37 protein-coding genes and 8 pseudogenes (1 of these 45 running past the window's edge) are annotated in these 57,671 nt (G+C 58.0%); 21 read left to right on the top strand and 24 right to left on the bottom strand.

Annotated features, from left to right (window positions below; all coding sequences use genetic code 11):
- On the bottom strand, positions 1 to 510 hold the 5' portion of the coding sequence (locus tag AC58NV_RS21370) for a LysR family transcriptional regulator (RefSeq protein ID WP_497228943.1). The gene continues 363 nt to the left of window position 1, outside the view; only the first 510 of its 873 coding nucleotides appear in the window; it begins with the start codon at positions 508 to 510; its stop codon lies off the left edge, out of view.
- Positions 511 to 716: 206 nt separating this feature from the next.
- On the opposite strand from AC58NV_RS21370, the gene bla reads away from it, so the two are divergent.
- From bla to AC58NV_RS21335, 7 genes and pseudogenes are all read left to right on the top strand, one after another.
- Complete coding sequence (gene bla, locus AC58NV_RS21365; RefSeq protein WP_497228942.1) at positions 717 to 1,595, top strand: class A beta-lactamase; 879 nt, start codon at positions 717 to 719, stop codon at positions 1,593 to 1,595.
- Positions 1,596 to 1,867: 272 nt separating this feature from the next.
- Positions 1,868 to 2,803 (top strand): LysR substrate-binding domain-containing protein, encoded by a 936-nt coding sequence (locus AC58NV_RS21360; protein WP_497228941.1) that lies wholly within the window; start codon positions 1,868 to 1,870, stop codon positions 2,801 to 2,803.
- A 265-nt stretch (positions 2,804 to 3,068) separates the two neighbouring features.
- Positions 3,069 to 3,305 (top strand): hypothetical protein, encoded by a 237-nt coding sequence (locus tag AC58NV_RS21355; protein ID WP_497228940.1) that lies wholly within the window; start codon positions 3,069 to 3,071, stop codon positions 3,303 to 3,305.
- Complete coding sequence (locus tag AC58NV_RS21350) at positions 3,306 to 3,821, top strand: 3-methyl-2-oxobutanoate hydroxymethyltransferase (RefSeq protein WP_497228939.1); 516 nt, start codon at positions 3,306 to 3,308, stop codon at positions 3,819 to 3,821.
- A 5-nt stretch (positions 3,822 to 3,826) separates the two neighbouring features.
- Positions 3,827 to 4,846: a sterol desaturase family protein gene (locus AC58NV_RS21345; protein ID WP_497228938.1), complete on the top strand. Its 1,020-nt coding sequence runs from the start codon at positions 3,827 to 3,829 to the stop codon at positions 4,844 to 4,846.
- A gap of 140 nt (positions 4,847 to 4,986) precedes the next feature.
- Positions 4,987 to 5,092, top strand: a pseudogene (locus AC58NV_RS21340) (2Fe-2S ferredoxin); the annotation flags it as partial.
- 524 nt (positions 5,093 to 5,616) lie between these two features.
- Positions 5,617 to 6,691: pseudogene (locus tag AC58NV_RS21335) on the top strand (IS110 family RNA-guided transposase).
- Positions 6,692 to 7,114: 423 nt separating this feature from the next.
- Here AC58NV_RS21335 and AC58NV_RS21330 read toward each other — a convergent pair.
- Both AC58NV_RS21330 and AC58NV_RS21325 read right to left on the bottom strand, forming a co-directional pair.
- Complete coding sequence (locus AC58NV_RS21330; RefSeq protein ID WP_497228937.1) at positions 7,115 to 8,401, bottom strand: pilus assembly protein TadG-related protein; 1,287 nt, start codon at positions 8,399 to 8,401, stop codon at positions 7,115 to 7,117.
- Positions 8,402 to 8,405: 4 nt separating this feature from the next.
- The gene (locus AC58NV_RS21325; RefSeq protein ID WP_497228936.1) at positions 8,406 to 8,774 is read right to left on the bottom strand and encodes a TadE/TadG family type IV pilus assembly protein; all 369 of its coding nucleotides are present in this window, start codon (positions 8,772 to 8,774) and stop codon (positions 8,406 to 8,408) included.
- A 350-nt stretch (positions 8,775 to 9,124) separates the two neighbouring features.
- Between AC58NV_RS21325 and AC58NV_RS21320 the strand changes: the two genes are divergently transcribed.
- Positions 9,125 to 9,604, top strand: a complete 480-nt coding sequence (locus AC58NV_RS21320) for a cytochrome b (protein WP_497228935.1) — start codon at positions 9,125 to 9,127, stop codon at positions 9,602 to 9,604.
- Positions 9,605 to 10,234: 630 nt separating this feature from the next.
- On the opposite strand, the gene AC58NV_RS21315 is transcribed toward AC58NV_RS21320, so the two are convergent.
- Positions 10,235 to 13,027 (bottom strand): bifunctional aconitate hydratase 2/2-methylisocitrate dehydratase, encoded by a 2,793-nt coding sequence (locus tag AC58NV_RS21315; RefSeq protein ID WP_497228934.1) that lies wholly within the window; start codon positions 13,025 to 13,027, stop codon positions 10,235 to 10,237.
- Between the two features lie 335 nt (positions 13,028 to 13,362).
- Between AC58NV_RS21315 and AC58NV_RS21310 the strand changes: the two genes are divergently transcribed.
- Positions 13,363 to 14,052: a GntR family transcriptional regulator gene (locus tag AC58NV_RS21310; protein WP_497228933.1), complete on the top strand. Its 690-nt coding sequence runs from the start codon at positions 13,363 to 13,365 to the stop codon at positions 14,050 to 14,052.
- Between the two features lie 45 nt (positions 14,053 to 14,097).
- Here the strand turns inward: AC58NV_RS21310 and AC58NV_RS21305 are convergent, their stop codons facing one another.
- Positions 14,098 to 14,703, bottom strand: a complete 606-nt coding sequence (locus AC58NV_RS21305) for an IS3 family transposase (RefSeq protein ID WP_497228932.1) — start codon at positions 14,701 to 14,703, stop codon at positions 14,098 to 14,100.
- Between the two features lie 242 nt (positions 14,704 to 14,945).
- Complete coding sequence (locus AC58NV_RS21300; RefSeq protein WP_497228931.1) at positions 14,946 to 15,443, bottom strand: hypothetical protein; 498 nt, start codon at positions 15,441 to 15,443, stop codon at positions 14,946 to 14,948.
- A gap of 99 nt (positions 15,444 to 15,542) precedes the next feature.
- Here AC58NV_RS21300 and AC58NV_RS21295 point away from each other — a divergent pair, with 99 nt between their 5' ends.
- Positions 15,543 to 16,163: a TetR/AcrR family transcriptional regulator gene (locus AC58NV_RS21295; protein WP_497228930.1), complete on the top strand. Its 621-nt coding sequence runs from the start codon at positions 15,543 to 15,545 to the stop codon at positions 16,161 to 16,163.
- Positions 16,164 to 16,459: 296 nt separating this feature from the next.
- Here AC58NV_RS21295 and AC58NV_RS21290 read toward each other — a convergent pair.
- Positions 16,460 to 16,666: pseudogene (locus tag AC58NV_RS21290) on the bottom strand (transposase); the annotation flags it as partial.
- A gap of 141 nt (positions 16,667 to 16,807) precedes the next feature.
- A complete protein-coding gene (locus AC58NV_RS21285) occupies positions 16,808 to 18,667 on the bottom strand; it encodes an adenylate/guanylate cyclase domain-containing protein (protein WP_497228929.1) in 1,860 nt (619 codons plus the stop codon).
- Positions 18,668 to 18,859: 192 nt separating this feature from the next.
- Here AC58NV_RS21285 and AC58NV_RS21280 point away from each other — a divergent pair.
- A pseudogene (locus AC58NV_RS21280) lies at positions 18,860 to 19,590 on the top strand (transposase); the annotation flags it as partial.
- 245 nt (positions 19,591 to 19,835) lie between these two features.
- The gene (locus AC58NV_RS21275; protein ID WP_497228973.1) at positions 19,836 to 20,486 is read left to right on the top strand and encodes an IS3 family transposase; all 651 of its coding nucleotides are present in this window, start codon (positions 19,836 to 19,838) and stop codon (positions 20,484 to 20,486) included.
- Between the two features lie 215 nt (positions 20,487 to 20,701).
- Here the strand turns inward: AC58NV_RS21275 and AC58NV_RS21270 are convergent, their stop codons facing one another.
- Positions 20,702 to 21,880 carry an adenylate/guanylate cyclase domain-containing protein gene (locus AC58NV_RS21270; RefSeq protein ID WP_497228928.1) on the bottom strand — a complete coding sequence of 393 codons (1,179 nt, stop codon included), beginning with the start codon at positions 21,878 to 21,880 and terminating at the stop codon, positions 20,702 to 20,704.
- A gap of 14 nt (positions 21,881 to 21,894) precedes the next feature.
- A complete protein-coding gene (locus AC58NV_RS21265) occupies positions 21,895 to 22,761 on the bottom strand; it encodes a heparin lyase I family protein (RefSeq protein ID WP_497228927.1) in 867 nt (288 codons plus the stop codon).
- A gap of 154 nt (positions 22,762 to 22,915) precedes the next feature.
- Here AC58NV_RS21265 and AC58NV_RS21260 point away from each other — a divergent pair, with 154 nt between their 5' ends.
- The gene (locus AC58NV_RS21260) at positions 22,916 to 23,632 is read left to right on the top strand and encodes a hypothetical protein (RefSeq protein ID WP_497228926.1); all 717 of its coding nucleotides are present in this window, start codon (positions 22,916 to 22,918) and stop codon (positions 23,630 to 23,632) included.
- Between the two features lie 351 nt (positions 23,633 to 23,983).
- On the opposite strand, the gene AC58NV_RS21255 is transcribed toward AC58NV_RS21260, so the two are convergent.
- From AC58NV_RS21255 to AC58NV_RS21245, 3 genes are all read right to left on the bottom strand, one after another.
- Complete coding sequence (locus AC58NV_RS21255) at positions 23,984 to 24,652, bottom strand: DUF1326 domain-containing protein (protein ID WP_497228925.1); 669 nt, start codon at positions 24,650 to 24,652, stop codon at positions 23,984 to 23,986.
- On the bottom strand, positions 24,645 to 26,036 hold the full coding sequence (locus AC58NV_RS21250; protein ID WP_497228924.1) for an FAD-binding oxidoreductase: 1,392 nt from the start codon (positions 26,034 to 26,036) through the stop codon (positions 24,645 to 24,647). The genes AC58NV_RS21255 and AC58NV_RS21250 overlap by 8 nt, the downstream gene beginning before the upstream one ends.
- Before the next feature lie 64 nt (positions 26,037 to 26,100).
- Positions 26,101 to 29,571, bottom strand: coding sequence for an ATP-binding protein (locus AC58NV_RS21245; RefSeq protein ID WP_497228923.1), 3,471 nt, complete (start codon positions 29,569 to 29,571; stop codon positions 26,101 to 26,103).
- Between the two features lie 612 nt (positions 29,572 to 30,183).
- On the opposite strand from AC58NV_RS21245, the gene AC58NV_RS21240 reads away from it, so the two are divergent.
- A complete protein-coding gene (locus tag AC58NV_RS21240; RefSeq protein ID WP_497228922.1) occupies positions 30,184 to 30,996 on the top strand; it encodes a response regulator in 813 nt (270 codons plus the stop codon).
- On the opposite strand, the gene AC58NV_RS21235 is transcribed toward AC58NV_RS21240, so the two are convergent.
- A complete protein-coding gene (locus AC58NV_RS21235) occupies positions 30,978 to 33,674 on the bottom strand; it encodes a hybrid sensor histidine kinase/response regulator (RefSeq protein WP_497228921.1) in 2,697 nt (898 codons plus the stop codon). The two genes, AC58NV_RS21240 and AC58NV_RS21235, sit on opposite strands and share 19 nt — an antisense overlap.
- A gap of 20 nt (positions 33,675 to 33,694) precedes the next feature.
- A complete protein-coding gene (locus AC58NV_RS21230; protein WP_497228920.1) occupies positions 33,695 to 34,447 on the bottom strand; it encodes a substrate-binding periplasmic protein in 753 nt (250 codons plus the stop codon).
- A gap of 219 nt (positions 34,448 to 34,666) precedes the next feature.
- On the opposite strand from AC58NV_RS21230, the gene AC58NV_RS21225 reads away from it, so the two are divergent.
- The 3 genes from AC58NV_RS21225 to AC58NV_RS21215 all read left to right on the top strand — a co-directional run bounded on the left by AC58NV_RS21225 (position 34,667) and on the right by AC58NV_RS21215 (position 38,760).
- Positions 34,667 to 35,635, top strand: coding sequence for a TAXI family TRAP transporter solute-binding subunit (locus AC58NV_RS21225; protein ID WP_497228919.1), 969 nt, complete (start codon positions 34,667 to 34,669; stop codon positions 35,633 to 35,635).
- Positions 35,636 to 35,719: 84 nt separating this feature from the next.
- Positions 35,720 to 38,338 (top strand): TRAP transporter permease, encoded by a 2,619-nt coding sequence (locus tag AC58NV_RS21220; RefSeq protein WP_497228918.1) that lies wholly within the window; start codon positions 35,720 to 35,722, stop codon positions 38,336 to 38,338.
- Positions 38,335 to 38,760, top strand: coding sequence for a universal stress protein (locus tag AC58NV_RS21215; protein ID WP_497228917.1), 426 nt, complete (start codon positions 38,335 to 38,337; stop codon positions 38,758 to 38,760). The genes AC58NV_RS21220 and AC58NV_RS21215 overlap by 4 nt, the downstream gene beginning before the upstream one ends.
- A 515-nt stretch (positions 38,761 to 39,275) precedes the next feature.
- Here the strand turns inward: AC58NV_RS21215 and AC58NV_RS21210 are convergent.
- Positions 39,276 to 40,175 (bottom strand): MurR/RpiR family transcriptional regulator, encoded by a 900-nt coding sequence (locus AC58NV_RS21210; RefSeq protein ID WP_497228916.1) that lies wholly within the window; start codon positions 40,173 to 40,175, stop codon positions 39,276 to 39,278.
- 97 nt (positions 40,176 to 40,272) lie between these two features.
- Between AC58NV_RS21210 and AC58NV_RS21205 the strand changes: the two genes are divergently transcribed.
- Complete coding sequence (locus AC58NV_RS21205; protein WP_497228915.1) at positions 40,273 to 42,672, top strand: GcvT family protein; 2,400 nt, start codon at positions 40,273 to 40,275, stop codon at positions 42,670 to 42,672.
- Between the two features lie 474 nt (positions 42,673 to 43,146).
- Here AC58NV_RS21205 and istB read toward each other — a convergent pair.
- Both istB and AC58NV_RS21195 read right to left on the bottom strand, forming a co-directional pair.
- Positions 43,147 to 43,916, bottom strand: a pseudogene (gene istB / locus AC58NV_RS21200) (IS21-like element helper ATPase IstB).
- A pseudogene (locus AC58NV_RS21195) lies at positions 43,846 to 44,250 on the bottom strand (IS21 family transposase); the annotation flags it as partial. The pseudogenes istB and AC58NV_RS21195, both read right to left, overlap by 71 nt.
- Positions 44,251 to 44,955: 705 nt before the next feature.
- Between AC58NV_RS21195 and AC58NV_RS21190 the strand changes: the two are divergent.
- From AC58NV_RS21190 to AC58NV_RS21180, 3 genes are all read left to right on the top strand, one after another.
- Positions 44,956 to 45,102, top strand: a complete 147-nt coding sequence (locus AC58NV_RS21190) for a hypothetical protein (protein WP_497228914.1) — start codon at positions 44,956 to 44,958, stop codon at positions 45,100 to 45,102.
- A gap of 181 nt (positions 45,103 to 45,283) precedes the next feature.
- Positions 45,284 to 46,897, top strand: a complete 1,614-nt coding sequence (locus tag AC58NV_RS21185; RefSeq protein WP_497228913.1) for a thiamine pyrophosphate-binding protein — start codon at positions 45,284 to 45,286, stop codon at positions 46,895 to 46,897.
- A 112-nt stretch (positions 46,898 to 47,009) separates the two neighbouring features.
- The gene (locus AC58NV_RS21180) at positions 47,010 to 47,276 is read left to right on the top strand and encodes a DUF6429 family protein (RefSeq protein WP_497228912.1); all 267 of its coding nucleotides are present in this window, start codon (positions 47,010 to 47,012) and stop codon (positions 47,274 to 47,276) included.
- 165 nt (positions 47,277 to 47,441) lie between these two features.
- Here the strand turns inward: AC58NV_RS21180 and AC58NV_RS21175 are convergent, their stop codons facing one another.
- The 6 genes and pseudogenes from AC58NV_RS21175 to AC58NV_RS21150 form a co-directional block, all read right to left on the bottom strand.
- Positions 47,442 to 50,798, bottom strand: a complete 3,357-nt coding sequence (locus AC58NV_RS21175) for an AAA family ATPase (protein WP_497228911.1) — start codon at positions 50,796 to 50,798, stop codon at positions 47,442 to 47,444.
- Positions 50,799 to 51,284: 486 nt separating this feature from the next.
- Positions 51,285 to 51,557 carry a hypothetical protein gene (locus tag AC58NV_RS21170; RefSeq protein WP_497228910.1) on the bottom strand — a complete coding sequence of 91 codons (273 nt, stop codon included), beginning with the start codon at positions 51,555 to 51,557 and terminating at the stop codon, positions 51,285 to 51,287.
- A gap of 338 nt (positions 51,558 to 51,895) precedes the next feature.
- Positions 51,896 to 52,156: pseudogene (locus AC58NV_RS21165) on the bottom strand (integrase core domain-containing protein); the annotation flags it as partial.
- 1,380 nt (positions 52,157 to 53,536) lie between these two features.
- Complete coding sequence (locus AC58NV_RS21160) at positions 53,537 to 54,031, bottom strand: hypothetical protein (protein WP_497228909.1); 495 nt, start codon at positions 54,029 to 54,031, stop codon at positions 53,537 to 53,539.
- Positions 54,028 to 57,033 carry a MobF family relaxase gene (gene mobF / locus AC58NV_RS21155; RefSeq protein WP_497228908.1) on the bottom strand — a complete coding sequence of 1,002 codons (3,006 nt, stop codon included), beginning with the start codon at positions 57,031 to 57,033 and terminating at the stop codon, positions 54,028 to 54,030. Before mobF ends, AC58NV_RS21160 begins: the two co-directional genes overlap by 4 nt.
- A 1-nt stretch (position 57,034) precedes the next feature.
- Positions 57,035 to 57,671 (bottom strand): annotated as a pseudogene (locus AC58NV_RS21150) (type IV secretion system DNA-binding domain-containing protein); the annotation flags it as partial.

Below are 57,671 nucleotides of genomic sequence, written 5' to 3'. Positions count from 1 at the left end.
AAGCGGTGTAAGTGGGGTTTCCATCAAGGGGTGTGCAGTCAGCCCCGGCCAGCGCCCGTGGCCATAACGGATTGCAAGATCCAGACCTTCGCGCGCAATGTCCACCCGGTTGTTATTAGTGAACAGGCGAATGCTGATCCCCGGGTAACGCTGCTCGAACCCGGGCAGTTGGTCCACCAACCAGCCAACGGCAAAGGTGGTCACGACGCCAACATTGAGTGTCTCCTGATACCGGCCATCCAGAAAGCGGTCCAGAACGCCGCCGATACGATCAAAGCTGGAGGTCAGTACCGGCAGCAGCGCCTCCGCTTCGGATGTCAGGAGCAGCCCTTTCGGCGTGCGGTGAAACAGCTTGACGCCAAGCTGGTCCTCCAGCCGCAATATCTGATGGCTTATCGCCGCCTGCGTCACGCACAGCTCGACCGCCGCATTTGTGAAACTGCCCTGCCGGGCAGCAACTTCAAATGTGCGCAAAGCGTTCAGGGGAATATTCGGGCGATCCATAGCCATTATTTTTTCTAATGCGGTATCTGACTATTAGTCGTTTGCGCTGGAATTTGGAAACAAATAGCCCCCACCCCATGACATGAAGCAATGCCAAGGGGTGTCCGCCGACTGCCGCAGCGCTCTGAAGATCCGCAAGTGACCGTCCGTTTCGCCCTGCGGGGCGGATAGGTCAGTACGTTTTTGGAAACCTGAGATCACGGAGAAGACCGATGAAGAAACAATCCTGCGAACTGCTGCAACTATTCGCACTTAGCAGCGCCATCACGCTCGCAACCGCGTGTGACCTGGCAGCACAGGGATTGGAAACTGTTGTAGCAGCCTGGGAAGAACGCCTGGATGCGCGTATCGGTGCCGTGCTGCGCGACACCTCATCGGATTGGGAAATTGCTCTGCGCCCTCAGGAGCGCTTTCCCATGAACAGCACCTTCAAGTCCCTTCTTTGCGGCGCGGTTCTGGCCCGCGTTGATGTCGGCGAAGAAGACCTGAACCGGCGCATTCATTTCGATGAGAGTGACTTGGTGACCTATTCTCCAGTCGCCGAACAGAACTTGCCTGGCGGCCTGACTATCGCGGAGCTTTGCGAGGCCACAGTTACGCTCAGCGACAACACCGCCGCCAATCTGCTGCTTGGCGCGATTGGCGGCCCGGTCGGCCTCACAAGCTTTCTGCGCGAAACCGGCGATCAGATCACCCGTCTTGATCGCTGGGAAACAGAGCTCAACGAGGCGGTGCCGGGGGACCCACAGGATACAGCGATGCCTTCCGGAATTCTAAAAACGCTTGAGGCCCTGCTTTATGGCGATGTCCTCAAGCCTGCCTCCGCGGCCCAACTGCGCCAGTGGATGATAGACGACAAGGTCGCCGATGCACTGATCCGGGCCCATCTGCCGGAGGGGTGGGTTATCGGTGACAAGACAGGTGCAGGCGGCCACGGCTCCCGCGGCATTGTCGCCTTTATTGAACCGCCGGCCGGCGGCCCCTACATGGCGGCCGTCTACATCACCGAAAGCGATGCCGACTTTGAGCTGCGCAATCTGGTGATCTCGGAGATCGGCGCAGCCATGATTTCCGAAATTGAAGCCCGGTAGAAACTACAAAGGGGGAGGTCGGTACCTGGCTGCTCCCCCCCCCTCCTTTCTGACATCCAAACATGAGAAGCATCATGAAAATAATCACGCGGCGGGGCTTCCTGGCAGGAATTGCCTGGGCTCATCGGATGCATGGTAGCTCCTGGCGTCCGCAACTAAGCACAAACAGAACTAAGCCGCCGTTCTTAGCGCGACCAATCCTGACTTGCCGCCTCGCGGGTGAACTGAAATGATCACTTCGTCTTTCCAGTGCCCCAAAAGCAAGGATTTTCATGCAAACGAAACGTCTCTACCGGAACATTCAAAGGCTGCTGCCAGCCTTTGAGGCGGCAGCCCGGTTGGAGAGTTTCACACTCGCAGGGGAAGAGGTGGGGCTTTCCCAAAGCTCAGTCAGCAAGCAGATTAAGGAATTGGAAGAGCGGCTTGGCCAGCCCCTCTTTGCACGCAACCACAAGAGTATCAGCCTGACTTCAGCAGGCCGGAAACTGTTGCGCGCATATAGTTTTGCGGCGTCGCACATGACCGACACGCTTGAAGATATTCTGCAGGAGAAATCAAGGCACCAGATCGTGTTGTCGACTTCGACTTCAAACGCGGCTTTCCTGCTGTTGCCGCGCGTAGCCGAGGTCAGAGCTTGCTTTCCCGGGGGTGAAATCTTTGTGGTGACCTCAGACCCGCAAGGGATTGAGCCCTCCGGCAAGGTTGACCTGGCCCTTGTGTTCGGAAGGCCTGATTTTCCCGGGTTCAAATCGCAACCGTTGTTCAATGACATCCTTACTCCAGTTTGCACACCGGAGTATCTGCGGGAAAACGGGCCAATCGAGAGCGTCCAGGATTTGCTCGGCTGCGAGCTTTTGCACATGCAGGCGCAGCATGCCTCATGGATGGGCTGGCGGCGCTGGCTGCGCCACTTCTCTTGGGAACTGCCCAAGGACCGCCAGCCTATGGGTTTCAACAACTACTACCACGTCATTCAAGCCTGCCTTGCCGGGCAAGGCGTGGCGTTGGGCTGGCTGCGCATGCTGGGTGACCTTACGGCCGCTGGGCAGTTGATCGCTCCGCTGGCTGAGCGTCTGGAAACTGAAGACCAGTACCATCTGGCCTGGCCCGCGCACCAGCACCCGGCGTTCGACACAGCCCCTTTCGGAGACTGGCTGAACCGGCAATTCGGCGGCTGCCCACTATTAGAACCAACTCCTCTCCCTTAGACGCCGCCAGGGTATCCATGCTCTGGCCGCAGCGGCCTGCATTCCCTCAAGGAATGCAAAATGGCAATAGCTTTCATTTGAGAACGCAAGCTCCAACCAGCATTTTGTGCAGGTCACCTCTGCAGGCTGTTTAATCTGCCCCTTCACCACACCCAGGAAGACTTAAGGAATGCACAACATATTCACCTTCGGCCACTAGCCAGCGCGGCGGAACTGGACCGTTGCAAGCCTGCGCGCCAACAAGGGCAAGCTTCAGCTCACAGAAGTGACAGCCATGAATGCGGGGCAGGCAGCGCGGGCTGCCGCCGCCGGGATCGATACGCTGATTACTCGTATTCAAACTCTGGGCGAGGTCCGGGCGGCTGCGCCCAATACCTTTGTTACTGCCGCGCTGATGCTCATAGACCATCCGACAGAAAAGGACGTGCTCGAAGGGGCAATGCGGGCAATGGATCAAGGCGCAGACGCGCTCTACACCACCCGCAGCCTCGACACGATCTAGATGCTGGCCGATCTTAATTTCCCGGTCATGCGGCATGTCGGTCTAGGTCCGCCCTACAGCACCTGGATTGGCGGTTTGCGCGCTTATGGCACTACCGCAGACGAAGCCATGAAACTATTGGAACGCTTCCGCGCGATGGAAGACGCAGGTGCCTTTGCCGTAGAGGTGGAATTGGTTCCCCAGCAGGTTCTGGAGGAGGTTAACAATCAGACCAGCCTGATCACCTTCTCGATCGGATCCGGATCCGGCGGTGATGTCACCTTTCTGTTTTCCGAAGACATTTGCGGCGAGACCGAAAACCCGCCGCGCCATGCCTGCGCTTATGGCAATGTCCTGCACCTGCAAAAGCAGATCGAGGAGGAACGCATCGCAGCTCTGAGCACCTTCCAATCTGCGGTGCGAAGCGGCGCCTTCCCGTATGGGGATGTCTCCATTCGGAAGAACCCCGATGAGCTTGAGGCGTTCCGCGCCCGGCTGGCAGAAACCGCCCCCCTAGGGGCAGAAAGCAAAGGATGACCGACATGGCGCAGGAAACCACAAACGCCGCGCCCGGCGTCACTCTGCCCCTCAAATCCACCTGGAATTGGCATCCGGAGTTGCCCCTTCAGGATCATTCAATCTTCAATTTGAAGCGTGGGCCCATTGCCGCGCTGAAAGTCCTTTGGGGGTCCTGGCTGCCTATTTCTGACCGTCTGATTGTTGTGGCGGTCTCATTTCTGACTTGGGTCTTCTTGTCTCCTTCCCTGGAGACTGCGCAGACATTTGCTGTGGATTGGGTGGCCGCCGTCTACTTTCGCAACCTCGCACTGATGGTGCTGCTGGCAGGTGGGATGCATCTCTATCTCTATACGTTCAAATGCCAGGGCAACCATTTGCGTTATGATACGCGTCCGTTCCACAAAAAGAGTGCGCTGTTTACCTTCAACAGCCAGTTCCGCGACAACGTGTTCTGGTCGGTCGCCAGCGGTGTTACGGCCTGGACAGCTTATGAGGTCATCGGCCTCTGGGCCTATGCCAACGGGTTCATGTCGGTGATGGAGTTCGCCAGCAGCCCGGTCTGGTTTGTGCTGTGGTTTGTCTTCCTGCCGGTTTACGGCGTGTTCCATTTCTACTGGATCCACCGGCTGCTGCATTGGGGCCCGCTCTACACCCATGTGCATGCGCTGCACCATCGCAACGTCAATGTTGGACCCTGGTCCGGCATGTCGATGCACCCGGTTGAGCATATCGGATATCTGAGCTCGGTCCTGATCCACCTCGTGCTGGCCTCACATCCGGTCCATTTCATCTTCCAGCTACAGCAGAAAGTGCTCCTCGCTGTCAGTTCGCACGCCGGATACGACGCGGTTACTGCCGGGAACGGCAGCGATAAGGGGCTGAAGGTTGGGGATTTTTTCCATCAGCTTCATCACAGGTACTTTGAGTGCAACTATGGCGAGCCGGAAGTTCCCTGCGACAAGTGGTTCGGCACCTTCCATGACGGCACCGAAGAAGCCACCGCGCGCACACGCGTGAGGCTGAAAGAGATGCGCAAGAAATAGGCGGCTGTATCCGCTGGCAAAGCCATTCCGGTGCCAAAATCTGGAGAGACTGGATAGCTCCTCATCGCCAAGCAAGAAACGAACGCTATCAGTGTGGATGTCCCGCTTTATCCAGGTTTCCGGCAAACAGGGCAAATGAAATGACCAAAATTACCTATATCGAACACAACGGGCGCGAACATATCGTGGACCTGCCAAACGGAACCACAGTCATGCAAAGGGGCACGTGATCACAGCATCCCTGGCCACTAGCTACCAATGAGCCTATTGCCGCCATCTCTGCCTTTAGGAGCGTTCAGACAGGAGAGTAAATCGCTCTATGCAGTATGCAGTATGCAGTATGCAGTATGCAGTTGTTGAGGCCATCACCAGTACGAATGGCGACGTCCTCGATGAACCTGGCTAGATGCTGCATGCCCAGTGTTCATCGACTTCGGTTATGATTTTCTCTACAAGCTCGAGAAATATGATGAAACCGGTCTGAGCTGTGTTCGCTGCGTGCCCAAGCGCCAAGTCTTGAACGATTTAGAAGCGCTTGATGATGCGAGAGCTATTGGCCAAATGCCTCCTTACGTCAGCCTTTAGCCGTGTGGATCGATCCCGTTCAGTTCGCATGTCTTGATGAGTGAGGCAAGGACAGCCCAGTTTTGTGCGCCTGTGTCATGCCCCGTGAAGAGCCCTATGCGGATGGAGTGGATGGCTCCTGCTCCACCGGCGTCGCAATGCGCCATACTGCAGTTGTCATAGACTGTTAGGAAAGGAGCCATCCAATGACAGTTAAAACAGTTGGACTGGATCTGGCCAAGGATGTGTTCCAGGTTCACGGGATTTCCGCCGCCGACCGCAAGATATTCAATAAGAAGATCAAACGCGCGAAACTGCTCGCGTTTTTCGAAGCTCTTCCGCGATGTGTCGTCGGCATAGAAGCCTGCGGCTCTGCCCATTATTGGGGCCGGGAGCTCAGAAGGCTGGGCCATGATGTCCGCCTGATGCCGGCGGCCTATGTCAAACCATACGTAAAGCGCGGCAAGACAGACGCCGCTGATGCCGAGGCGATCTGCGAAGCTGTCCGCCGGCCAAGTTTAAGCTGGTCCGCGCTAGCGGATTGAACGATCCGGAGGATCGTTCAAAGGCGCAGAACGCGCTTCGTCGAAGTGAAATCCGAAGACCAGCAGGCAATCCTGGCGCTGCACCGCACCCGGGATCTCGCGGTCCGGCAGCGCACACAGCTGGCGAATATGATCCGCAGCCTTCTGCGCGAATTCGGCCATGTGCTGCGGAGCGGGATTGAGGCTGTGATCGCCTTTGCCAAGCGCCACCTTGAAGGGGAAAGGCCCGGCATGCCCGATCTGGCAAGCGGCATTCTGGGCACGGTCTGCTATCAGTTCCTTGGAGTTCACGAGCGCGTTGAAGGCTATTCAAAGATGATCGAAAAACATGCGCTGCTGCATGCCGGCGCCCGGCGCCTGATGCGTATGCCCGGCATCGGCCCGGTCACTGCCTCCGCCATCGTGGCGACCATCGGCGACGCGAAGCAATTCCGGACCGGCCGCGATCTTGCAGCCTGGCTGAGCCTGACCCCGCTCAACAAGTCCAGCGGCGGCAAAGAGAAGCTCGGCAAGATCACCAAAAAGGGTGACAGATACATCCGCAAGCTTCTGATCACCGGCATGACGTCCCGCGCTGATGGGCAGGAAGCACCCGGAGCGCATCGATATCTGGAGCGCCAGGATCCTTGCCGGGAAACCGTTCCGGCTGGCAACGGTCGCGATGGCCAACAAAGCCGCCCGCGCCATCTGGGCAATACTGACGAAACAACAGGAATACCGGCAGCCGGCCGCCTGACCAGGCAAGCCTGCCCAGAGATGCAAGACGCTTGAAGTGATGATGCGGACTTAAGTCAACCAAGAGCAAGGACACTCCGACTAAGGTCTTGGCCCTCCGAGGCCGTTAAGCCGATAGGAACCTCGCTTGCGGAACTCATCAGGGCCAGTGGCAGACCGCCACGCAAACAGGCCGGACAGACGACTGTACTGACAAATACGCCGCAAACTCGCTGAGAAAACTCTTGCAATGCAGGAGCCATCCACAGACGACCTTGATCGATTGCCAGGCTTTTGCGCGCGCAGCACGTCACGAACCGGTGCTAAACGGCCATTGCAAGGTCCGCCTGGTAAAGATGGTTGAGCGGACGAAGCCGACCTTCGCTGCCATAGCGGTCCAGAGACATAATTATGTCGGGTTCCCATCTGGAAGTTTTAGACTTGGCTACCTCACGAGCGCCAGTTCCGCTGGGCTTTCAGCCAGGCTGATGCTGCCGAAGTGGCTGTTCAGCCCATCATCGCAGGCCCCCATCTCTTCGGCGCTGCCGTAGTCGATCTTACCATTGGCCTCGCCGTAAACGTTCATCAGTGCGGCCACGTTTGACCCCAGCTTCAGTTCCTCTCCAGCCCCCATCTGCACCCCGCGCAAATCGTTGTTGGAGCCGAACTCGATATTGCTTTCGGAGAACATATAGACGTTGTAGGAGCCCCCGCCGCAGTACTCGTGGCTGCCCACATCATTGTTGGAGCCCAGCAGGATTTTGTCCGGGCTGGCGAATACCACGTTCTCGATGGTGACGTTTGAACCGACTTTGACCTCCTTGCCTGCCACCACTGCGATGTTTGCCACCGTCGTGTCGGAACCGAAATCGGCGACCTCACCGACCACATAGAGCGTGCCGGGGGTCAACGGGGTTGAATCCGTGATTTCATCCAGGAAAACAGGTCCGTTGGCAATAAAATCCGGAAGTTCGGACAGGGCCCCGCTTTCCATCAAGGCAATCACGTCCGGCACAAGGCCGGGGAGCAGCAGGTCCTTGTCCATTTCCTGCAGCGCCTCTTCGGCGCCTTCGTTGTTGCCGCCCTGCTGAAAGTCGTCAGTGTCGTTCATGCCGATCACGGTTCCAGGGCCGAAGTAATTGTCGGAACTGATTTTGACCCCGTCCTTGCCATACAGGCAGAAGTCCGCGGCATAGCTGTTGTTGCTACCGGAAAGAATCTCCTCATCGCTGAAAAACCCGCCATTCCGGCAGCTTCCCAGTGCATTGCCCGCCTCAGCGACAGCGGTGCGGGTAATCTCAAACCGGGTGATATCTGCAAACCGCGCAAAAAGAGCGTCTAGGGGATTGTTGCTGGCGTCGGTTCGCCGCGTCGTCACTTGCACCGCATTCTTAGGCGTCCCGCCCGCCGCAAACACAGCGCCATCCCAATTGCCGATAAGGACATCGCTTGCCTGAAGAACCGGATTGCTGCCTGCCTCCGGATAGTTCTTCTCTGCATATGCAAGTGCTTCGGTCACAGCATCAGCATCTTCAGGCAGCTGGCTGGCCCCCGCCAAAGCCGCTGCATCCGCAGCAACCTGAAGCCGGTTGCGCACCAAGCGCACCATCCCCCAATCAATTGTCAGCGCCAGAAGCAGCAGGAACATAAGCAGTGAAATGGCAAAGAAAACGATAATTGCTCCGCCATCCTTTCGCAGGAAAGAACGGAGCCGGGGCCAAAGCTGCCGCATCGCCCTACTCCTTCCTCATCGTGACTTCTGCCCGCAACAGTTCGGGCAGAGGCACAAAAGGCACCAGGCTGGCAAACACGTTGCTGATGGTCACGGTAACGCGGACATCATCGCTGCCGGTTGCGGCGCTGTCTTCGGCAGTGACAGAGAAGCTTGTAGGCCAGATCGACAGCACCGATTGTACCGACGCCTCAGCCTGCGTGGTGTTTGAGGTACCAACCGCCAGCTCCCGCGCGCCCTGCCGCGCAGCATCAAACATCGCGTCCGACACTGACAAAGTATAGCTCCAGGAAACTGCACCGAATATCAGAAGCAGCAGGATTGGCAGGACAAAGGCAAACTCTACGAGAACCGCGCCTGACGTATCTTGCACGAAATTCTGCAGTTTGGCTTTCAGCCTGTCTGCAACGCCACGCGCTGCGGAAGAATGCCGTCCCATTGCCGCTTGATCCTTGAAACACGCAAATTCCAGTTTGATTTACCCGGACGTTGGCGGCATCAGCTGTTTGGATGAAAATCTCTCCAAATAGTTGTATTTTTCACTGGAAGACGCCAAGTCCCCTTGGGACCGACCTTTTTGCAGCATGTGTGATTTGAGCAGACTGTGACAATGGCGGAAATGGGCTCGATCAGGCCGCCCGCAGCAGGGAGCACAGACGGGCGCTACGAGCCCATTGCTGCCGCCGGCTGCCTGCCAACACTGCGCACCTGCAGCACGGCGCAATGGTCCTTGTGTCGCTTCTTGTCGGCGGACCCGACCTGGCTGACATGGAAAACAGTGACCCCGAAAAGATGTTCGGGCTAACCGGCCATATGATCTGGGGGCTGTCTATTGGGGCGCTCATGATCGTTCGCTTGGCAATACGCTTCTTCTCTAAAAGCCCGCCCCCTGCCGGCGCTGGCAACGTACTGCTCAATTCTGGAGTTAAAATTGCGCACGTGGGCCTCTATGTTCTCGTAATTGCGGTGGTTGGCAGTGGCTTTGGCATTGCTATTTCGGCGGATCTGTTTGCGATTGTCTTCTCTGGGTCCGACGCCCCGTTGCCAGCCGATTTCAGCATCTTCGCTGCGCGGCAGGCGCACGGCGTAATTGCGAATCTTCTGCTCATCTTGATTGGCCTCCACTTTGCGGGTTGGGCCTATCATCAGTTCTTTGTGCGGGACCGGCTGATCAGGCGAATGTGGTTCGGGAAACGCACATAACCTGATGGTCTCAATGTGCTGCCTGAAGCAATCCAGAGATAGAAATTTGCTAGTAACTTTGGACTCGATCCGGCCGCCCGCTGCGGTGAAACCAGACGGGCGCTCCGGCCCATTTTGACAAACGCTGCACAGAGTATGAACGGCTGCAATAGGAACTTAATGCCTTCGTATCCCCCTACAGTCCGGACTGGTTTTTCACACATTTCGGTGATGCCTATCGCGGATTGGGACAGTTGGAGCAAGCTAGAACGGTTTACAGGCATTTGGAAACTCGCATGGCCAGAAGCACGTTATGTCAGATTCGGCTGGCCATGATTCACGCGGTTTTTAACGATTCCGAGAACGCCGAGAAAGCGGTCGAGGCTGTTCTCTCAATAGATCCTCAATTCTCGGTTCGTGCCTATACCGAGCAAGTTGCATATGAAAATGAAGAGTTGGGCCGGTCTTGGGCTGACGCCCTGCTAAATCTGGTCTGCCTGAGTGACGATTTTGATGCAGACGGCCGGCCTGACTGCAGCTCAGGTGCCGTGCTCATGGGTTTGAGACGATCTCGTTCGGGAGGTCCAAGACCAATCATGCGCAGCTATTCAAACTGCCCCACTAAAATGGGGCAGTTTTTTGTCTGGTGTTTCAGAAGTGGGCTGACCGTGTACCAGCAGGCTTCTCCAAGGGGGGGGCAAATTTTGTCAGGTCAATGCCTTTTACCGCAGCCTTGTATTCTTCAATTGTAGGAGTTCTGCCAAGGATTGCTGAAAGAACAACAACCGGAGTTGAAGCAAGCAAAGACTCACCTTTCTTCTCGGCGGTGTCTTCCACAACGCGGCCCTGGAACAGGCGAGTTGAGGTGGCAAGCACTGTATCGCCTTTTTCGGCCTTCTCCTGGTTGCCCATGCAAAGATTACAGCCCGGACGCTCCAGATAGAGGATGTTCTCGTATTCTGTACGCGCCTTGCTCTTGGGCATGAAGTCGTCGAATTCAAAGCCCGAATAGCGCTGAAGGATCTCCCAGTCGCCCTCGGCCTTCATCTCGTCGATAATGTTGTAGGTCGGAGCAGCAACCACCAGCGGTGCATTGAACTCGACTTTGCCGTTGGCTTCTTCCAGGTTCTTCAGCATCTGGGCGACGATCTTCATGTCGCCCTTGTGCACCATACAGGAACCTACAAAGCCCAGATCCACCTTCTTGTCCGCTTTGTAGAACGAGATCGGGCGGATGGTGTCGTGGGTGTAGCGCTTGGAGACATCGGCGTTGTTGACGTCCGGGTCGGCGATCATCGGCTCAACGATCTCGTCCAGATCAACAATCACCTCAGCATAGTACTTGGCGTTGGCATCCGGGGTCAGCGCCGGTCTCTCGCCCGAGCGGATTTCGGCAATGCGCTTGTCTGCCTTGTCTATCAGACCCTGCAGGGTCCCGGCCTTATTCTCCATTCCCTTATCGATCATAATCTGAATACGGCACTTGGCCAGTTCCAGCGAGCCGATCAGGGTTTCATCGTTGGAGATGCAGATTGAGGCCTTTGCCTTCATCTCGGCGGTCCAGTCGGTGAAGGTGAAGGCCTGGTCAGCCAGCAGGGTGTCGATGTGGACCTCGATGATGCGGCCCTGGAAGACGTTGTCGCCGTGCTGTTTCAGCATCTGCGCCTGGGTGGCGTGCACCACGTCGCGGAAGTCCATGTGGTCTGCCATGGTGCCCTTGAAGGTCACCTTGACCGATTCCGGGATCGGCATCGAGGCCTCACCGGTGGCCAGTGCCAGCGCCACGGTGCCAGAGTCGGCGCCAAAAGCGACGCCTTTGGACATGCGGGTGTGGCTGTCGCCACCGATGATGATGTCCCAGTCATCCACGGTGATGTCATTCAGCACCTTGTGGATTACGTCGGTCATGGCGTGGTATTTTTCCTTGGGATCACGTGCGGTGATCAGGCCAAAGTCATTCATAAAGGACATCAGCTTGGGGATATTGGCCTGCGCCTTGAGATCCCAAACCGAGGCAGTGTGGCAGCCGGACTGATACGCACCATCCACCGAAGGTGAGATCACGGTGGCCGCCATGGCTTCCAGCTCTTGGCTCGTCATCAGACCGGTTGTGTCCTGTGAGCCCACGATGTTGACTTTAACCCGCACGTCAGAGCCAGCGTGCAGAGTCTTGCCGGGTGTGGTGCCGCGCGCGTTCTTGTTGAAAATCTTTTCAACCGCTGTCAGGCCCTGGCCTTTGTTGCTGACTTCCTTGGAAGGCGCAAAGGCCGATTTCAGCTCAACACCCAGGGCCTCGCACGCAAATGTCTGCAGTTTCTTGCCAAAGACGATGGCATAAGAGCCGCCGGCCTTCATGAACTCCATCTTTTGCGGGGTAAAGGCGCCGGCCACATCGACCAGCTCTTCGGACCCATCTTCGCTATAGAGCTTCTTGGTCTTGCTGTTGATGGTCAGAACAGTTCCGGTCTCAACCGAGTATTTCTGTTCCAAGACGGGGTTGCCATCGTTGTTGAGGATGGTGTTGCCATCCTCATCCACCTTTTTGACCCAGTTTTTAAGGTCCAGGCCGATGCCGCCGGTCACGCCCACGGTGGTCAGGAAGATCGGCGAGATACCGTTGGTTCCGGCAACAACCGGTGCGTAGTTCACGAAAGGGACAAAAGGAGAGGCCTGCTTGCCGGTCCAAAGCGCGACGTTGTTGACGCCGGACATACGGGAAGAGCCCACACCCATGGTGCCTTTTTCCGCGACCAGCATTACCCGCTTGTCAGGGTGCTGCAGCTTCAGCGCCTCAATTTCTTGTTGCGCCTTTCCAGACATCATGCACTTACCATGCAGTTCCCGGTCCGAACGCGAGTGCGCCTGGTTGCCAGGGGACAAGAGGTCAGTGGAGATATCGCCTTCACCGGCGATATAGGTCACTACTTTGATTTCTTCGTCGAGCTCGGGCAGCTTGGTGAAGAATTCTGCCTTGGCGTAGCTTTTCAGGATATCCTTAGCCACGGCATTGCCGGCCTTGAAGGCCTCATCCAGACGGTCGGTGTCGGCCTCATAGAGGAAGACCTGCGACTTCAGCACTTCTGCGGCCTGGCCTGCAATACCCAGATCGTCGCCGAGGGCCAGATCCAGCAGCACCTCGACTGAGGGCCCACCCTTCATGTGAGACAAGAGCTCGAAAGCAAAGCCGGCAGAAATTTCTGCGACGGTTTCCTTGCCGAGGATGATCTCTTTCAAGAAGGCTGCTTTGGCACCAGCAGCACTCGTGGTGCCTGGCAGAGTATTGTAGATGAAGAACTTCAGCGAGTCTTCGCGGTGTTCGTTACCGTTCTCTTTGATCTGAGCGATCAGCTCTTTCACAAGCTCAGCCCCATCAATGGGCTTGGGGTTCAACCCCTGCTCTTTACGAGTGGCGATCTCATTCAAGTAGTCGGTGTACAAGCTCATGATAAATCCAACGGTTAGGTGCTAGCGAAAGTTCAAGCGCTGGTGTTCAGACACCTCTGTCTGGCTCACGCTCAAGCGTATTGTATGCGGAGGTATACCAAATGATCTTGGGTTGCAAGGTATCTGATGTCAGCACCATTTTGACATCCAATATGTGCCAAGTCGCGTTTCCTCAGCCCTCACCTTATGCGGTGATGAAGGGGGAGGCATCGACCTTAACCATATGTTTGAAAGAGAAAAGTTTCTCCCCCTGAATTGCTGAGAATGCAAAAGTTGACAGGCAGTATCCAATTGCATACTCCCGAGTGTCGCAAGAGTAACATAGGGCTGCTTTGATGGAAAACGGACATCACCAAGCTGACAACCGGCATAGTAACGTGGCCTATGTGACTCTCTTTCATGAAATTCGTGCAGGGCGATTGGGGCCGGGTGACCGCCTAAGGGAAATCGAGCTGGCGGATCGCTTGGGCGTCAGCCGTACCCCCGTACGCGAAGCCATCCGCCAGCTCGAAGCGGATGGCCTTGTAGTCCACTTGCCGCGCCAAGGTGCCGCGATCAGGTATTTGGACTATGCAGAAATCATTGAGCTTTATGAGATGCGCGCTGTGCTAGAAGGAACTGTCGCCCGGCTTGCTGCGCGCGCCGCTTCAGATGTCGAGATCAACGAATTATCCGTCATCAATTTCGAACTCAGCAAGGCAACCAGTGATGAGGGCGCTTTAGAGCTTAATCGTCTGTTTCACTCCGCCTTATTGGACGCTGCTAAGAACCGCTTCTTGCACAGTTCAATGAGAATACTCCAAAATTCTCTGATGATCCTTGGTCCAGCCGCGTCGGTTGAAAGCGACTGTTTTGATAGAGCTATTGCAGAGCATCAGACCATTATCGAAGCCCTTCAAGCCCGTGATGGTGACAGAGCTGAAGTTTGTATGCGCGCCCATATCGAAGCCGGACAAGCCGCCCGCCTCCGCACTCTTCACAACGCTGCCTATCCTGGGGAGCCTGATCTGCCTGATCCGGTTTGACTTTTTTTGCATGCCCGGGCAGTTTCGTAGTGTCCAGCCCCATTTCTATGTGCCAATTCGAAGTAGAGTTTCGGGGGCTGGCGGGCGCATGTTAAGTGCCTGATGCGGGCGGGTTTGATTATATTGTCTGAGCCAGCAATTGATGACGACCTGGGCCTGTTTGGTTGTTGTGAACCATTCCGCATTGAGAACCTCGTGGCGGAGAGTGCCATTGAACCGCTCGTTGTACCCGTTCTCCCAAGGTGATCCCGGATAAATCCGGATCGGGTTCACGCCAACTTTCTCGAGCCAGCTCTGGGTCGCCTGAGACGCGAACTCCGGGCCGTTGTCGCTGCGGATGAACTCAGGCTTCCCGTGGCGAAGAAACAGGCTGTAGAGCACCTCCAGAACGTCTTCGGAACGCATCCGGGTTCGGACTGCCACCGCGAGCGCCTGGCGGGTGTATTCGTCCAGAACTGTCAGCATTTTGTAGCTTCGGCCATTGCTGAGCTTGTCGTGAACGAAATCAACACTCCAGACGTGATTAGGATGCTTCGGCCGGAGCCGGATGATTGAACTGTCTTTGTGGTAGAGGCGCCTCTTCCTCTTGTGCCGCCGCGGAAGCTGCAGCCCTTCTTCGCGCCAGAGGCGTTCAGACGACTGTACTGACAAATACGCCGCAAACTCGCTGAGAAAACTCTTGCAATGCAGGAGCCATCCACAGAGGACCTTGATCGCTAGCCAGGCATTTGCGCGCGCAGCACGTCACGAACCGGTGCTAAGCGGCCATTGCAAGGTCTGCCTGGAAAAAACGGCTGAGCGGGACGGAGCTGCCGTTCACCACTATTGCGCTTAGGTCCGCTTTCAAGCCTGCGCGTTTACCGAGCAGCGCTTGAAAAGCGGTGTCTCAGAAGTCAAAGAGCTGTCATACGGCCGGTGCGAACGTAAACGACGGTACTCAACAGAATTGCAGTTGCGCTGATCCACGTCATTTGCGGGCCGGGTGCTGCTGCAAATCCGCCAAGATCGACGAACATGAAGTACCCGGCGTCGGCAGCGCCGCCTACAATGGCTGTCATCACCACGGCGACGGCATTTCTTCGCCAAATCATGACCCCGCCGGCGGTTGTGAACACGCCAAACCATAGAAGGTTCCAGCTGTGCTGGTTCAGAATCCCAAGGACGGCTTCCGGATAAAGGATTTCAAGCGTTTGCGGGTCAGCACCACCAAGCATCGCCTTCATTGTCTCGGCAGGATCACCTGTAAGAAAACCGGCAAGGCCGAAGGCCCCGAAGGCAATATGCGCGAGCCCCCAGATGATCCATAGGACTGCTGATGCCTGCAGGAACCGGAGGAGGGTTCGTGACGGCGGAGGCTTTGCAGCTGACGCATTTCGATCGAGGGTTTCCATAGCTGGCTTCTCCTAACTTATATCTATACCGATCGGTATATTTTGACATTACATACCGAGCGGTATAGATGTCAATGAAATTCTTGTCAGGAGATGAAAGTGCTGGGGCGCCGCAGAAGTTTCGACAAATCCGAAGTGCTTGACAGGCTGATGAATGTTTTCTGGAAAAAGGGATATGCCGGGACGTCAATGAGCGACCTCACCAGCGCCACGGGGCTGACCAAGCCCAGCCTTTACGCAGCCTATGGAAACAAGGAGGCCATGTACTGTGCGGCGCTGGACTGCTACGTCCAGCTTCAATCAGAGGATGTGTACGCGACGCTGGCGGAGGACGAGCTGGGATGGGCCGAAGCTCTGACCAATTTCCTGAAAGCGACAGCCAGGGCAGCCACAAGGCCAAACCGGCCCGCTGGATGTTTTGTCTCCGTGGCGTCCTGTGACGCGCAAGCAGGCGCGCTGCCTGACGAAACCGTAGCCTTTGTGGGCAAGATCAATTCTCAAGGGAAGCAGATGCTGGTTGAAGCCTTCAGCGCACAATTGGGTACCGGAATCCGGGGGAGTTTCGATCCCGAAGTTCTGGCGGATTACGTTCTCGTTCTGCAGGCAGGTCTTGTGCAAATGGCAGTCCGGGGAACGGGCTATGCCGCGCTGGAGCGGACGATTGAAACCGCTATTTGCGGCCTGGTTGCAGGCACCGTTCGGCAGGAGGCGGCAAACTGACAGGGAAACTTGTGCGCGCAGTAATCGGATGCGGGGACTCAAAGCTGGCGTTCGTGCAATCCGCAGCATCAGGCAGTTTGGGCTCGACCCCGCCATCCGCTGCGGTGAACCCAGGCAGGCGCTACGAGCCGAGGGTGTGTGGAAACTCGCTTGGTTTCTCACCGATGGGGATGTTTCAGTCGATATTGTGGAGGCACCCGGTTTTTGGGCCACTTTGGCGACTGATGCGCCGGAGAGGGCTGAATCTGCGCTCTTGTGGCGTTTGCTGCGGTACGATTTGAGCTGAGCGCCACCTATCAGGCTGTAATGGCGGCCAGAAGCCCACGTACACCGATCAGGTTGATCATGCGCTTGATGTTATAGGCGAGGACATGGAAGGCCATCTCGGTGCGGACATTTTTGAGCCTGCGCATCCGGAAGTGCGTCGCCCCCATCCAGCTCTTGATTGTGCCGAACGGGTGCTCGACGGTCGAGCGGCGGAGGCCCATCAAGGCCGGGTCAGCCCGTAGCGGACATCTACCACCAGGCAACCCCTCGCACCTGCAGCACGGCGCGAACGGCGCTAAGCGGCCATTGACAGGTTCGCTAGGGAAAGACAGCAGCGCGGGACGAAGCTGTCGTAGGCTGACGATCGGAAATGAGCACTATTGAGGCATTCCGGACGCCTTCATGGCATCCAGCCACCTGTCGAGAACGCCCGGGGCCGTCCATACGCCGGTATTGACATCCCGCTCCCGCGACACGGTCCAGGTGGGGTTTTCCCTTTCGTATTCAGCCATTGCCTTGGCCGCCTTGTCTGGTTCCTCAAGGCAATGGTAGATGGCCGCAAGCGTCTTGTTGGCAGCAACAGGCATAGACGGCGCCGACACGAATGTATCTAGGGCCTGATCGCATTCTGCGATTTGCCACTGGATCCTGGCCTTTTCCCACTGGACGTCATGCCCGTATAGCGGATCGACACGCTCGGACTCTGCGAGCACAGCCAAAGCTTCGTCGGTTTCGCCAATATAGGACAGAGCCTGGGCCAGCGCGTTGCGTGAGAAGTGAGACGAGGGATTCAATTCGATGGCACGGCTGAAAGCGGCAGACGCGGCCTCAACATCCCGGTTCATCACCAGAGCGCGTCCCAAAGCGTGGTAGGCTAGGAAATTGTTCGGGTCGAGTTCCACGCCCCGGCGGGCGAGACCGATCATTCTTGTGCGAAGGGCCTCTTCATCGCCCTCGATCCAGCCATAGCGCAGCCCGATCCGAAGCGACAAGGCCTGGCCTAGATGGCCCCATGCAGACTCCGGATAGTCTTTGAGGGACTGCTCCTGTTCTTCGATGTTTTTCAACAGGTTCTCGCGGTTGAAATTCCGCATGATCCGGCTTTGCGCAGCGTTGGCGATCAACAAGGCGCTGACATCGCCTTCGGACATGCGTGCCTCGGCAGTGTCAACCACCTTGGCACCGACGGCATTGGCAATCTTCCGGCTGATCTGACTGTTTGTCTTCAGCAGCGCCTCCAGCGGGACATCTATCTCATCAACCCAAGTATGCGTTTCCGTATCCGCATCGATCAATTGTGCTTTCACCACAAGCCGCTCCCCATCGAATTTCTGGCTGCCTTCTAGAATGAAATCAGCGCCAAGCTGTTTTGCAATCTCGGAAACACCCAGGTCGGAGTTGCGGAACTTGAAGCTGGAGCGCCGCGAAATGACGGTGAATTCTCTGTACCGCGCCAGCGACGTGATGATGCCATCGCCTATCGTGTCGTTCAGAACACCCTTGTGTTCTTCAGGGCTTAGGTCTTCAAACGGCATCACCGCGATCACAGGAGCTTTGACTGGTTTGGGCTGAAAGTAAATGGATGCCGCCACAAGAGCCAGGATGACAAACCCTGCGGCGATAACCCATTGCTGCAACTTGCTGCGCGGTGCGCCCTGTTGATCGGAGATGGGCGGCGGGGTTTCCATGGCCAGCGCCTGCGAACGGGCGTCCAATTCGATCCGATAGACCTCCACCGGAGCGGGAATATTCTTGACTTCCTGCGGTCCCATGTCTGCGAAGGTGAGGTCGAGCTTGTCGCTCACCTGGTCAAAGGTGCTGCGCGATATGCAGATACCGCCGGGCTCTGCCAGCCCTTCGATCCGAGTGGCGACGTTCACTCCGTCGCCGTAAATGTCGTCGCCATCGACGATGACATCGCCCACATTGATGCCGATGCGAAACAGGATCTTGTCCTCTTCAAGCGGCTCTCTCTGAGCTGCCGCAATGGCGTGCTGGACGTCGACGGCAAAACTGACGGCATCCATCACGCTGGCAAACTCAACAAGGCTTCCGTCGCCCATGAGTTTGATCGTCCGGCCATGGTGGCGTTCGATCCGCGGGTCGATTTCTGTGCGCCGGAGCGCCTTTAGCGCCGTCAGGGTGCCGCTCTCATCCTGCCGCATTAAGTTTGAATAGCGCACGACATCGGCGGAAAGGATGGTTGTCAGCCTGCGTTCCTGGTGTCCGTGTTCCATAGCAAAGACCCCCTTCAGATCAGCCTAGCTTAAGAAGCGAGGGAGCGTCGAGGAATCTGCGGGCATCATGATGTGCAACACATCTGCCGATGAACGACTGTGGCTGCTTCAGGCTGATTCCGTTGAATAACTCATCCTTGATCGTGCGGTGAAGCGCTGTTTCAATTCTCCTAGAGGGCGGGAGGATCTGCAATGATGGGACCGAAGCAGGAAGCACAGGCATCAATGTTCTACGAGTTCTCGCTTGAGGATCATGTGCCTCAGACCACCTTCTCCGATCCATTGATAGTTTCCTCGACTTGAGCGGCATCCGGGGGCATTTGGCGGATTTCTATAGCCACACTGGCCGTCCATCGGTCGATCCCGAGTTGCTGATCCGCATGCTGCTGGTCGGGTATTGTTTCAGCATCCGATCCGAGCGGCGGCTCTGTGAAGAGGTCCATCTGAACCTGGCATACCGCTGGTTCTGCCGCCTTGATCTGACGGACCGCATTCTGGATCACTCAATCTTTTCCAAGAACCGGCATGGGAGGTTCCGCAAGAGTGACCTGCTGCGCCATGTGTTCGAGACAACGGTTGCGCGCTGTATGGAAGAGGGGCTTGTTGGTGGGCAGGGCTTTGCTGTCGACGCCAGCCTAATCGTCTTCGACAAAGGTGAACGCACCGATGGAACCTTCTCACGATCCGACTTCACCTGGGATGATGTGAACGACCGCTACATTTGTCCGGGAGGCAAGGAGATGCGGCATACCTGGCGCACTTATTCCGACCCCGCGCGGAATGCACCAAGCTGGAAATCCCGCAAATACCGGGCGCTGAAATCCAATTGCTCGGGATGTGCATTGAAGGCCAAGTGCTGTCCCAACTCTGAAGTCCGCGCCATCCACCGTGAGAAATACGAGAGCGTTCGAGACTTCGCCCGCCAAGAAGATTGTGGCAGAGCTTGAGCTGGACAAGCTGATCCTCAAGGAAAGCCTGAGTTACCTTAAGCCGAAGGCCTGACGACAAGCCAGCTTCGTCAGGCTGTCACTCACACGCGCCAGAAGCTCGCCACATCGGAGCGTCGGACCTGTCAGGCCGTCGGCCTTGCGCGCAGTTCCATGCAGTATCAGCCGGTGAAAAGAAACGATGACGGTCTGCGGCTTGCCATGATCCGTCTGGCCAAGAACTGTGGCCGTTATGGCTACCGCAGCTGCGGATCGAGGGCTGGTGGGTGAACCACAAGAAGGTTGAACGCCTCTGGCGCGAAGAAGGGCTGCAGCTTCCGCGGTGGCACAAGAGGAAGAGGCGCCTCTACCACAAAGACAGTTCAATCATCCGGCTCCGGCCGACACACCCCAACCATGTCTGGAGTGTTGATTTCGTTCACGACAGGCTCAGCAACGGCCACGGCTACAAGATGCTGACAGTTCTGGATGAATACACGCGCCAGGCGCTCGCGGTGGCAGTCCGCACCCGGATGGGGTCCGAAGAGGTTCTGGAGGTGCTCTACCGCCTGTTCCTGCGCCACGGAAAGCCCCAGTTCGTCCGCAGCGACAACGGCCCGGAGTTTGCGTCCCTGGCGACCCGGAGCTGGCTCGAGAAGGTCGGCGTGAACCCGGTCCGGATCTATCCGGGATCACCTTGGGAGAACGGGTACAACGAGCGGTTCAATGGCACTCTCCGCCACGAGGTTCTCAATGCGGAATGGTTCACAACAACCAAACAGGCCCAGGTCGTCATCAATTGCTGGCTCAGACAATACAATCAAACCCGCCCGCATCAGGCACTTAACATGCGCCCGCCAGCCCCCGAAACTCTACTTCGAATTGGCACATAGAAATGGGGCTGGACGTATGTCCTCCCAAAGAAGGCAAACCACAGGAAGTAGACTTTGCAAATCTGTTGCGCATTCTGCGGCCTGGAAAATGGCCAGCCTGCGGTTAGAGTTTCCTCGAGCATCTTTGTTTCAGGCATTAAAGCCCTATGGCATAACGCGGCGATACAAACTGGCGCCGACACCAGGATCAACCTGCAAAGCACTTCCGATCACTACTAACCACCCGGCACTTCGAAAATTGAGGAGTGCATTACTGGCCTCATATCATTCCAGTAAGGGGACGGAGCTGGCCCCATGTTTGTTTTGAAGTGGGCAAGGGATTGATCCCCCTGATAGTTCTCCGGCCCGTATGGCTTCCAGTTCAAGTAATCAACTGGATCACCGTTCAGCCAGTACCAGCCACCGGCAGGCTCCTCAGCGCCATCTTCCTGAACGAGACCAATCGTTGGGCCATTGTACTGCCCATCAACAACTTGCCAGTGTCCCTCGTCCCTTACCGATAACTCGAAAAGAAAAGCATTTTCTTCTGCGGAATTGATGGCCACTAAATGCCCGCCAAGTATCTCTCCAATTTTGATTAAGTCTGAAAGTGAACCGCCCCAAGTACGGATAATGTAGTACTTGGAACCCTCAAAAGTTCCTTCTGTAACGAGGTCGAAAAAACTTAACAACGCATCAGGAGTAGGATTGGTTTCGAGGAAGGACGTTAAGGGTAAATCGGGCTTTGATACCTCTCGGCTGCCAAATGAAAATAGGGACATGGCTAGAGATGCTAATACCGAAGCTACCGCCACGCCAATGGCAAATGGATGCCGCACTGTTTTTTCAAATAGGTTTGAAACCCTCTGAGACATCCCAACTTTTCTCTGGCCAAGGGCATAGACCTTCACAGGCGCCTGAATATTTTTTAGGAAATGCTCTCCAATTTGGGTAAACTGGTAGTCAAGACGGCCACGCACATGTTCAATGATGTTTTCTGAAAGGCAAATTCCGCCAGGCTCTGCAATCGCTTCAAGTCTGGCTGCGATATTCACTCCATTTCCAAGAGCGTCGCCGTTCTTCTGAATGACGACATCGCCCAAGTTCAACCCGATACGAAACCGCATACGAATCTCTCTCATCTTCTCATCGTGATATTTGTCATGCCTCCTTTGAATTTCTACGGCAGCTCGAACGCCATCAATAACACTTTCAAAGCATGCAATTACGCTGTCACCAGCGGTGTTGGCTATTCTTCCGGAATTGGTCGCGATGACTTCATCCAAAATCAGACGGAGCTCACCCAGTTGAGCTATGGCGATCTCCTCGGATTGCGACATTGCTCTGCTGTAGCCGGCAATATCAGCTGCCAGAATTGTCAGAAGTTTCCTTTTAGGTCTTTCGCCCATGTTCATGAAGTTCCCGCGCCCTAGTCCACCGGAGGATAGCCCAGCTTTTCACGCAGCCGGGTATCAACCTGCTCTCGGGATCGCCCCGTCAGATACTCATCATAATATACTACCCATGTTGGAGTTGGTTTGCTTCCTTGCTCGGCAATCCACGTGCGGGTGTTCCCCACGTAAATTCCGCGCCGATGGTTTGGGCCAGGGTAGTATTGTTTCGTTGTTCGGGCGACCAATTGCCCCCGATAGTCGCATCTGAGTTTTCCGTTCACCCAGATCTTCAGGTAACCCGAAGAGTCATTTGCGAAATTGGTGTTTATCACCAAATCAACCCAGTTGCGCTTAGCTGTTGCAATCGAAAAAATATCTTTGCAGATATTCCCGTGCTTGTAGCGCCCAACCCGGCCGCCTCCAGAAACTGACATATCGGTAAGCGCTACAAAGATAGTATCCTTGCTTCCGTGATCAGATTGAACAAAAATTAAGATTGGCGGGTTATCTCCTCCCATCTTCCACTGACCGAAAAAAGGATACAGCCGATTGCGGCCTGGAAAGTGTGGAGATTGGGCAACATGGAAACTCCAACCGATCCAAATATCCTGGCCTATCCGAGCCCGCGTGTTGCGCCTTGTTTCACGAAACTCGGCTCTCAATCTATAGTTTCTGCAATCCTTGCCGCCACAATCACCATCTCTCAGTTCGAACCGCTCTGAACGTTGACCACGCCGAACCGGTTCGCCGGGGCTGCTATAGCGGAACCCGTGTTTTTTCAGGCGAACGTTCTCTTCATACCCCCGCGGTGGACTATCAGGCCATGACGGGCTTGGGTGAAACAGAAGTGGTGTTAATGCGAATAGATACACCGGCCACACTCGTAACAAATACAGCAACATAAACCCCCTTGAACCGCACAGTGATGCACGTCAAAAGCTTAGCGAGCTTCATCCTTACCGGGAAAGGGGAAATCTCTTAGACAAGCCGAAGAAGTTCTGCTTTACTCTTAACACTGCGTGATACTGTGTTGGCCTTGCGAAAGGGAGGAGTATGATGCAGATGACCCTAAGCGTTCCTGGCTCTATCCTTCTTGCTGTCGTGCTGACGATCGCTAGTGCCACCGTTTCCGATGCGGGTCCGCGCAACAAGTGGTCTATATCATGTGGTGTCGACAAGGGGGCTATCAAGCGCTCTGGCAAAACTTGGACATTCAAGACAAGTTCTAATCATTGTGACGGTGGTACGTTCAACCAACGCGCCGAAATCAATACTGAGCGTTTTTCGCCAGCAACTCGTGGGACCTATCGCGTTCAGACCCATGTTTCGATGCGTGCAAGCCCTCCAGGTCGGTTCGACATCATGCAAATCCATGATGGACGAAATAGTTGCGCGCCACCTTTGAAGATTCAAATTCAAAGATCTGGTGAGATAACTTTTGACAGTGAATTCAAAACTGAAAGGGGCGGAGCTAGAAATTGTGTAAAGAACCGCGTGCTCTACAAGGGCGGGTCGCCGGGGCGAATTCGACAGGATGGCACAGAGTACAAACTGGACGTGGTTTTTGATTTCGATGGAAACGGTGGATTTGATGTGATCGTTCTGCTCGATGACCGCCATCAAATTAGTGGAACCTATAAACATGAGGCTGGAAAAGGCTACCGAAAGGCGACGTATTTCCGGATCAAACATGGCGTTTACTCCAAGCAGATCTTCCGATACGTGATGCAGTCGCGCGATCTGTCCGTACGGCGCGTGCGGTTAGGCAACTAAAGCCAAGTTTATTTAACCCAGTGGGCTCGAGCTGACGTTGATAGTCAAAAGCGGTCACTAGGTGCAACTGTTCGGATAGCCGTCGCCTACTCAGAGAGCATGTTCTTTGTAACCCATGTCGCGGTAGCGGCAAATGCCTACACAGTCCGCAACCTTGTCACACAATGCCAGTTTCATGCTGCGCCCTCGACGAGCGGCAGCTTTTTGATCGCGGCACCGCGGCGAAAATTGTGGCTTGGTCTGGCGACAGGAAGGGATTTGCAAATGGTGCTTTCTGCGCCAAGCGGACTTGGGATGGGGCGCAGGCTGCAGCTGCGGCGAACGGCAGCTCCGTCCGCGACTCATCTGAGCCTAGTGGCCTAGCCAGGCGGTCAGGCGCGGCCTGTCGCGGATCAGGCCGTTCTGGTTGAAGTGGTGGATGCAATAGAGCGCCCAAGTCTCGTCGAACGCCATCTCCAACTCGCCGTTGACCCTGGTGGTTCCGAGACCGAGTTCGCCATAGGTGAATTCAAAGCTGCCGCTCGGCCGCGCCAGCGCAATGTGGAAGGGTTCGTCCGTGAACTCGTTGATCTTCGGAGCGCCGCGGCTCTCAAGCAGGCCGGGAATACTGGCACGTGCGGTCCGGCCCTCGAGATCGACCTCGAGTTCGATGGGCAGGAACAGCGTGTTGCAGAATTCCGAGCAGGTCGAGGCGAAGACCGCGAAGACATTGCTCAGCGGCTTGCAGGCCTGGCCGGTGAGGATGGTCTCGAGCGCGGAGCGCTGATCCGTGTCGGCAGCCTCGTCGATGACGATCTGGCCTTTGCCCTCACCGTCGGCGATTTCGCCCGGCCACTTGTAGATCGCCGCCCATCTCAGCCCGGCCAACGGAGCGCCGTTGAAATGCCCCTCGATGACCCGGCCGACATAGGCCGACTGGCAGAACCCGTTCGTGGTTGGGAGATTGAACTGGCAGCCGCAATTGATCGCGCAATTGCAGTTGTCGAAGGTCTCGCTCTTGAAGTGCCATTGGTCAGACATGGCTTCCCCCCTTCGCTGGTTCGATGTTCTGGTTGATGTGAAAGACGTTGTCGGGGTCGTAGGCCGCCTTCACCGCGGCGAGGCGGGCGTAGTTCACGCCGTAATTCGCCGGCGCCCGGTGATCGTCGTCATCCGACATAAAGTTGACGTAGCCGCCGTCGCTACCCGAGTGGGGATGGATGGCGTCGTAGTAACCTCTGACCCATTTGATATTGGCCTCGTTGTCGGCTGGGTCGTCCCAAATGCCGGCAACCACCGGCGAAAAATTCTTGTCGCGGTGGCCGAACGCTGTCTCGTCGGGCCCGACACGCTGGGCGGCGCCATTAATGGGGTGCAGATGCATCGAGGAACTGACATGTGGCGTGTGTCGGCCATGCTTGATGTGCTGGGTGATGGCTTCGTCGGTGAGTTCAGTGATGTAATCAGCCTTCCAGTAATGCTGCATGCCCTTTGGGACAGCGTCATCGAAAAGACTGTTCAGCACCGGGAGCGGCATTGGGTGGCAATACTCGGCCTTTACCTCGGCAAAACGCCGCAGCGGCTTCAGCACGTATTCGGTTTCGTCGTGCGGTCCGTTCCAGCAGGGGACGAGGACACAGAAGAGATCGCCGATCCGATCCTCGGGAATGAAGGGCAGCGGTGGCGCAATTTGCCAGCCGAAGAAACAGCCGAGCTGCTCGGGAGCGAGCGCAATATAATCGCGGTAACCTTGCAGAACCGCCTTGGCGTCATCGAACTCAAAGAACAGCGGCCCGCCCACGACGACGCCGACCTCATGCAGCTGAAACTCGAAGTTCGTGACGACACCAAAATTGCCGCCGCCGCCGCGCAAAGCCCAGAACAGGTCTTCATTCTGGTAAGGGCTCGCGGAGACTTGGCGACCGTCAGCCAGCACTACATCAGCTGACAGCAAATTATCGATGGTGAACCCGGCGCTTCGGGTCAGGTAGCCGATCCCGCCGCCCAGTGTCAGCCCTGCGACCCCGGTGGTCGAGACGATCCCGCCAGGGAGGGCAAGGCCGAACGGATAGGTGGCATGGTCGACGTCGCCTAGGGTTGCACCGCCGCCGATTCGGGCAGTCTTTTTGACGGGGTCGACCTGGACACTGCTCATGCCAGACAGATCTATGACCAGCCCGTCATCCACCGTGCCGAAACCCGGCACACTGTGCCCACCACCGCGCACGGCAAGGTCAAACCCGCCCTCGCGGGCGGTAGTGATCGTGGCCATGACGTCGGCCGCGTCGACGCACCCGACCACCGCGGCCGGTCGCCGGTCGTGCATCGCGTTGTAGACGGCCCGCGCCTCGTCATAGCCGGGGTCCGCAGCGGTGGTGATCGTTCCCCGAACCTTCTCGGACAGTTTTTCGGCCAGATTGCGCATTTGATCGCCCTCCCTTAAATTTCTCTAAGGGATACCATCCCGGGCGTTCCGAAAGCGTTCCCTGCTAGCTGGTTTCGGACAGAAAAGCCGTTGCTGCGCGGAACACCGGCAGATTCTGTCCTGAGGGAAGCTCGCTGAGGAGTTCAGCCAGCAGCGCACGCCGCCCCGCGTCGGGAAACCGGCCGGCAAGCGAATGCTGCGCCTTGAGTGCCAGCCACTGCGCGCCCTGGGCGCGTGCGGTTTCGACCGCTTGATGCAATGAGGAAAGCGACTCTTCGGTTGCGCCCAGACGATAGGCGAGTTCGCCCTCAACGCGCTGGAGTTCGGCGACGAGATAGCGCTGCTGACATCGCTCCGACCAAGCGAGTGCTTCGCGGGCGGCGGCGTAGCCCTCGTGAAATTCCCCCCGCAGCCCGCGAGCCTGGGCAAGCAAAAGCAGGGTCAAACTCAGATGGAGGTTTTCGCCGGCGGCCCGCGACCGCTCCACCGCCCGCACAAGCCTGTCGATGCCGGCGCCTGATCCGGTGCGGACCTCCAACCATCCGCGTAGCGCATCCAGGACGACCCTGAGATAGCGCTCGGAGAGGCGCGACCATATCTGATCCGCCTGTCCGAGCAAGTTTTTCAGGCAGGCGATGTCCTCGGCCACGGCGGCCAGAATGGCCCCATAGGTAATGACATAGGCCGAGGTCATCAGGTGATCGAGATCGTCGGCAAGCTTGCACGCCGACCGGGCCAGCACGTCGGCCCGCACCGGGTCGCCGGACCAGAGCGTGGCAAGCCCCAGACGTACAAGGCACACAGCCTTGGGATCCTGCGCATAGCGCGCAAGATGTTCTTCGCGCCGTGCTGGGTCATAGTGCTGGATGGCCGCTTCCAGGAACCGGTGCGATTTTTCCAGATCACCTTGCCAGAATGCGCTGACACCCATCAGGTAGCGGCCCTCGGTACCGGCAACGTAATCGCCGCCCTCGTGGTTAATCAGAGCTTGTGCCAACTCGCTGCTGGCATCGAACCGACATCCCTGCAGTCGGGCTAGACCCAGGCCGCGGAGAATGGGCGGAGCAGCCGGCCTGCCGAGTTTGCGGCAAAGTGACAGAGCACGTTCGTAAAGCCGATGCGAGGCTTCCGCGCCGTAGCCCTCTACCGCGACGAGCGGAGCGCCCAGGTCAATCCGAATGCCCAGTTCAACGGCGTCCCGATCAGGCGAGCCCGGCAGCTCAGCCAGCAGCGCGAGCGCACGGCGGAACATCGTAACCGCTTCGTCAAGACCCGACATCGCCGTCGCCCGTACCCCAGCGATGCGATAGGCCTCCACGGCCTGCTCGGCCATGCCTGCCTGGTCGTAGTGGGCGGCGAGCTGAGCGCTAACAGCGGCGGGGTCATCGCGATGCTCGCACGCCAAGGCGTCGGCAACGACACGGTGCAGCCGCCGCCGGCGCGCGGGATTGATCAATTCGAGTGCGAATTCCCGAAGCTTGTCATGGCTGAAGTCATAGCCTTGCCCCCGGTCAATCACGATCCGCCGGCGCCAGAGTTCGTCAAGCTGGTCGGCGACCACCTGTTCGTCGCCCCCCGTCGCCGCCACCATTGCACGCGCCGAAAAGGACCGGCCGGAGATGGCAGCCGCCTCTGCCAGTTTCCGCGCGCCGTCGGACAGTTGATCGAGCCTTGCTCGCAGAACTGAGCGCATCGTCGGTGTCAAGATGCCTTGCATACTGCTGGAGGATATCCCGGCCTGGATCGTTTCGACGACGAATAGAGGGTTGCCTTCGGTCTCGTTCCACAACCGCTCAGCCAACCCGGCATCGATTTCGTCTTCGCCCTGCAGTTCCGCCGCGAGTGCCGCGGTCGACGCTTGATCGAGCGGGTCGATTTCGACAAAGGTCACAACGTGGTCGCGCTGCAGGGCATCGAGCAGTCCCTGCAGTGGGTGGCGTTCGGGAAGCTCCTCCCACCGCACGGTGCCGGCGATCAGGACAGGAGTCTGAGAGTGGGCACGAAGCAGGTATCCGATCAATTCGATGGTCTCTGTATCGCACCACTGCAAATCGTCGATGATCAGAAGCTGCGCGCCGTCACGGGCCAAAATGGCCTGACACACGGCGTCGAAAATCCGGTGACGCCGGGCCACGCTATTCAGGTTGCCGTTCGGGCGTTGCGGAGCGCTGCCACCGAGCTCCGGCAGCAGTTTGGCTAGCTCTACGCCCCAAACCGGGTCAAGCGCGCTAAGGCGGCGCGCGATGCTCGGCGACCGAAGCAGGTCGATGACCGGTCCCCAAGGTAGCCTTCCGGCTGCCTCGTAAGCCCGTGCGGTCGCGACGTCGTACCCTTCCGCCGATACATGCCGATCAAGTTCCTGTGCTAGGCGGGATTTGCCGATACCGGGTTCGCCGGTCAGCAAGACCAGATGTGCCCGACCGGCGCGCGCCGTCTCCCACGCCTCAAAAAGCGCGCTCCATTCAACGTCGCGCCCGACAAATGGCGAACGGGCAGCGTCCTCTGCACGCGTGCGATCCTGTTTGGACGCGTTGGCAACAAAATCCTGGCATAGCACTGCAATCTCGGCATCCGGTTCGATCCCGAATTCACTCCGAAGTTTGTCGGCGTAGCCTTGGTATGTCCGCAATGCGGCGGCCATGTTACCCAGCGCGCGATGCGCTTCCAACTGAATTTGAACGGCGACTTTATCGGCGAAATCTAACTCACTGACTGCCTCGGCGTGCTTGATTGCAGCGCGACGGTCGCCGCGCTCGGCCGCCGCTTCGGCGAGATGTCGATGGACACTGAGCGCCGCTGCTTGAAGTGTCGCGCGCTCCTCGAGAACCCAGTCGTCGTAGCAGGACGGCAATAGATCGCCCTGGTAAAGCCGCGACGCACGCTCGAAATCACCAGACGCGATGGCCTCTCGGAAGCTCAGCACATCGACCTTGCTCAGGTTTGCCGGAAGCCACCGCACGGTCCTGGTTCCGATCTCGGCATATGCCTCGACGCCTGGCAGGGCCTGCCGAAACTCGTGAAGCAGTTTCCTGAGATTCGTGCGCGCCTGGCGCTCGCTGGAATCGGGCCAGATCTCAAACGCCAGTTGTGAACGGTCTTGGGGCGTTCTGCGCATGGCGATCAGCGCCAGAAATCGCTGCAATCGTGGAGAGTTGAACCCGCGCAGTCGTTGGCCATCCAGAATGACCTCAGCTGCGCCAAGAAGCCGGATGCGAAGCCGCGCAGCGCCTCCGTCACTGCTCTGCAGGCCGCTCGGTATTGATGTCTCCCCTCTGCGATCCGGCATTGCCCCTCGACCGATCCATCTGTCCTCTTTTATACGCCAGAATCTGCTGCAAGTCGAAACGCCGATTGGGCAGGAGCGCTTCTGTCCAATCTTCTCCGTTGGCTGCCACCCGATGTCAGACCAAATCTGAAGCTTTACAACTGACCACTGGCGTTGCAGCGCCCCATGCATCCAGGCGCCTGTACCGCGTTGCAAAACCTGATGACTTTCGGCGTTCATTGCCACAAAGGTGAACTTCATATTTTGCATATTTGGAACTGCGCGACAACGCAGGCTAACCGTCGAGGGCCCAGCAGGAGATTCTGGTTCCCATTCAAGGGTGTAGGATGAGGCACTAAAAAGTTTCTTTTGTGCCCGCACGAGCTGCACTTATGAAATAATGGTGCCGATGAATTTGATTGGCACATCCATTTGGGACTGAATGCTCGGAAGCCCTGGAACGATCTGCCACAACAATTGTGTCCTCTTGGCGCTGAACTTCCAATTTGATCGGACCTATCAGCGGTTTGAACAAAGCCAGTCGGGTCAGGCCCATCTCGATGTTCGGGCTACAGGAAAAGGCAAAGATCGGCTGCACGAAGGGACCACGCGCCAACGCCTGCCCAAGGCGGATGGCGATAGCGGGCGCTGACTTATTGCTAGAGACCGCTGCTCCGCCCTTTGGTGCTTTCCTGATCCACGAGTGGATTCCACTGATACCCATTGGCCTCCTCTAACTGACGCTTGGAACCGTGATCCGGCTGGGCCACTCTAGAATGGAAACGAACCAGACAGGCAGCCGTTCCAAAGTGCTAAGGTTGGCAGCCGAAGTCCCCGATCGTCCCTTGTGTGGTATTGCGGTTTCGCGTCAGATAGCGTTCCATGAAACATCTAAAAAAAAAATTGCCTCCACTTACATCTCTGGTGGCATTCGAGGCGGCAGCACGGCTAGGCACATTTACTGCTGCAGCAGAAGAGTTGAACGTGTCGCGCGAGGCGGTAAGCCGCCAGATCCGATCTCTTGAGGCCCACCTCGGGGTCACGCTGTTCGAGCGAGATGCCAACAGGGCTGCCATGGGCTCGGTAGGAGAGCAGTTTTTCAGCACAGTCTCCCCTAACCTTTGGGCCATCGCATCGGTGGCGCAAGAACTGGCCGGCGAAACCGAAGGCAGCTCCCTGGATGCGGAAGAGCTGCTGCCACCGCCTGATAACGATGACCTGCCGACCTTGCTGGTAGTGGATGACACGCCTGAGAATATCCATCACCTGCACGGCCTGCTGAGCGATGCCTACCGGGTCGTCGCTCAGACGTCGGGGCAGGATGCGCTGTCTTACCTTTCGGGAGAAACCGCCGATCTAATTCTGCTGGATATCCGAATGCCGGGAATGGATGGCTATGAAACCTGCCGCCAGATCAAGGCCACTGCAAGCCTGGCCGATATTCCGGTCATCTTCCTAACGAGCTTGGATGATCCGGACGACGAAACCCGAGGGCTGGAGCTGGGGGCCTGCGATTTCATTTCCCGTCCTGTGGTGCCAGCGGTACTGCGCGCCCGTATCCGCACCCACATTGAGCTCCGGCGGTCAAGCGCGGCCTTGGCAGGTCTTTTGTCACGCCGGGCTGATCGTTTGGAGCGGGCCGAAGGCATACTAACCCGCCTCGCCAGCGAGATTGATCAGTTCCGGGCTTCTTGAAGTTCCTCGGCAAGCGCCTCCAGTGCGGTGCGGGCTGACGAAAAATCTAACCTTTCCAGAGCTCTGATTAGGGTATCAACGGGGCCCTTGGGTGCCTTCGTACCATAGGTCCTGACAAACCTTTCTGCTGCGCCTAGTGCCGCGACATCATTGCTTTCAATCAACTGAGTCAAATGGCCGATCGAGATCGCCGAAAGCCCGTCGCAGGCAGGCCTTTCTCCGGAAACCGCCAGCTCCAGTGAAAGTTGCTGTATGATAGGAAGCAAGTCCCTTACCTCTGCTTGGCCTGCCTCCGCCATCTCCGCCAATTTGACCAATTCGTCCGCGCCAACGGTGCTAGCCGCGCCGCGCATCACATGAAGCAGCTCAGATACGTAGTTGGTGTTTTGGGTCTGATTGGGGTGGCGCAGGCGTTTCTTCCATTCTTCAAGCTGCTCGCGGAATCTCAGCAGGTTTTGTTGATAGAGCACTTCGTTGCCGCCCGCATAGAATCGACCCTTGTCTCTGTTGATACCGGATTGTGGCTTGTTCTCCTTCGAAAGCCGTACTAGCGTCTCCTTCAGCTTTGCCGGGTCAATCGGCTTGGAGAGGAAGCCGGCAAAACCAGCTTTGCTGCAACGCTGGTGCTCCTCCGAGGTGGCGTTTGCAGAAGCTGCAACCACGGGAGGCAGCTGCACTCCATGTTCGGCTTTCATGACCTCAAAGGCTTGGTGACCATCCATCTGGGGCATGTGGAGATCCAATAGGATCAAGTCAGGCATTACGCGTGCCACATGTTCCACCGCTTCCAACCCGTTACGGGCCGTACGCACCTGTGCGCCGAGCCCTTCAATCAGAGCCACAAAGACCGATAGATTGATGCGGTCGTCTTCCACCACCAGCACTTCCTGACCTGACAGGGCACCGGGAAGGTCTGGTGTCCGCTCTGTACTATTTTCCAGCTGATTTAAGACTGTTACCAATTCCTGGTGGGTGACTGGTAGAGCAATGTACTTGGCGTGCAGGTCATCGCCAGGCATCGAAACACTGATGAAGCCATCTTCGGCCATAACCCGGATCACCGCCGGATCGTCCACAACAGCGTATCCTGCACGTTCGGCCATGATACGGATTTGGGACACCTGTTCCTCTCGCCCTTGAAGGTTTAGTTTTCCTGCAAGCGCCGGATCAGGTTTCGGCATTCGGCAGGGCAGTTCGATTTCCAGGGCAAAACGCGAACCTTCTCCTACTTTACTCTCAACTTTCAGTTTCCCGCCCATCTGGTCGGCAAGGCGATGAGCTATCGACAAGCCAAGCCCAGTGCCGCCGTATTGGCGGGTTGTCGAATTGTCGGCCTGACCGAAGGGCTTGAAGATCTCCTCAAGCTGATCAGGTGAGATGCCAATTCCGGTGTCTCGAACCCCTAGATTCAATAGGGTTTTGTCTCCTGAACTAGCAGTGCAACTAGCTTCCAGCTTGATTTCACCCCGGCTCGTAAACTTCACTGCATTTGAAGTGAAATTCATGATCACTTGTCTCAGGCGCAACGGGTCGGCGCTGATATCACTTGGTAGATCAGGTGCGTAACTCCAGCAAAGCCGCACTGGCTTGTTCTGCACCAATGCGCGCGTCTGAGTCATTACCGTGTCCAGAAACTCATCCAGCCGAAACCAGACCTGCTCAAGGTTCAATTCGCCTGCTTCGATCTTCGAAAGGTCCAAAACGGAATCGATATTCTGCGACAGGTGCGCGGCGGCAGCACGCATGTCCGTTAGATGCCTTCGGGATTGTTCGGTATACCCATCACGCAGCAGGATTTCCGACAGGCCGATGATGGCATTCATCGGAGTCCTGAGTTCGTGGCTCATGTTGGCCAAGAACGTTGATTTTGCTTGGGAGGCCTCCACCGCCTCGTTCCTGGCGGTGACCAGCTCACGGGTGCGTTCATCAACTAGCCCTTGCAGATTGTCACGACTTTCCTCCAGCTCTCCCACAGTGCGCTGAAATGCTCGGGCCAAGCGCGAGATCTCATCACGGCGGCTGACATCAAACAGCTTCCGGTCGCGTCCTTTCAGCTCGAACCTATGCCCGTCGCGTACCCGCAGGGCCGCTGATTGCAGGCGTGCAATCGGCCGGATAACCGTCAGCTGCATAGCTAGGAAGATCACCGAAGTAACCAGCAGTGTCTGCAGAATGCTGGATCCCAGCACTACAAAGCCACGTGCCACCATCTCCGACTGCACGTCGTGAAACGAAAGGTCAACGTTCAAATGCCCGATTTCAGTACCATCGCGCGGGCTGAGGAGTGGGTAGCGGTGGATTTCTTCTTCATTGCCAGGCATGCCGAGGACCCGAGCGATTAGGGGCGGGCTGGCGGCTAGCGGCTCCGCCGCCGACAGATCGCCCAAGCCGGTACTTTTGCGCAGGGCATCGGTCAGCAGCGGGTCTTCGATCCAGACTTTTCTGATCACTGGATCGGCCAGCAGTCCAGACAGGATCGCCCCCACATCCGGCACGTCAACCTCCCAATAGGCGACTTCGGCCCTGGGCAGAGTGGCTCTGACTACTCGGTCGGCGTTGAGCCGTGCGGTTTCCACGCGCTGGCTGCTTTCGAGGACCAGAGTTACCACGCCCAGGATCAGCCCCGAGAGCACCCCAAGGCCGGCTGCGGCTAAGGCGATCTTGGGGGTGATGCCCATCTTCTGAAGGGACAGCCGCCTCATCGGTTCAGAGCGGATCGCAAGATTTCCTGGATCCGGCCGCTTTCGTGCAGCTGATCCAAGGCCTGTTGTAGGCGCTCAGCCTTTTTGGCGCCTTCGGGGGTGCGCGGGAAGGCGGCGTAGCGGCCCAGTTCCACGAGAGGGGTCGGCAGCACCCGCAGCTTGTCCCAAGCGTTAAGCTGCCGGGCGGTGTAGGCGAGGGTGGCAAGCCCGCCAACGATCACGTCCGAGCGGCCCAGGAGCAGTTTGCGGATGTTGTTGAAGTCATCCTGCGACATCTCGCGCCGGATGCCAGGATCGCTGTCAAAGCTCTCTTCATAGGTGAATCCTGCAACGAGGCCGACCACCAGCCCGTCAAGCTCCGCAGCCGACCGTATGTCTTGGATAGGGCTATCCGCCCGGGTCACATAGACCGAGCGAGTGGTGCGTAGCGGGCCGACAAGATGCCATTTCTCAAAACGTGCGGTGGTCGGGGTCAGCTGAAAAACCCCGTCGAACTTTCCAGCCTCAAAGTCCAGAAGCATCCGTTTCCATGGCACCGGGCGATGATCCAGCGTTACCCCGATCCGCGCAGCGGCCTCGTCCATGATCTGCACATCGATGCCGGTAAACACTCCGTCATCAACATGATTGAACGGGGCAAAATCCTCCATTGCGCCCATTACCCAAGTTTCCGCTACCGCGGCGGCGGGCCGCAACGCTACCAGCGCCAAGCCTCCGGTCAGGGTGAACATTCGAACAAGCCGTTTCATGACCCGAGCTGCCTTTTTTCAACACGACACCGCAAGTCTAAGCCCGCCGTTTCCGGCGCGGCAAGGCGCAAGTTACGACGGAAAAGTTACGCTGGCAGCGGAATTTTTTAGTCTCTCACGCTCTTCCCTGCTGCGCTGATACTCAAAACCCGCAGACAAACCGGAAGCTGTGAGGTTCATTACCACGCCGGTTGAATCATGCAACGACAGGAGAGAAAGATGTCAAAATCCATGAAATTCACTGGCACGGTGCTGGCCTTAGCCCTGAGCGCCGGTGCGGGTGCTGCAGCCGAGCAGCAGTTTGTCACCATTGGCACTGGTGGCGTGACCGGTGTCTACTACCCGACGGGCGGTGCGATCTGCCGTTTGGTCAACAAGAGCCGCAAGGAACACGGCATCCGCTGCTCTGTCGAAAGCACCGGCGGTTCGGTCTACAATGCACGCACCATCCGGTCGGGAGAGCTGGACTTCGGCGTGATCCAGTCCGACGTGCAAGTCAAGTCGATTAACGGCACTGACCAGTTTGCAGAAGACGGTCCCTATGCCGATCTGCGTTCGCTGTTCTCGGTCCACCCTGAACCAATGCATGTTATGGCCCGCGCCGATGCAGGAATTGCCACCACCACTGATCTGAAGGGTAAAAAGGTCAACATCGCCAACCCCGGCTCGGGCACCCGCGTTTTGGCCGAAACCTTGCTAAAATACGAAGGTATCTCCGTCGACGATTTCTCGCTGGCAGCCGAGCTGAAATCATCCGAGCAGGCCGCAGCACTTTGCGATGGTAAGATCGACGCAACTATCTGGGCTGCTGGCCTGCCGAATGGATCGAGCCAAGAAGCGACATCCACTTGCGATGTGAAAATTATCCCGCTGGCAGGTGCCGGCATTGAGAAGCTGCTGAGCGAAAACACCGCCTATGCCGCGGCCACCATCCCCGGCGGCATGTATCCGGGCAACCCCGACGACCTGCCGTCCTGGGGTCCCAAGGCCACAATCGTGACTTCGGCTCTGGCCTCCGATGAGGTCGTATATGAGGTGGTGAAAGCGATCTTCGACAACTTCGACGCCTTCAAGAAGCTGCACCCGGCCTTTGCTAACCTTAAGGAAGCTGAAATGGTTTCCGACGGTTTGACCGCTGAAATTCATCCTGGTGCCCTGCAATACTACCAGGAGCGCGGTTGGAAGTAACACCCGCACCTCCGGCCGCCCCTGCCATTTGGCCGGGGGCGGATCCGTTTACCCCGACATACTATTGGGAGGGAGAGAACCGCCGTGACCGAAGCTGCAACTCCGTCAAAATCTTCCGCCCAGGCTAGCACTGCTGAACTGGGCGAAATCGTTGCCGAATCCGATACCGGAGCCCGTACTCCGCGCAACCGGTTCGCGGCCAATGTCCTGTGGTCGGTTCCCCTGGCCTGGTCCATTTACCAGCTCTGGATCGCCTCGCCGCTTCCCTTCATTCTGGGTATTGGCGTCTGGAACGACAGCCAAACCCGCGCCATCCATCTTGGCTTTGCGGTCTTCCTGGCATTCGTGGCTTTTCCCGCCTTCCGCTCCAGCCCGCGCCACCATATTCCGGCGTTGACCTGGCTGACAGCCATCATCGGGGCCATCAGCGCCTCTTATCTGGCTTGGGATTATGCTGGGGTCTCGGCCCGAACCGGGGTTCCTAATACGGCAGATTTGGTCATGGCGGGCATCGGTATAGTGCTGTTGATGGAGGCCGCGCGCCGCTCTTTAGGCTTCCCGCTCATGGGCGTGGCGATTTTTTTTCTGGCCTATGTCTTTTTCGGTTCCTGGGAAGGCCTGCCGGAGATGGTACGGTGGAAAGGCGCTTCCTTCAATAAAGCAATGAGCCACCTGATGCTGACAACCGAAGGGGTGTTTGGTGTCGCGCTGGGTGTGTCCTCGGGGTTTGTGTTTCTGTTTGTGCTGTTCGGCGCGCTGTTGAACCAGGCCGGGGCGGGTAACTATTTCCTGCAGCTCGCTTTTTCCGCCCTTGGTCATTTACGCGGCGGCCCTGCCAAGGCTGCCGTCATAGCCTCAGCCGCAACCGGGCTAATTTCGGGTTCGGCGATTGCAAATGTGGTAACCACCGGCACCTTTACGATTCCACTGATGAAGCGAGTAGGGTTCACCCCGGCCAAGGCCGGTGCCGTTGAGGTCTCTTCGTCGATCAATGGCGTTCTGACACCGCCGGTTATGGGCGCAGTGGCCTTTCTGATGACTGAGTACGTCGGCATTTCCTATGTGGAGGTAGTGAAAACTGCCATCGTTCCAGCCGCGATCTCCTATATGGCACTGGTCTATATCGTACACCTAGAAGCGCTGAAGATGGGTATGACCGGCACTTCGCGCATGCACCCGGTGAAGTTTATGCTGGGCGCAATCTTCATAATTGCGTCCTCGATCGTGATTGGCGGTGTCACGCTTTGGCTGGCGGGCCAGCTGGTTGAATTGCTCAGCAGTCTGATCGGGCCGCTTTCTACCCCAGTGCTGGTCGCCGTGCTGCTGGCTGCTTATGTTGCCGCCGTGCGCTATGCCGCGGCGCGCCCAGATCTGGAAACCAGCATTGAATCGATGCTGCATCTGCCACCAGCGAGGGTGATCCTGAAGACCGGGCTGCACTACTTGCTGCCGATCTTCCTGCTAATGTACCTGCTTATGATCGAGCGTAAGTCGCCGGGTCTTTCGGCCTTCTGGTCTTCGGTATTCATGCTGATGATCCTGCTGACCCAGGACCCGCTCAAAGCGTTTTTCCGCAAAGCTGGCAGTTTGCAAGATGCATTTGTGCATGGCTTTGCCCAGACGCTTGAAGGCATGATCACCGGCGCCCGAAACATGGTGGGCCTGGCCGCCGCGATGGGTCTGGCAGGCATCATCGTAGGCGCCGTGACGCTGACCGGTATCGGCCAAGTGATGGCTGAGTTTGTCGAATTCCTTTCGGGCGGCAACCTGTTGGCGATGCTGTTCTTCGTTGCGTTGATTTCGATCGTGTTGGGCATGGGACTGCCGACCACGGCCAACTACATCGTGGTCAGTTCGCTGATGGCTGGCGTCGTTGTCGAACTGGGAGCGCAGAACGGACTGATCGTGCCGCTGGTCGCCGTGCATATGTTCTGCTTCTACTTCGGCATCATGGCGGATGTGACGCCGCCGGTGGGGCTGGCCTCCTTTGCAGCTGCCGCGATTTCCAAGGGTGACCCGCTGCGGACCGGTTTTCAGGCGTTCTTCTATTCGATCCGCACTGCGCTGCTGCCGTTCCTGTTCATTTTCAACACCGATCTGCTGCTGATCGACGTGGGGCCGTTCCAGGCAGTGGTGGTCTTCATCACCGCGCTGATCGCTATGCTGCTGTTTGCGGCCGGCACCATGGGCTATTTCCAGACCCGGTCCAAACTCTGGGAAAGCGCGGTTCTGATCCTGTGCGCTTTCATCCTGTTCCGGCCTGATTTCTTCCTGAACCAGATGGCGGACGAGTTTGAAGTCCGACCGGCCTCGGAGATCTACACGATTGCCCAGTCTGCTCCAGACAACACCAGCCTGCGGCTGAGGCTGGCGGGCGAAAGCCTGGAAGGCGATATGATCGACGCGCGCTACCTTTTGCCGCTTGGTGCTGCGGGGGAAGCGGGAGAGGCGCGGCTGGCCAATGGCGCCGGGATCGAGTTCCGCGCCGAGGAGGGTAGGTACCTTGTCGACAGCCTGACCTTTGGCGGTCCGGCCGAGCAGCTGAAAGTCGATTTCGACTGGGAAGTGGTGGAAATCGAGGTCAAGGCGGACCGCCCGCCGCAGGAAATCTTCTATGTCCCTGCGCTGCTTCTGCTGGCCGGCATCTATGCCCTGCAGCGCCGCCGCAAGCTGAAATCCGAACCGCAGGAGGCCGCCGCATGACCCGCCCCGTACTTGCCGCCATCGACCTGACCCACCCTGAGGACCAGCGGCGCGTGCTGAAACGCGCGCGCCAGCTGGCGGGCCTCGAAGGCACCCCCCTGTCGGTGATCACCGTGCTGCCCGACTACAAAATGAGCCTGGTCAGCACGTATTTCTCAGCCGATCACACTCAGGAAATGGCCGAAGATAGCCTGAAGGCCCTGCACCAGTTCACCCGGGAATCCATCGGGCACGACGATGATGTCAAACATGTGGTGCGCTTGGGCAATGTCTACGAGGAAGTGCTGACCGCCGCAGGGGAACTGGACGCCGGCCTGATTGTCGCAGGCGCACACAAGCCCAACTTTTCCGACTACCTGATCGGCCCCAATGCGGCCCGTATCGCCCGCCATGCGGCTTGCTCGGTCTACATCGTCAGATGACAAAATGATCTGTCGGCCCTGCAGATGCCAACATGCAGGTGGCAGCGAGATCCATCTGGTGGAGCCGGTTCCGCCTAAGCCCAACCCGGATCAGGCAGGTGGTTTCCACTTGGCGGTCACTGGCCAGCAAACTTGGTGCCTTAATCGCAGGGCCCAAGGCGACATGTGGTTAGAACTGTTAGGAAAGTTTCCAAGTTTTCTGCTAAATGTTGAATGCCTATCCCGCTCAAATCCTCTGCGACCGAAAGCCGCCGCAAACACATTCGACTAGAGGCCTGCTTTCGTGTACTGTTTCAATGCGATCTTCCTGTACCTGAACTGGGCCGGATAGGCCTATTGACGCTCACTGTTCTGCCTATCCCGGCATAACCAGAGCACGCCGCCTGTGGAGTTTCCGGAAACTGCCAACGAGTACGGCTGATCACTTTGGACCGCGAAACTCAGGTCAAGGCGCGGCGGGATTACACGTTCCTGAAGCACCGGCTGGACGATCACCGGATCAGTGTCCTGTCGGCTTAGCCCCGGATGCGGGGCGTGCGCCCGGCTTTGTAATAGGCCCCGCTGTCCTCGCGGGTGGCCTCGTAGTCGGCAATCTGCTGCTGGGCCTCTTCGCCGCCAAGGGCCACGAGATGGCCCAGCAGGCATTCCAGCACCGCCATCGCGCCGCCGTAGCAGCCGAAGTAGTGGTGCGACTGGGTTGTGATGGGAAAGACCACATCCGGGTCGATCTGCGGTGCGATCACTTCGCTGTCGGAAATCACGATCAGCTTGGCCCCGCGGCTGCGAGCATAGCGCAGCGACTGGATGGTCTCGGCGGAGTAGGGCGCGAAGGTGATGGCAATCAGGCAATCCTGCTTGTTCGCGCCGATCAGCTCATCCACGGCGGAGCCCATATGGCGTGGGATTAGCTGAAGTCCGGGCAGGGCCATTCGGCCGACGTAGTGGAAGTAATAGGCCATTGCATAGCTGGAGCGGGTGGCGGTCACATAGCAATGGCGGGCTTCTGTCATGCAGCGCAAGGCGGCCTCGATCCGGTCCTGCGACATCATCCGCAAAGAGCGTGAGACGATATTGATCTCATTCCGTGCCAGCCGGGCCTGGGTCTGTGCCATGCTGTCGCCCTCGTCCAGCTGGGCAATCCAGTCAGCGCCCATCTGGTCTTCGCGCTCGGTCACCAGGGCGTGGCGGAACGGATCGCGGAACGGCTCGAAGCCGTCAAACCCCATTTTCTGCGCCAGCCGCACCAGCGAGTTGGGGCTGACACCGATTTTCTCCGCCGAGACGCGGATTGGGTCCATGCCAAAGTCGCCGGGATTGTCGATGATGTACTTGGCGATCACCTTAAGCCGCGGTGGTAGGCCGCCGATGGCGGCTTTGAGATCGGCTAGGAGACGGGCTTTACGGTTCTTATCCATGCCTCAATAAAAACGAATGTTCTTGAATTGGCAAATTGAAAACACGTGCGGAGAAGGCAATCTGGCGTAAATCTGACCTATAGAGAAAGACAGTCCCATGTCCCTTCCTTCCCACGCCTCGGTCGTTGTCATTGGAGGCGGCATCATGGGGTGCTCAACGCTGTACCACCTGGCCCAGATGGGAGTAAGTGATGCGATCCTCTTGGAGCGCAACAAGCTGACCAGCGGCACTACCTGGCATTCAGCGGCGCAGGTGCGGGCGCTGCGCCATTCGCAGAACCTGACGCGGATGATCCAGTACTCGGTAGACCTCTATTCCCGGCTGGAGCAGGAGACCGGTCAATCGGTGGGTTGGATCCAGAAAGGCAGCCTGTCGATTGCCACCAATCCGGACCGGCTGACCCACATCAAGCGGCAGGAAGCGCTGGCCCAGGCATACGGCGTGCGGGCAGAATCGGTGAGCGCGGGGGAGGCCAAGGAACGCTGGCCGCTAATGAACGCTGACGACGTGATCGGTGCGGTGTGGTCGCCAGATGACGGACGGGTGTCGCCGTCGGATGTCTGCGCGGCACTGGTCAAGGCAGCTAAGGGGCTGGGTGCGAAGATATTCGAGAACACCGGTGTCACCGGCATTCTGACCGAAAACGGCAAGGTTGCGGGCGTTGAGACCACCCAGGGCACCGTGATGTGCGATGCGATTGCGCTTTGCACTGGTTTGTGGTCGCGGGAAGTTGGCGCCATGGCCGGAGCCGAGGTGCCCGCGCTGGCTTGTGAGCATTTCTATCTGCTGACCAAGCCGATTGACGGGATCACAGGTAACACGCCGACGCTCAGCGACCACGACAACCACCTCTATATCCGGGACGACAGCGGCGGGCTGCTAGTGGGCTGCTTTGAGCCTATGGGCAAGCCGATCAAACCCGGTGTTCTGGACGAAAGCTTCGAATTCGGCTTGTTGCCCGAGGATTGGGAGCATTTCGAGCCGATGATGATGAATGCATTGCACCGGCTGCCCGCGCTGGAGACCGCCGAGGTGAAGATGCTGCTGAATGGTCCCGAAAGCTTTACCCCGGATGGCATGTTCATGCTAGGCGAAACCGCTGAAACCAGGGGGCTGTTCCTGGGCTGTGGCATGAACTCAGTGGGTTTGGCCTCGGGCGGCGGCGCGGGCATGAACCTGGCGCATTGTATTGTTCATGGTCACACCGCCTATGATCTGGGCGAAGCGGATGCCAAGCGGTTTGCCCCCATTTACAACAGCCTGGAGCATCTGATGGCGCGCGCGCCGGAGATCCTGGGCTCCCATTACGAAATTGCGTATCCGGGGCGGCAGCTCTCATCGGCCCGGGGTTTGCGCGCCTTGCCGCTGGAAGCTGAGTACAAGGCGGCGGGCGCGCATTTCACCCAAGTCTATGGCTGGGAGCGGCCGCTGTATTTTGGCAAGATGGCCGAGCCGCGGATGACCTTCGGCAAGCCGGACTGGTTTGAAAATGTGAAGGCTGAGGTGATGGCCGCTCATGAGAAGGCCGCGGTTTTCGATGCCTCGCCCTTTGGCAAGATCGAAGTGCAGGGGCCGGATGCGGAGGCGTTTCTGCAGCATACCTGTGCGTCCAACATGGCCAAGGCGCCGGGCCGTGCGATTTATACCGCAGTGCTGAACAGCCGCGGAACTTATGAAAGCGACATCACCGCACACCGGATTGATAAGGATCACTATCGCCTGTTTGTGGGCACTAATGCGATCAAGCGCGACCTTGCCTGGTTCAAGCGCCACTCCGAAGGCTTTGACGTGACCCTGGCCGACAGCACCGAAGACTATGCCGTGCTCGGCCTGATGGGGCCGGAGGCGGCACGGATCATCGCGGAATGCGGCGCGCCGGAGTTGAACGATCTGGGTTATTTCAACGTTGGCCCCGCGCATGTGGGGGGCTGCCGTGTGCGGGCTGTCCGGATGTCCTATGTGGGCGAGGCCGGCTGGGAGCTAACTATGAAGGCGGAGAACGCTGCCAAGGTCTATGCCGCGCTGACTGCTGCCGGGGCGGTGCCCGCCGGGATGTTTGCGCAGACTTCTATGCGGTTGGAGAAAGGCTTTGCCGCGATGGGGCATGAGTTGGACAGCGATACCAGCCCGTTGGAGGCGGGGCTGGACATGCTGGTCTCCAATAAGAAGAGCTTCATTGGCTCCGAGGCGCTGGCAGGGCGGCGTAAGGAAGCCAAGCGCGCATTGATGACGGTGATCATAAAGGACGAGGCCGCAGTGCCATTGGGCCATGAGCCGGTCTATGCAGGCGGCAAGATCGTGGGTCACACGACCACTGCCTGCTTCGGTTACCGGATCGGCAAGCCCATTGCGCTGGCCTATGTGCATCTTGACCACGCTGATGGAGCAGAGGCTGAGGTTGATATCGCCGGCACCCGATACCCAGCACATCTGCAGTTTGACTGTGCCTTTGATCCTAGCGGAAGCCGCATGAAAACTCGGACCGTGGCTCTTTAGCCATGTCTCTCAAGAGCTGGCGAACAATGACAGTGAATTGCAAGAAGTTTGGAATGTGTTTAACGAAGGCTGGTGGATCAAATTGCAGTGCAACCGCAGTTGGGTTCGGCTGCCGTCGGCTTTCCATAGTCCTAGGGTCTGGACTTCGGTAACGGGGGTGCCCCAGTCAAGCTATTTTGGGCAGGCAAATTGATCCGCCAAAGCGGTTTCACCGGTTCTATTCTAGCCCGTCCTGCTTTCTGCCGCGTCTTTCAGCTGAGGTCTTTCGGGTACATGCTTCGGTCCGTGGTCAGTGCGCTGGCTGTCAATATGACGCTGGTTCGATGCAATTCCGATGTGCCAATTGTCAATCGGCATGGAATTTTGACCCCCTGTAGGCATCTAAAATTGACCCCCTGTTTGACGCACGGTTGGCTGGCCCGATGCGGTGTAGCCTCCACTAAGCGAAGCCGTATCGGGCCAGCGTTAGCTCGACTATTCTCGGGTTTTGAAGCGCCAGCTCTCGTTGCTAGTTTCGACGATGTCGCAATGGTGGGTAAGGCGGTCGAGCAGCGCGGTAGTCATCTTGGCGTCGCCGAAGACCGAGGGCCATTCGCCGAGGTCGAGGTTGGTCGTCACGATGATCGATGTGCGCTCGTAGAGGCGGCTGATGAGATGGAACAATAGCTGACCACCGGCTTGTGCGAAGGGAAGATAGCCAAGCTCGTCGAGGATCAGGAAGTCGAGGCGGCACAGCAGATCTGCCGTGCGCCCCTGCCGGTCGGCGCGGGCTTCCGCATCGAGTTTGTTCACCAGGTCCACAACGTTGAAGAAGCGCCCCCGTCTGCTGCGGCGGATGCACGCCCGAGCGATGCTGACGGCCAGGTGAGATTTACCGGTCCCTGTGCCGCCGATCAGCACGACATTGCGTTACTGCGCAAGAAACTCTCCGGTCGCCAGATCACGGACCAGCACCTCGTTGACCGGCGTGCCTTCGAAGCTGAACTCTTCGACCTCCTTCGCCAGGGGCAGCTTGGCAATCGTCATCTGGTATTTGATCGAGCGCGCCTGCTTCTCACTGATCTCGGCGTTGAGCAGATCGCCCCCTCTCGGCAGCATGCTGCGCATGCGCCTGCCGGGCAACGGATGATCTGTTGCGGTTCGTGCTGACGCTTCACCGCCGTGGCGATGGTCTCATCGTAGGCGGCCTTCATGCCGTAGAGCTTCAGCTGGCTCATCGCGTCCAGCACCTGTGATCTTTCCATGGATGGGTCTCCTTAGGCTGTCATAGCGTTTGCAGTCGGCCACGGGCTCGCAGGTCAGTCGCAGCGCGTCGGGCGTATCGATGGTCAGCGGCGGCGGCTCACGATGCCGGGCCAGAATGTTGATGACGAAGGAGGCCGCGGGGGCCCCTTCGTTCAGCGCTTCGGCACAGGCAGCATCCACTGCATCCAGCCCATCGGTGGGGATCATGCTCAGGATCTGGACCATCTGCCGGTCGCCATTGGGCACCTTGCCCAGTTTGCGCTGAATGCGCCTGATCGCTGATGGCAGCTCCCAGTCCTTGAAGGGAGCCCCATTCCTGAGGGCTCTGGGCTTGCCGGTCATTCGCACATAGCGCAGCATTCGGTAGTTTGGGCTCACTGCCGCCATGCGGCGGCACAGCACCGAGAAGCCAGCGCAAGCCTGCCCCAGGCCAGCTGTGATCGGCTCAAGCCAGCCCAAACGCCACATTCGTACCAGGCGCAGTGAATGCTCCGCTGCGAGCGCGAAGTACTTGGGCCATTTTCCCGAAAGCGGCCATCCTGATGGCGGTGCCAGCCCCGGTTGACGCTGCGGACCGCAGCGGTGTCAGCGAAGCGCAGGAAACCGCCGCTGCAAAGTTGCGAACCGTCTTCGCCCTTCGGAACCTGAGGGGAAACCGTCGGTCGAATGCTGGGTTGGCTCTGGTGTTGGCTGAGAGCCCTTTTGCCTCGCAAGCGGTTGCAGCATTTTACTGCTGCTGCATATTCATGCGGGAAAGACGGCCCTTTGCGGACACTCGTCACCATCCAGCCGCCGCATTGCAGCGGTCGCCAGAGCGGCCATTGGCAACTAGGTGCAGCATTTCATCCCAAGCAATGCCTCCGCGGAACATTGCTGCGGTTCGCCACACATGCAGCCTGGCCGCCTCCATAGGACCGCTTTTATGCAAACCGGTATTACCGGGTTACGCGGACAGCGGAGACCTGCTGTTTGTGCATTTCGTAGCCGAGAGCTGTTTGGGGCTCGAAGCGAACTCGCAGCCGGATTTCGAAACTCGCCATGAATATGGCGGAAGCGATGATTCTCATCGGCAATCAAACAGACTGGTATTCCGCAGAACTGGCTTTGATCTATTTTCGTTCGATTATGAAGGAAGATCGATCAAAGTCATTTTTTATGCCGCCGATGGAACTTGCCGAATTATGAGATGTTCCCTTCAAATCGTCTAACGCTGTCAACATGCGGCTATCACGCATCATTAGCCAATGTGATGCGCATTTCGCCGGAAAATTTACTATGGAACGCTCAAATTTGCGCAAAATTCGCGCGGATGAATGGATACTAATACTCAAATGCGCAGACGAAGAGACAACTGAGGAACCGCAGCATGTACGTTTACCAATCCATTGCCCAATCCCTCTTCGATCATGGGCAAGGAACGATTTTCGGACTGATGGGGGATGCGAACCTGTTCATGGTTGATCATTACGTGCGCGAGGGTGGTGGCACCTTCGTGCCCGTGGCTTATGAGGGGAGTGCGGTTCTGATGGCGCTTGCTTACGGCCGGGTGGCAGGCCGGGTCGGTGTGGCCACCGTGACCCATGGGCCGGCGTTGACAAACTGCGTTACTGCGTTGACCGAAGGCGCGCGCGGCCATGTTCCGATGGTGCTTTTGGCAGGTGACACCGCTACGTCAAACCCGCACAATCTGCAGAACATCGATCAGCGCGAGACGGTGAAAGTGACTGGTGCGGGCTTCGAGCAGTTGCGTTCGCCCGAGACTGCCTCGTACGACGTGGCCCATGCGTTCTATCGCGCCCAGGTCGAGAAACGGCCCATTGTGCTGAACATGCCAGCTGATTTCATGTGGCAGGAGGTTGAGCACGCGGTCCATGTCTTCCCAGCATTCAATGCCCCCGCGTATGTCCCTGCGGGCGATGACCTGGACGAGGCGGTGGGCATGATCGCCAGCGCCAAGCGACCGATTATTCTGGCGGGCATCGGCGCCAAGGATTCCGTTCCGCAAATTATTGAGCTTGCCGACCGGCTTGAGGCCCCGCTGACCACCACGCTCAAGGCGAAGGGGATGTTCAGCGGCCACCCCTATAATATCGACATCTTCGGAACGCTTTCCACACCTGCCGCCTACGAGGCGATTGACAAGGCCGATTGCGTGGTAGCTTTCGGCACAAGCCTGCACCATTTCACCACCGACAAGGGCGCGCTGATGAAAGGAAAGCGGGTGGTGCAGATTAACAATACAGTCACCGAGGTCTCCAAGAACTATCACCCCGACGCAGCGCTCGTGGCCGATGCAGGGCTGACCGCCAAAAATATCGTTTGGTGGCTGAACGAGGCCGAAATCCCCGGCAGCGGTTTCACCGCCGAGCTGGATATGGAAGTGCTGACAGCGCATCCCATGGGCAACCCTGACAAAGCAAAGCCCGGATACGTCAATTTTGAATTTGCGCTCGACCTGCTGGAAGAAGCCCTGCCCAAAGATCGCTTCCTCACCACCGATGGCGGACGTTTCATGACCGAGGTCTGGTGCCGTTTATCAGTGCCCAACGCCGAAAGCTTCATAGCGACAACCAATTTCGGTTCAATAGGGCTGGGCTTGCAAGTCGCTATCGGCGCGGGCTTTGCCGTACCCGACCGCCCCGTCGTTTTCTTCACCGGCGATGGCGGGTTCATGATGGGTGGGATCAACGAGTTCAACACTGCTGTCCGAATGAAACAAGACATGATCGTAATCGTGGCGAATGACAGCGCCTATGGCGCCGAGCATATCCAGTTCCTCGACCGCAAGATGGATCCAGGTCTTTCCATGTTCGATTGGCCTTCCTTTGCTGACGTTGCAATCGCTCTTGGCGGTCAGGGGGTACAGGTCAATTCTACAGAAGACCTGGAGACAGCGATCCAGGCCATCGCAGTCCGGGACCGCCCGCTCTTGATCGAGCTGCGCCTTGACCCGAACGATGTGCCGCGAATGAGGCTCTAGCTTTTGGCGCGTCAAGTCCTCGGTTCGTCCACGTTCGGCAATTTCACTCCTTCAGTGTTGCTTGGTGGCTGATGAGGCTATTTTTGAATGCTTTCGGTGAAGACCGCGGTGCTTGCTGATTTCTAATGTGGTATTCGATTGGATCATGGAAATCGACGAGGACAAAGTCGACGATGCGGTTCTAGCGCTGCTTTGGCTGACGCTGCATGAGGAGCGCCGGGCGTGGAAAAGCTTCGACTGGTCTGTGACGGATCGGCTATACCAGAAAGGCCTGATCCACGACCCGGTTAACCGCGCCAAGTCTGTCATACTGACTGATGAGGGCCTGCAGCGCGCGGAGGCCCTGTTTCAGAGGTTATTTACGCGACCGCCTGAGTAGCTTTCGTCTCGCGCCTTTCAGTTCCGTGGGAGGGGATCCGGCGCCTGCGGTGTGCTCGTTCGGGGCACGGCCAGGCGAGGATATCAGACAGCCATGCTTGAGGTTAGCGGACTTAGCAAATTCGCCGTGGATCGTACGGCTTGCCACAACGATTGAGTCCGCGGTCTAGCTTAACGACTGCAACAGCGCGCGCGCCTCGCAGAAATCTTTCGTCTCAAATCCTTCAGTAAACTTACTTAGGATCGCCGAAAGCTTATCAGCGGCTTGGTGGCGCTCTCCCTGCAAATCGAGCAGCTTTGACAGATCCCGAACTGCTCGCAACTCGAGGGCAAGCGCTTCTTGTTGCCCTGCGATTTCGATTGCGCGGTGCAGGTCCGTTTCTGCCAAGGCTCGGGCATTTGCGTCCGCGGCAAGGTTGATTTGAGCGCGGGTTCGGTGCAACTCGGCGGCGGCAGAGATATCTTCGCTTTGTGCCATAGCCTCAAATGCCAGTGTCATTGCATTCGCTGCGGCAGCGTGTTCGCCAACCTTCGCATATGCCTCTGCCGCCAGAGACCGGTGCATCGGATCAAACCGGGCCGACCCGATGCGGCGTGCCTCGTCGAAGCCAGCTTCGATATCCGCGAGACCCGAACCTTTGCCCTGTCGATGCAGTGCCGCCCCCAGATGGATCAAGGCCCACGCATGCCAGAGAGCGAGCGACATCTCCTCCGAAACCCGCAGCGCTTCCCTTGCGGCTTGTTCGGCCGCGTCGTTACGACCAAGCCAGAGATTGACCAGCGTGGCCCCCATGCAGAGAGCGAGACCTGTCGTGTTAGGGTGCTGTATCTCACGTGCCCAGCTCAACGTATTCTCAAGTTCTTCCGACGCCTGATCGGCGAAGCCGAGATGCCAAAGGCACCATGCGCGATAGTTGCCCCCAGCGACACGCGGATCGTGCCCAAACCGGAACTTGAGCTTTTTGTGGGTGTCGGGCTGGTATAGAGCCAGAGATTGTTCTGCCAAAGCCAGACTTTCTCGAAATCGTCCAGCGTGAAACCGTTCCAACGACAAGGCGCGCAGACTGATCAAGCGCGGACCCGTATCTGGCCCAGAATGTGCAACGGTTGAAAAACGCTCGGCCAATTCAGGTGAGCCGCCAACAGCGATGTACCGCGCCGCCCAAAGACCGTAGATTGCCGGTAGCTGTAGAGTGGCATCGCCGGCCTCGTCCGCCAAGTCCATCGCTCGGCTGAATGCGGCCACGGTCGCCTGACCCTGATAGCCATCACTGGCCATCAATGCCTGACCGAGATCCAGCTGGATTGCCTGTTCGCGGCGGCGCCAGCGCGGATCGCTCCCAAGTTCACCGCAAAGTCGGACTGCCGCATTGAAATCGGCAATGGCTTCGCGAAAAGCGGGACGCTTGACGGCCGCGCGCCCAGCTTCTTCCCAAGCATCCAGCGCGTTTTCCCGACGACCCGCGGCTTCCGCGTGTTGTGCGCGAATCTCAGGTTCTGCGCCTCCACGCGAAACCAAGACGTCGTAGAGCAGGTGATGCAGCGCCACCCGGCGACTTCTCAGAAGGCTTTCATAAGCTGCGTCACGCACCAGCGCATGTTTGAAGAGATATGTTGCATCCACGCCGGTTCTACGGCGGAAAACAAGCTCGGCGTCGACAAGCCTGTCGAGTGCTCCCTGCAGCGTTGCGTCGTCCTGCTCGGATAATTCTGCCAGCGTCTGGTAGTCAAATGCGCGGCCGATAACTGCTGCCGTCTGGGCGACTTCTTTCACGCCATGAAGCCTGTCAAGCCGAGCCATCAGCGAGTCATGCAGCGTTGCGGGGACAGCGACGTTATCCAGCGAAATGCCAGCGTCGTTGGTGATTCCTGTCATTCCAAGCATGCCCGTTTCCACGATGGCCTTTGTCAGCTCCTCAACAAACAACGGAACACCATCTGTGCGTGCCGCAATCTCGTCGACCAGATTTTCCGGCAAGCTGCGCCCCTCGATGACGCGTTCGATTATTGATCGCGTAGCCGCACGAGCCAGCCTGTTGAGTGTGAGCCGGGTCATGGTGGGGTGACTAGCCAGGTGTGCCGAAAATGTTGGCCGCGCCGTGACAACGAGCAGGACCCGCAAATCAGCGAGACAATCAAGAGCCAGTTCGATAAGTTCCAGCGTCGTTGGATCTATCCAATGCACATCTTCGACCAACCAAAGCACCGGTTGTTGCTGCGCAAGGCCCCGCAATTGTTCAACCATTGCCGCAAGCGTGCGATTTCGACGCTGCTGCGGCGAAAATGTTAATTCGCCATAACGCTTGCTCCCGTCCAGATTTATCATCTCGGCGAAGAGTTGCGCCGTGTTATAGAGGCTAGCGGCGTTATCGCCACCATATGCTAGAAGCGCTTCCAACCGGTCTAGACGTTGATCAAGACTGTCTTCGGCCTCAAATCCGGCAGCCTGGGTAATCTGTTGAATCGCAGGATGCAGAGCGCTGTCAGCGTGATAGGGCGAGCACTGATACCGTAGAAGTGTGTGCGGTACCTCTTCAATGGACGCGACCAGCGCCTCAGCGATCCGGGACTTGCCAATCCCCGCTTCTCCCGTGACCAGGATCGCCTGACCTTCGCCCGCTTCAACTTGGCGCCAACGCTCTATGAGCAAGGCCAGTTCCTGATCACGCCCGACAATCGGTGACATCTCTCCATGTTGGCGGGCCGCGAACCGGCTGGACAGCGTCCGCTGGCCGAGCACGACAAAGGCCGAAATCGGAGCTGCTATACCTTTGAGCACCTGGGGCGGAAGGGCCTTGAGAACAAAGATGTCACCGATCAATCGACACGTAGCCTCGGCAACAACCACTTGCCCGGCCTCCGCGACGGATTGTAGCCGCGCTGCCAGATTGGGCGTGTCTCCAATCACGACTTCCTCCTGGGCTACTCCCTCGCCGATGAGATCGCCAACAACGACGAGCCCAGTTGCCACGCCGATACGGCAGGCCAATGGTTTTTCATCGCCAATAAGGCGGGAAACAGTTGCAATGATCGATAACGCCGCTCGTACGGCGCGTTCCGACTCATCTTCATGGGCGCGGGGCCAACCGAAGTAGGCGAGTATCCCGTCTCCCATAAACTTGGCGACGTGGCCCTCCACGCGGGCAATCTCACCTGCAACGGCATTCTGATAAGCGCGTATCACAGCGCTCATATCCTCCGGATCAAGTCGCGCGGAAAGCTCGGTGGAGCCCACCAGATCCACGAACATAACCGTAAGCTGTCGGCGTTCGGCGTCTGAGGTGGTAGCCTGTCCCAACTCGGCGTCTGTAGGTCCAGGCGCTAACTGTGTGTCCGCCTTCTTGCCGATGCCATCAATTGCATTGAGCAACTTTCGGCGATGTCCAATCGAAGACACCCCAAGTTCACGCAAATCGTCAGATGTGAGTCTTGAGACAACCTCCAAGTCAATGTCGTTCTCGCGAAACGCGGCCTCATAGCGCGACAGCCCAAGTGCGGCGAGCCAGTTGCCAACATTCCACATGCCAACTTCTCCTGTGTCTTTCCTGACGGAATACCCAGAAGCTTACATGCTGAAGGAAAGGCTGTCTCGGATAGCGTCCGGATCGCGGCAAGCTTAGGCTCCAGGTTTCATACGGCCACCGGAGCGTGCGATTTTAGTTCCCGTCGCGAACCAATAGTTACCCGCCATTGGCGCAGTTAGATCCATTGGCTGAAAATTCCGCTAAGTAGTAAACAAGAAAGCCCATTAAGAAGGTCGGCTTTCGGTTGCGACCGACATGCTGTGGCTGCACGGCAGACAGACTTGGGCAGCGTCGGCTGTGGGCTCAATGCCGCGTTGGACACGAGGAACAGCAGGCATTAATCCGATCAAGTAGGGTGATCGAGGATGCCGGATGAACTGCCTTTAGAGTATTACGTTTCAACGACTGTGAGGCTCCCAAAATGTTGAATACCCTACCAGCTGCCCCTGCTCCTTGCAGCTTCGCAAGGTAACTAGCCACTTCTTTTACGACGTCAATTTGGAAAAGGCTTTCAGCGCTTCATCCATCTTCTTCTTGGTATCCCCAACCTTCTTGTGAAGCGTTCCGAGCTTTGCAGAAATCTTTGCCAATTCGGCTGCAGCTGTTCCCATCTGAGAGACATTCCCGCCTTTCAGGATCGCGTCGTATTTCGATAGATTGTTGTTAGCCTTAGTCAGCTCGGCTTGAGATTTATGGTAGGCTTCCATTGCTGCTTTCATTTTCTTTGCAGCCGCGGCGATTTCCTTTTCTGTAGCCATTTTTCCCCTCCATAACTGTCGTTGTTTGCCATGGTCCTTTACTTAGAGCTGCCCACGAAGTGTGGCCGGGATCATAGTTGACATAATAGCCTAAAACTGGCCGATTTGACCACTCTTCAGCATAAGTTCAACCAAGCAGGAGCGGAACGATACTCTTCGAAGTGTCAGCTATCGAAGGTCCGGTTCGGGCTGGCTTGAGCCGATCACGGTCAGCCTGGGGCAGGCTGGTGCTGGCATCTCGGTGCTGTGCCGCTGCATGGCGGCAGTGAGCCGATTGTGTTGAAAAAGTCGGTGCCCGGTTGGGTGGGGAGCCTGATCTGACAGGTCCGGTTTGATTGTTAGTGCATGACTGGCCTTTGGTCCATCGGGACGATGGTTTCCGGCGCAGGCGGCCGGTATCCCAAGACGCTGTGGGGCCGCTTAGTGTTGTAGTGTTTCCTCCAACTTTCGACTATGATCTGAGCCTCCCTCAGCGAGTAGAAGAGCTCTCGGTTCAGCAGTTCGTCCCGGAGCCGGGCATTGAAGCTTTCGACGTATCCATTCTCCCATGGACTCCCTGGTTCGATGAAGGCTGTTTTTGCACCAACCGCCTCAATCCAGGCATTGATCCCCACCGACGCAAAGCTGTGGCGCAGATCATGCAGGCGGACCGCGTTGAGTTCTACGCTCTGCCGGAGCTTGCGCCAGACCCTGTCACTCCGGTGGTCAGGCATCGGATCTTTGCCCTCGCCGAACACGTAAAGGTTGCTGCGCGGAAAGGAGGCTAGAACCCGTTTTGCAGGGCGCCCGAGCCAGATCGCGCGCGGTCCGGACTTCGCATCGGGCAGAGCACAGCGCAGCCCGTCGATCATGTCCCAGCGGAGGGCAAGCGCTTCTCCCTTGCGGCAGCCGGTGAGGGCGAAAAAGCGGAGGCACCCTGCCTCGCGGGGATGTGTCTCCTCCAGCCGCCGCAGAGCAACGCCCGGCCGGGCCCACTGTGCCTCGGAGAGGTAAGTGGCCGTGAAGCTTGTCTTGCGGCGCCTCAGCCCCTTGCAAGGATTGCTGCCGGGCCGCTGCAGGCCAAGCAATTCCGCGTGGCGCATCATGCCGGACAGAACGGCAAGTGCGCGGTTGCCGCTGGCGGCACTGCCGGGCAGACCATCTTTCCAGGAAACCAAATCTGCCCGTGTCACCTGATTGAGCCGCTTGCTGCCCAGATTGGGGACGATGAGGTGCTCAACGTCGTGTGCATGGGCGCGATGGGTGGCCGGTTTCCAGCTCGGGGCGAGATCCTTGAGGTAACGGCGGCTGAAGGCGGCCACCGTCGGGGCTGCGTCCGGAGCTGCCCCTGCTTCCACGCCGTCGAGCAGCGTGCGGGCCAGCTCGCGGGCCTGGGGCAGGGGGATCGCATCGGCCCGCGCGAGCGTCTGCTTCCGGGTCCTGCCATCGGCACGCCACTGCACGATCCAGGAGCTAGTGGTGCCGCGCTGCCGGAGGCCCAGCTTGGGAACCTCAGTGTCCCAATGAACGGTCTCGGAACTCTGGGAAACGGGTCGGGTACTGGCGCTGTTCAGAGCGGATTTATGCATGGCTGTCTTCCTTCTCTGCTTCAGGAAAAATTCTGCGCAGTTTCCCTGGAAGCGGCCAGGAAAAGCGGGGAAGCAGCATGGTTCAGGAAGGAAAACCGCCGCCGCGGCCCGTTCCGCAGGCGGGAAAGCCAGTCGGTTGAATGGCTTGCCAGGTGCCTTGGAACGCCGGTTTCGGCCCGGAGGCCTCAGATTTGGACCACACCCCACGCAGCAAAGCTGCAATCAGCGCAAGACGCTGATTTGATTGCCAAAATTGTCATTTTGGCAATTGGGGGGTGGCAGCACCTTGTGACGCCATATTTTCAAGGGCCGAAATTGCCTCTGGCCCAGCTGTGGCCCGGCTCTGGCCCAGCGTGGCCCAGGCTGAGGGCCAGCTCTGGCCCGGCAAAATCGGGGGTGTCCGTGCCTTGTTCATCGCTCGATCTCCACCTCTGCCTCGCGCTCCAAGCCGTCGCTGCCCTGCTGCATATCGCGCCGGATCGCATCCTGGAATGCGGCCTCCTGACCGGCAAGGTTTGCGTGCTCTTTTTCCAGGACTAGGCTGGTGTCACGCCGCAACGTCTCCACCGCTTCGGTAGCAAATGCGAGGAGCTGTTGCTGGCTGGTGTCGGACTTCGACATAAGGGAGGCGATGAGCAAACGGATCATCTGCATCTCTTTCATTACTGAAAACCGAAGCGCCGAGAGGAGTGCTCCCTGTTCCTCGATCCGGCTTTCCAGACCCTGCAGATGTTCCGGGCAGAGAGCTTGACCAGCGCTGTCCTTGGCGTCTCTGACGGCCCTTTCCTGAAGGTCCAAAATAGCCTGGTCCAGAGTCTCTTGCCGGTTTTCAGAGCTGCCTTCAATCAGGGCGCTGGCAACCGGGCCAAGCCGGACACGAAGGGTCTGTGGCTGTGTCTCGCTCATCGTTCAATTTCCTTATCTCGCTGCAGGAGGATTTCTGTCTGCTTTTCAACTTCTTTAATTTTCTCGTCGAAGAGACCGGGCAGGGCAGGGGTGTCCGACTCCTTCTCCTTGGCCTTTTTTCCCTTCACCGCCTCAGGCTCCTCCCGTGGTTCCTCTCGGGTTTGTTCCTCCTCCGGTTGCAGGGAGCGTGCGCCTGCGAGGCGGCCATCCAGCCAGGCATCAAGAGCGGTCTGGCGGATGCCGGTCTCCTTCTCGATGGTTTTGGAAAGCCTTTCCGGATCCTCTGTCAGCAGCATTGCTTCATCGCGCGCCCGGCTGATTTCCACGTAGAAACTCTTCTGGGTTGCGAGCCGTTCGGTGGAGCGCATAGCCACGATCACCCGGTCCACGGACTCCCCCTGAACCGCGTGCGCGGTGGCGGCGTAGTCGTGTTCCAGCCCGCGGGCTGCGAGGCTGTCAGCGGGAATGGCGATCCGCGATCCTTCCAGCGTCTCGGCCTCGATTACTCCCCCTTTGGTTGATTTAATTTCTGCCCGCAAACCGTTCTTGATGCCGTTTTCCGGGTCTGTGATCCGGAACCGCACCTGGTCGCCTTCAGCCATGCCACGGGCCTCGCGCTCATAGGCCACGAGTGCCTTTCCAAGCTCCCGCTGATTGAATTTCGCAGCCAGGGGCAGGGTGGTCCGTGCACCGGTTTCCTCATGCTCAACGGTCAGCTTATTGCCCCTGTGATCGGCTTCCCGGACCACATAGAGACCGTTCTTTTTCAGGCCGTATTCCTTGCTTGTCGCCACGGACATGACGACATCGCCGGGGGCGTAGCTGCGGGCGTCGGCAAGCATTGCCTCGGTGAGCTGGCGGTTCAGCAGGCCGTTCACCTTGACCTCATCGGAGGCAATGCGGCCTTCCTGCCGGAGGCCTTCGCGAACTGCCTCATTGATTTCCGCACGGGCCGCGTTGGTGAGGGTGAGGATCCGGGTGCCCTGCCGCTCGGCCGGGGTGAGAGCGAGGAACCTTTCTGCAGCTTCCTGGCGGGGATCATCGACCTTCAGCACATTGTCCTCCAGCCGACCAAAGGCCGATGTGATTTCTCCCCGGATCGAGTGGTAGACCGCTGCCTTCAGATCATCGTTCCGCTGGCGGCGGATCTCATCCATGACCGCGGTGCGCATGCCTGCTTTCTGCATCTGTGCGAAGGGCTGACCGGCGGCAACCGCATCAAGCTGCTGGACATCCCCTACAAAGACGACACGCGGGGCGCCGGTGCGCTCCGCGTAGTCCATGAAGCTGCGCATGTCCTGGGCGGACACCATCGAGGCTTCATCGACCACAAGGATGGTCCTGCTGTTGTCCACGTCCTGCGGGTGGTGGTGCTCGGCCGTGACCACCTTTGCCAAGGTCTCGGCGCTCCCCAGAACCTTGGTCAGCTCATTCACCGCCTGGTGGCTCGGAGCATAACCATTGACCTCATACCCGTTCTGACCAGCATAGTGTGTTATGCGGGTCAGGGCTTCCTTTGTGCTTTCCAACATGAAGGTCTTACCGGTACCTGCATAGCCTTGGATTCCGACGTAGCGGCCTTTACCGGTCAGGGAGGTTTCGATGGAGGCGCGCTGGCCGTCGGTCAAGGAACGGACAACGCTCAGTCTTCGGGCCAAAAGGCTGTCTCCGGTGCGCCCTTGTTCTGATAGGAGTTCGAGGCCGCCGGTCTTCTCCGCCTTCCGCCAAGTGGCCAGAATAGAGCGTTCCAGATCTACAGATGCCTTGTCGGTCAAAATCTGACCGCCCTCACCGCTTTCAAACAGCCGGCCTGCCTTGATCTGCCGGTTGATTTCCGCATCTACCGCCTTGAAGTCAGAGCGGCAAGCGAAGTGCATAGCCGCCACCGTGAGATCTGCTCTGCTGTAGGCGGATTCCCGTTCGCTGATGTGCTCTACGGCGCGGTTTACGGCCTGCCTGGGGTCAGTCTCCACGCGTGCCACGGCTGCAGCACTGGACAGCAAGGCCTTGGCCTTCTCGAACACCCCCGACGGCTGGCCGGGTTCTGCGAGGGGGTCGATCGGGCGCTGCTGATCGAGTGGCACCACAGGCTGCGGGGCGGCGTGACCCATCCTGCCAAGGTCCAGCTGATCCCGGCCAAGACCGGCTGCGAGTGCGTCCGCACGCCAGGTTTCCCTTAGCGCATCCCGGTCCAGATTTTTATGTTTGGCTGCCCGGGTGGCTAATGCCGCTTTGCTCGCTGTTTCCGGCGAAACATTCATTCCCTTATTGTCGATTGCATTCAGAATTTCTTGCCGCCGCTTTGAAAAGGCTTCGGTCACCTCCTGAGAAATTCCGGAGATATTCACCTCCCCGTATTTTCCCCGCTCTGTGGCAATGCCAAGGTCCGCCATTCTGTTTTCAAAGTCGGAGCGGTAGATTTCCGTGATCAGTTTTTGATTTTTGTATATGGCTTCATTCCGGATAGCAGAGTATCCGTCGTTTTCATTTTTCACCATGTTTGCAATGACGGCATGGCTGTGCAAATTCGGATCCAGAGCACGGGACGTATCGTGCCGGTAAATTCCGGCAATGATGCCTTCCCCGTTCTTCGTGACAATTTCTCCTTCCTGCTGGAAGCGCGTTTTAATGAACCGTTCTTCCACCACCGTCATAGCCGCACGGACCGCGGCATCATGGGCGTCTATGATGCGCGTGTCGCCGATCACCAGAGCGGCAACTGAGGCCGATTTGGACGCGGAAAAGGTGAGGTCGAGGCCGGGCCGGTGCTGCCGTTCGCCCTCCACGTAGCGGCCCATCAGCTTTCCGTCCGGTGCTTCACCATCGAGCAGTTGCGCAAAGTGCCTGTCATCGGCATAGCCGGTCAGGCCGTTCTCCTCCGCGGCCTTGCCGAACCAGGCGGCTGCCCTTTCGCCTTCCTCGGTTCCCGCTTTGTAATAACCTTCCTGCTTGTAGTAGCCGCTTGCGGCCGCTCCGGCCGAGACGTTTGAAATCGACATCATGTCAGGACTCCTCCGCGAAGGCAGTTTCAAGGTGCAGAAAGGCTGTTGCGGCATCACCATCAGGTTCCGCTTGAGGGCGATCCGGCCGTTTCGGTGTTCTCCTGTCAGGCTGGATCTGACCAACTGTAGGATGGGCGGGAACAGAGAGGGGCAGGGCCGGACTGACGGTTTCGGCCGCCGCGTCTCCGTCCGCAGGCTTTTCAGTAACTTGAGCCGGATCCTCTGGCGCAGGCTCTTTCGCTGGCGCGGTGGCTGCAGTCTCCTGGTCAGCTTGTGCCGGCGTGGTGCCGGGGTAGGGGAGTGCAGCAGTTTCGCGGGCCTTGGCAGTGCCGTTGCCTGCGAAGCCCGCATAAGGGTCAGGCGGAGCGATCTCTTTCACATCGAGGCCACGCACCCGGGCCGTGGCGAAATGCTGCCAGTACCAGTCCCGTTCCGAGATCTTGGCGGGATCCTCAATTCCCGCCGCGCGTTCAGGACGTACACGGTCCAGGAACCGGCTGAACTCAACCTTCTGATCTTCAGGCTTCAAGGCGGCGAAACCCTCTTGCGCGGCCTCACCCTCTTCAATCTCGACATTTAACGCGGCAACCTGCATTCCGCCGGAATCAAAGCCGTTGCCCTTATAGGGGATGAACTTT

This window comes from Leisingera sp. ANG49, from assembly GCF_059694505.1.
Note: the sequence above shows the minus strand (reverse complement) of the source record. Positions and strands in the feature narration are given on the sequence as shown.

Bases quoted from the DNA above. Each gene is read 5' to 3' on its own strand.
- AC58NV_RS21345 (WP_497228938.1), top strand. From the start codon at position 3,827: ATGGCGCAGGAAACCACAAACGCCGCGCCCGGCGTCACTCTGCCCCTC.
- AC58NV_RS21225 (WP_497228919.1), top strand. From the start codon at position 34,667: ATGTCAAAATCCATGAAATTCACTGGCACGGTGCTGGCCTTAGCCCTG.
- AC58NV_RS21315 (WP_497228934.1), bottom strand. From the start codon at position 13,027: ATGAGCTTGTACACCGACTACTTGAATGAGATCGCCACTCGTAAAGAG.
- AC58NV_RS21270 (WP_497228928.1), bottom strand. From the start codon at position 21,880: ATGAACATGGGCGAAAGACCTAAAAGGAAACTTCTGACAATTCTGGCA.
- AC58NV_RS21210 (WP_497228916.1), bottom strand. From the start codon at position 40,175: ATGGATAAGAACCGTAAAGCCCGTCTCCTAGCCGATCTCAAAGCCGCC.
- AC58NV_RS21160 (WP_497228909.1), bottom strand. From the start codon at position 54,031: ATGAGCGAGACACAGCCACAGACCCTTCGTGTCCGGCTTGGCCCGGTT.
- AC58NV_RS21330 (WP_497228937.1), bottom strand. From the start codon at position 8,401: ATGCGGCAGCTTTGGCCCCGGCTCCGTTCTTTCCTGCGAAAGGATGGC.
- AC58NV_RS21260 (WP_497228926.1), top strand. From the start codon at position 22,916: ATGCAGATGACCCTAAGCGTTCCTGGCTCTATCCTTCTTGCTGTCGTG.
- AC58NV_RS21205 (WP_497228915.1), top strand. From the start codon at position 40,273: ATGTCCCTTCCTTCCCACGCCTCGGTCGTTGTCATTGGAGGCGGCATC.
- AC58NV_RS21235 (WP_497228921.1), bottom strand. From the start codon at position 33,674: ATGGGCATCACCCCCAAGATCGCCTTAGCCGCAGCCGGCCTTGGGGTG.
- AC58NV_RS21310 (WP_497228933.1), top strand. From the start codon at position 13,363: ATGGAAAACGGACATCACCAAGCTGACAACCGGCATAGTAACGTGGCC.
- AC58NV_RS21255 (WP_497228925.1), bottom strand. From the start codon at position 24,652: ATGTCTGACCAATGGCACTTCAAGAGCGAGACCTTCGACAACTGCAAT.
- AC58NV_RS21360 (WP_497228941.1), top strand. From the start codon at position 1,868: ATGCAAACGAAACGTCTCTACCGGAACATTCAAAGGCTGCTGCCAGCC.
- AC58NV_RS21240 (WP_497228922.1), top strand. From the start codon at position 30,184: ATGAAACATCTAAAAAAAAAATTGCCTCCACTTACATCTCTGGTGGCA.
- AC58NV_RS21215 (WP_497228917.1), top strand. From the start codon at position 38,335: ATGACCCGCCCCGTACTTGCCGCCATCGACCTGACCCACCCTGAGGAC.
- AC58NV_RS21320 (WP_497228935.1), top strand. From the start codon at position 9,125: ATGGTCCTTGTGTCGCTTCTTGTCGGCGGACCCGACCTGGCTGACATG.
- AC58NV_RS21175 (WP_497228911.1), bottom strand. From the start codon at position 50,798: ATGTGGAATGTTGGCAACTGGCTCGCCGCACTTGGGCTGTCGCGCTAT.
- mobF (WP_497228908.1), bottom strand. From the start codon at position 57,033: ATGATGTCGATTTCAAACGTCTCGGCCGGAGCGGCCGCAAGCGGCTAC.
- AC58NV_RS21190 (WP_497228914.1), top strand. From the start codon at position 44,956: ATGAATATGGCGGAAGCGATGATTCTCATCGGCAATCAAACAGACTGG.
- AC58NV_RS21350 (WP_497228939.1), top strand. From the start codon at position 3,306: ATGCTGGCCGATCTTAATTTCCCGGTCATGCGGCATGTCGGTCTAGGT.
- AC58NV_RS21245 (WP_497228923.1), bottom strand. From the start codon at position 29,571: ATGCAAAATATGAAGTTCACCTTTGTGGCAATGAACGCCGAAAGTCAT.
- AC58NV_RS21230 (WP_497228920.1), bottom strand. From the start codon at position 34,447: ATGAAACGGCTTGTTCGAATGTTCACCCTGACCGGAGGCTTGGCGCTG.
- bla (WP_497228942.1), top strand. From the start codon at position 717: ATGAAGAAACAATCCTGCGAACTGCTGCAACTATTCGCACTTAGCAGC.
- AC58NV_RS21185 (WP_497228913.1), top strand. From the start codon at position 45,284: ATGTACGTTTACCAATCCATTGCCCAATCCCTCTTCGATCATGGGCAA.
- AC58NV_RS21300 (WP_497228931.1), bottom strand. From the start codon at position 15,443: ATGGAAACCCTCGATCGAAATGCGTCAGCTGCAAAGCCTCCGCCGTCA.
- AC58NV_RS21285 (WP_497228929.1), bottom strand. From the start codon at position 18,667: ATGGAACACGGACACCAGGAACGCAGGCTGACAACCATCCTTTCCGCC.
- AC58NV_RS21265 (WP_497228927.1), bottom strand. From the start codon at position 22,761: ATGTTGCTGTATTTGTTACGAGTGTGGCCGGTGTATCTATTCGCATTA.
- AC58NV_RS21170 (WP_497228910.1), bottom strand. From the start codon at position 51,557: ATGGCTACAGAAAAGGAAATCGCCGCGGCTGCAAAGAAAATGAAAGCA.
- AC58NV_RS21250 (WP_497228924.1), bottom strand. From the start codon at position 26,036: ATGCGCAATCTGGCCGAAAAACTGTCCGAGAAGGTTCGGGGAACGATC.